50 protein-coding genes and 1 tRNA gene (2 of these 51 cut by a window edge) are annotated in these 57,671 nt (G+C 53.8%); 17 read left to right on the forward strand and 34 right to left on the reverse strand.

Annotated elements, in window-relative coordinates; genetic code table 11:
* The 6 genes from gatA to nhaR form a co-directional block, all read left to right on the forward strand.
* On the forward strand, positions 1 to 1,069 hold the 3' portion of the coding sequence (gene gatA / locus C4S72_RS12295; RefSeq protein ID WP_104003413.1) for an Asp-tRNA(Asn)/Glu-tRNA(Gln) amidotransferase subunit GatA. 383 nt of this gene lie to the left of the window's left edge; the window shows 1,069 of its 1,452 coding nt (coding positions 384–1,452); its start codon lies off the left edge, out of view; the stop codon is at positions 1,067 to 1,069.
* Between the two features lie 14 nt (positions 1,070 to 1,083).
* Complete coding sequence (gatB, locus tag C4S72_RS12300; protein WP_104003414.1) at positions 1,084 to 2,538, forward strand: Asp-tRNA(Asn)/Glu-tRNA(Gln) amidotransferase subunit GatB; 1,455 nt, start codon at positions 1,084 to 1,086, stop codon at positions 2,536 to 2,538.
* 393 nt (positions 2,539 to 2,931) lie between these two features.
* Positions 2,932 to 3,126, forward strand: a complete 195-nt coding sequence (locus C4S72_RS12305) for a (2Fe-2S)-binding protein (RefSeq protein WP_104003415.1) — start codon at positions 2,932 to 2,934, stop codon at positions 3,124 to 3,126.
* A 140-nt stretch (positions 3,127 to 3,266) separates the two neighbouring features.
* Entirely contained in the window at positions 3,267 to 3,740 is a 474-nt protein-coding gene (bfr, locus tag C4S72_RS12310; RefSeq protein ID WP_104003416.1) for a bacterioferritin, read from the forward strand.
* 3 nt (positions 3,741 to 3,743) lie between these two features.
* Positions 3,744 to 4,211 carry a bacterioferritin gene (gene bfr, locus C4S72_RS12315; protein WP_104003417.1) on the forward strand — a complete coding sequence of 156 codons (468 nt, stop codon included), beginning with the start codon at positions 3,744 to 3,746 and terminating at the stop codon, positions 4,209 to 4,211.
* Positions 4,212 to 4,587: 376 nt separating this feature from the next.
* A complete protein-coding gene (nhaR, locus tag C4S72_RS12325) occupies positions 4,588 to 5,529 on the forward strand; it encodes a transcriptional activator NhaR (protein ID WP_104003419.1) in 942 nt (313 codons plus the stop codon).
* Here the strand turns inward: nhaR and C4S72_RS12330 are convergent.
* The gene (locus tag C4S72_RS12330; RefSeq protein ID WP_104003420.1) at positions 5,518 to 6,198 is read right to left on the reverse strand and encodes a phosphoglycolate phosphatase; all 681 of its coding nucleotides are present in this window, start codon (positions 6,196 to 6,198) and stop codon (positions 5,518 to 5,520) included. The genes nhaR and C4S72_RS12330 overlap by 12 nt on opposite strands.
* Positions 6,198 to 6,869 carry a ribulose-phosphate 3-epimerase gene (gene rpe / locus C4S72_RS12335; RefSeq protein ID WP_104003421.1) on the reverse strand — a complete coding sequence of 224 codons (672 nt, stop codon included), beginning with the start codon at positions 6,867 to 6,869 and terminating at the stop codon, positions 6,198 to 6,200. Before rpe ends, C4S72_RS12330 begins: the two co-directional genes overlap by 1 nt.
* Before the next feature lie 138 nt (positions 6,870 to 7,007).
* On the opposite strand from rpe, the gene C4S72_RS12340 reads away from it, so the two are divergent.
* On the forward strand, positions 7,008 to 8,066 hold the full coding sequence (locus C4S72_RS12340; RefSeq protein ID WP_160115509.1) for a DUF3530 family protein: 1,059 nt from the start codon (positions 7,008 to 7,010) through the stop codon (positions 8,064 to 8,066).
* Between the two features lie 74 nt (positions 8,067 to 8,140).
* Here C4S72_RS12340 and djlA read toward each other — a convergent pair whose 3' ends face one another.
* Genes djlA through C4S72_RS12355 form a run of 3 tightly spaced genes read right to left on the reverse strand, consistent with a single transcriptional unit; the run spans position 8,141 to position 10,700 of the window.
* Positions 8,141 to 8,968, reverse strand: a complete 828-nt coding sequence (gene djlA / locus C4S72_RS12345) for a co-chaperone DjlA (protein ID WP_104003423.1) — start codon at positions 8,966 to 8,968, stop codon at positions 8,141 to 8,143.
* 1 nt (position 8,969) lies between these two features.
* Positions 8,970 to 9,659 carry an N-acetylmuramate alpha-1-phosphate uridylyltransferase MurU gene (gene murU / locus C4S72_RS12350; RefSeq protein ID WP_104003424.1) on the reverse strand — a complete coding sequence of 230 codons (690 nt, stop codon included), beginning with the start codon at positions 9,657 to 9,659 and terminating at the stop codon, positions 8,970 to 8,972.
* A gap of 3 nt (positions 9,660 to 9,662) precedes the next feature.
* Positions 9,663 to 10,700 (reverse strand): aminoglycoside phosphotransferase family protein, encoded by a 1,038-nt coding sequence (locus tag C4S72_RS12355; protein WP_104003425.1) that lies wholly within the window; start codon positions 10,698 to 10,700, stop codon positions 9,663 to 9,665.
* A gap of 642 nt (positions 10,701 to 11,342) precedes the next feature.
* On the opposite strand from C4S72_RS12355, the gene C4S72_RS12360 reads away from it, so the two are divergent.
* Genes C4S72_RS12360 through apaG form a run of 5 tightly spaced genes read left to right on the forward strand, consistent with a single transcriptional unit; the run spans position 11,343 to position 17,259 of the window.
* Entirely contained in the window at positions 11,343 to 13,763 is a 2,421-nt protein-coding gene (locus tag C4S72_RS12360; RefSeq protein ID WP_160115510.1) for an LPS-assembly protein LptD, read from the forward strand.
* Complete coding sequence (locus C4S72_RS12365) at positions 13,753 to 15,051, forward strand: peptidylprolyl isomerase (protein WP_200826759.1); 1,299 nt, start codon at positions 13,753 to 13,755, stop codon at positions 15,049 to 15,051. Before C4S72_RS12360 ends, C4S72_RS12365 begins: the two co-directional genes overlap by 11 nt.
* Positions 15,048 to 16,055, forward strand: coding sequence for a 4-hydroxythreonine-4-phosphate dehydrogenase PdxA (gene pdxA, locus C4S72_RS12370; RefSeq protein ID WP_104003427.1), 1,008 nt, complete (start codon positions 15,048 to 15,050; stop codon positions 16,053 to 16,055). The genes C4S72_RS12365 and pdxA overlap by 4 nt, the downstream gene beginning before the upstream one ends.
* Positions 16,052 to 16,867 (forward strand): 16S rRNA (adenine(1518)-N(6)/adenine(1519)-N(6))-dimethyltransferase RsmA, encoded by an 816-nt coding sequence (gene rsmA / locus C4S72_RS12375; RefSeq protein WP_104003428.1) that lies wholly within the window; start codon positions 16,052 to 16,054, stop codon positions 16,865 to 16,867. Before pdxA ends, rsmA begins: the two co-directional genes overlap by 4 nt.
* A 5-nt stretch (positions 16,868 to 16,872) precedes the next feature.
* Complete coding sequence (apaG, locus tag C4S72_RS12380) at positions 16,873 to 17,259, forward strand: Co2+/Mg2+ efflux protein ApaG (RefSeq protein ID WP_104003429.1); 387 nt, start codon at positions 16,873 to 16,875, stop codon at positions 17,257 to 17,259.
* Positions 17,260 to 17,289: 30 nt separating this feature from the next.
* Here apaG and C4S72_RS12385 read toward each other — a convergent pair whose 3' ends face one another.
* On the reverse strand, positions 17,290 to 18,138 hold the full coding sequence (locus tag C4S72_RS12385) for a DUF72 domain-containing protein (RefSeq protein WP_104003430.1): 849 nt from the start codon (positions 18,136 to 18,138) through the stop codon (positions 17,290 to 17,292).
* 162 nt (positions 18,139 to 18,300) lie between these two features.
* Positions 18,301 to 19,041 carry a 3-oxoacyl-ACP reductase FabG gene (fabG, locus tag C4S72_RS12390; protein WP_104003431.1) on the reverse strand — a complete coding sequence of 247 codons (741 nt, stop codon included), beginning with the start codon at positions 19,039 to 19,041 and terminating at the stop codon, positions 18,301 to 18,303.
* A gap of 266 nt (positions 19,042 to 19,307) precedes the next feature.
* Between fabG and C4S72_RS12395 the strand changes: the two genes are divergently transcribed.
* The 4 genes from C4S72_RS12395 to C4S72_RS12410 all read left to right on the forward strand — a co-directional run bounded on the left by C4S72_RS12395 (position 19,308) and on the right by C4S72_RS12410 (position 24,079).
* Entirely contained in the window at positions 19,308 to 20,441 is a 1,134-nt protein-coding gene (locus C4S72_RS12395) for a C4-dicarboxylate TRAP transporter substrate-binding protein (RefSeq protein ID WP_235009135.1), read from the forward strand.
* Positions 20,442 to 20,519: 78 nt separating this feature from the next.
* Positions 20,520 to 21,017, forward strand: a complete 498-nt coding sequence (locus C4S72_RS12400) for a TRAP transporter small permease (RefSeq protein ID WP_104003432.1) — start codon at positions 20,520 to 20,522, stop codon at positions 21,015 to 21,017.
* Between the two features lie 7 nt (positions 21,018 to 21,024).
* Positions 21,025 to 22,320: a TRAP transporter large permease gene (locus tag C4S72_RS12405; RefSeq protein ID WP_104003433.1), complete on the forward strand. Its 1,296-nt coding sequence runs from the start codon at positions 21,025 to 21,027 to the stop codon at positions 22,318 to 22,320.
* A 223-nt stretch (positions 22,321 to 22,543) separates the two neighbouring features.
* Positions 22,544 to 24,079 carry a sensor domain-containing diguanylate cyclase gene (locus tag C4S72_RS12410; protein ID WP_104003434.1) on the forward strand — a complete coding sequence of 512 codons (1,536 nt, stop codon included), beginning with the start codon at positions 22,544 to 22,546 and terminating at the stop codon, positions 24,077 to 24,079.
* 170 nt (positions 24,080 to 24,249) lie between these two features.
* Here the strand turns inward: C4S72_RS12410 and C4S72_RS12415 are convergent.
* The 6 genes from C4S72_RS12415 to C4S72_RS12440 form a co-directional block, all read right to left on the reverse strand.
* Positions 24,250 to 24,326 (reverse strand) — tRNA-Met (locus tag C4S72_RS12415).
* Between the two features lie 219 nt (positions 24,327 to 24,545).
* Positions 24,546 to 24,806: a hypothetical protein gene (locus C4S72_RS12420; protein ID WP_104003435.1), complete on the reverse strand. Its 261-nt coding sequence runs from the start codon at positions 24,804 to 24,806 to the stop codon at positions 24,546 to 24,548.
* Between the two features lie 281 nt (positions 24,807 to 25,087).
* Positions 25,088 to 25,870 (reverse strand): 3'(2'),5'-bisphosphate nucleotidase CysQ, encoded by a 783-nt coding sequence (gene cysQ, locus C4S72_RS12425; RefSeq protein WP_104003436.1) that lies wholly within the window; start codon positions 25,868 to 25,870, stop codon positions 25,088 to 25,090.
* Between the two features lie 68 nt (positions 25,871 to 25,938).
* On the reverse strand, positions 25,939 to 27,849 hold the full coding sequence (gene cysN / locus C4S72_RS12430) for a sulfate adenylyltransferase subunit CysN (protein ID WP_104003437.1): 1,911 nt from the start codon (positions 27,847 to 27,849) through the stop codon (positions 25,939 to 25,941).
* Positions 27,849 to 28,748 (reverse strand): sulfate adenylyltransferase subunit CysD, encoded by a 900-nt coding sequence (cysD, locus tag C4S72_RS12435; RefSeq protein WP_104003438.1) that lies wholly within the window; start codon positions 28,746 to 28,748, stop codon positions 27,849 to 27,851. Before cysD ends, cysN begins: the two co-directional genes overlap by 1 nt.
* 46 nt (positions 28,749 to 28,794) lie before the next feature.
* A complete protein-coding gene (locus C4S72_RS12440) occupies positions 28,795 to 29,601 on the reverse strand; it encodes a helix-turn-helix domain-containing protein (RefSeq protein ID WP_104003439.1) in 807 nt (268 codons plus the stop codon).
* 104 nt (positions 29,602 to 29,705) lie between these two features.
* Here C4S72_RS12440 and C4S72_RS12445 point away from each other — a divergent pair, with 104 nt between their 5' ends.
* Positions 29,706 to 31,439: an SLC13 family permease gene (locus tag C4S72_RS12445; RefSeq protein ID WP_104003440.1), complete on the forward strand. Its 1,734-nt coding sequence runs from the start codon at positions 29,706 to 29,708 to the stop codon at positions 31,437 to 31,439.
* Here C4S72_RS12445 and C4S72_RS12450 read toward each other — a convergent pair.
* The 21 genes from C4S72_RS12450 to C4S72_RS12550 form a co-directional block, all read right to left on the reverse strand.
* A complete protein-coding gene (locus tag C4S72_RS12450; RefSeq protein ID WP_104003441.1) occupies positions 31,436 to 33,415 on the reverse strand; it encodes a capsular polysaccharide biosynthesis protein in 1,980 nt (659 codons plus the stop codon). The genes C4S72_RS12445 and C4S72_RS12450 overlap by 4 nt on opposite strands.
* Positions 33,416 to 33,417: 2 nt before the next feature.
* Complete coding sequence (locus C4S72_RS12455; protein ID WP_104003442.1) at positions 33,418 to 34,467, reverse strand: phytanoyl-CoA dioxygenase family protein; 1,050 nt, start codon at positions 34,465 to 34,467, stop codon at positions 33,418 to 33,420.
* A gap of 100 nt (positions 34,468 to 34,567) precedes the next feature.
* Positions 34,568 to 36,133: a phosphoglucomutase (alpha-D-glucose-1,6-bisphosphate-dependent) gene (gene pgm / locus C4S72_RS12460; RefSeq protein WP_104003858.1), complete on the reverse strand. Its 1,566-nt coding sequence runs from the start codon at positions 36,131 to 36,133 to the stop codon at positions 34,568 to 34,570.
* A 201-nt stretch (positions 36,134 to 36,334) separates the two neighbouring features.
* Positions 36,335 to 37,246, reverse strand: coding sequence for a glycosyltransferase family protein (locus C4S72_RS12465; protein ID WP_104003443.1), 912 nt, complete (start codon positions 37,244 to 37,246; stop codon positions 36,335 to 36,337).
* A 7-nt stretch (positions 37,247 to 37,253) separates the two neighbouring features.
* Entirely contained in the window at positions 37,254 to 39,290 is a 2,037-nt protein-coding gene (locus tag C4S72_RS12470) for a glycosyltransferase family 2 protein (protein ID WP_104003444.1), read from the reverse strand.
* Positions 39,291 to 39,368: 78 nt separating this feature from the next.
* Positions 39,369 to 40,472 carry a sulfotransferase family 2 domain-containing protein gene (locus C4S72_RS12475; RefSeq protein WP_104003445.1) on the reverse strand — a complete coding sequence of 368 codons (1,104 nt, stop codon included), beginning with the start codon at positions 40,470 to 40,472 and terminating at the stop codon, positions 39,369 to 39,371.
* Between the two features lie 543 nt (positions 40,473 to 41,015).
* Positions 41,016 to 41,921, reverse strand: coding sequence for a glycosyltransferase family 2 protein (locus tag C4S72_RS12480; protein WP_146071906.1), 906 nt, complete (start codon positions 41,919 to 41,921; stop codon positions 41,016 to 41,018).
* Positions 41,922 to 41,994: 73 nt separating this feature from the next.
* The gene (locus tag C4S72_RS12485) at positions 41,995 to 43,260 is read right to left on the reverse strand and encodes a hypothetical protein (protein ID WP_146071907.1); all 1,266 of its coding nucleotides are present in this window, start codon (positions 43,258 to 43,260) and stop codon (positions 41,995 to 41,997) included.
* Positions 43,261 to 43,342: 82 nt separating this feature from the next.
* The gene (locus tag C4S72_RS12490; RefSeq protein ID WP_104003448.1) at positions 43,343 to 44,353 is read right to left on the reverse strand and encodes a hypothetical protein; all 1,011 of its coding nucleotides are present in this window, start codon (positions 44,351 to 44,353) and stop codon (positions 43,343 to 43,345) included.
* 4 nt (positions 44,354 to 44,357) lie between these two features.
* Positions 44,358 to 47,171: a rhamnan synthesis F family protein gene (locus C4S72_RS12495; RefSeq protein ID WP_104003449.1), complete on the reverse strand. Its 2,814-nt coding sequence runs from the start codon at positions 47,169 to 47,171 to the stop codon at positions 44,358 to 44,360.
* A complete protein-coding gene (locus C4S72_RS12500; RefSeq protein ID WP_160115511.1) occupies positions 47,168 to 48,052 on the reverse strand; it encodes an NAD-dependent epimerase/dehydratase family protein in 885 nt (294 codons plus the stop codon). Before C4S72_RS12500 ends, C4S72_RS12495 begins: the two co-directional genes overlap by 4 nt.
* 19 nt (positions 48,053 to 48,071) lie before the next feature.
* A complete protein-coding gene (gene rfbC / locus C4S72_RS12505) occupies positions 48,072 to 48,620 on the reverse strand; it encodes a dTDP-4-dehydrorhamnose 3,5-epimerase (RefSeq protein WP_104003451.1) in 549 nt (182 codons plus the stop codon).
* The gene (rfbA, locus tag C4S72_RS12510; protein ID WP_104003452.1) at positions 48,610 to 49,497 is read right to left on the reverse strand and encodes a glucose-1-phosphate thymidylyltransferase RfbA; all 888 of its coding nucleotides are present in this window, start codon (positions 49,495 to 49,497) and stop codon (positions 48,610 to 48,612) included. Before rfbA ends, rfbC begins: the two co-directional genes overlap by 11 nt.
* A complete protein-coding gene (gene rfbD / locus C4S72_RS12515) occupies positions 49,494 to 50,417 on the reverse strand; it encodes a dTDP-4-dehydrorhamnose reductase (protein ID WP_104003453.1) in 924 nt (307 codons plus the stop codon). The genes rfbA and rfbD overlap by 4 nt, the downstream gene beginning before the upstream one ends.
* On the reverse strand, positions 50,414 to 51,505 hold the full coding sequence (gene rfbB / locus C4S72_RS12520; protein ID WP_104003454.1) for a dTDP-glucose 4,6-dehydratase: 1,092 nt from the start codon (positions 51,503 to 51,505) through the stop codon (positions 50,414 to 50,416). The genes rfbD and rfbB overlap by 4 nt, the downstream gene beginning before the upstream one ends.
* A 165-nt stretch (positions 51,506 to 51,670) precedes the next feature.
* On the reverse strand, positions 51,671 to 52,771 hold the full coding sequence (locus tag C4S72_RS12525) for a chain-length determining protein (protein ID WP_104003455.1): 1,101 nt from the start codon (positions 52,769 to 52,771) through the stop codon (positions 51,671 to 51,673).
* Positions 52,768 to 53,454 carry an ABC transporter ATP-binding protein gene (locus C4S72_RS12530; protein WP_104003456.1) on the reverse strand — a complete coding sequence of 229 codons (687 nt, stop codon included), beginning with the start codon at positions 53,452 to 53,454 and terminating at the stop codon, positions 52,768 to 52,770. Before C4S72_RS12530 ends, C4S72_RS12525 begins: the two co-directional genes overlap by 4 nt.
* Entirely contained in the window at positions 53,451 to 54,242 is a 792-nt protein-coding gene (locus C4S72_RS12535; protein ID WP_235009136.1) for an ABC transporter permease, read from the reverse strand. The genes C4S72_RS12530 and C4S72_RS12535 overlap by 4 nt, the downstream gene beginning before the upstream one ends.
* Positions 54,243 to 54,308: 66 nt before the next feature.
* Complete coding sequence (locus tag C4S72_RS12540; protein ID WP_104003458.1) at positions 54,309 to 56,021, reverse strand: polysaccharide biosynthesis/export family protein; 1,713 nt, start codon at positions 56,019 to 56,021, stop codon at positions 54,309 to 54,311.
* Positions 56,022 to 56,035: 14 nt separating this feature from the next.
* On the reverse strand, positions 56,036 to 56,422 hold the full coding sequence (locus tag C4S72_RS12545) for a DVU3141 family protein (protein ID WP_160115512.1): 387 nt from the start codon (positions 56,420 to 56,422) through the stop codon (positions 56,036 to 56,038).
* 146 nt (positions 56,423 to 56,568) lie between these two features.
* Positions 56,569 to 57,671 carry the 3' portion of an aminotransferase class I/II-fold pyridoxal phosphate-dependent enzyme gene (locus C4S72_RS12550; protein ID WP_407657710.1) on the reverse strand. Its footprint extends 199 nt past the window's final position, so only the last 1,103 of its 1,302 coding nucleotides appear in the window; its start codon lies beyond the right edge, outside the window — the gene reads right to left on this strand; its stop codon occupies positions 56,569 to 56,571.

Raw genomic sequence — 57,671 nt, forward strand, 5'->3', positions numbered from 1 at the left:
CTCCAACGAATCCAGCTACTACGGCCCGGCCCGCAACCCCTGGGATACCGACCGTGTACCGGGCGGTTCATCGGGCGGCTCCGGTGCTGCAGTAGCAGCACGCCTGGCTCCGGCGGCTACCGGTTCCGACACCGGGGGCTCCATCCGCCAGCCCGCGGCCCTTTGCGGCATCACCGGTCTGAAACCGACTTACGGCCGCGTATCGCGTTATGGCATGGTGGCCTTCGCCTCTTCGCTGGACCAGATCGGCCCGATGGCGCACACCGCCGAAGACTGCGCCCTGATGCTCAACGTGATGGCGGGCTTCGATCCAATGGACTCCACCAGCGTTGACCGCGAAGTACCGGATTACACCGTCACGCTGAACGAGCCGCTGACCGGCCTGAAGATCGGCCTGCCGAAAGAGTATTTCACCGATACGCTCGACCCGCAGGTTGCCAAAAAGGTACGCAACGCCGTTGCCGAATTTGAAAAGATGGGTGCCACCGTCAAGGAAGTGAGCCTGCCGCGCACCGAGCTGTCGATCCCGGCGTACTACATCATCGCCCCGGCGGAAGCGTCCTCCAACCTGTCCCGTTTTGACGGCGTACGCTACGGCTACCGCTGTGAAGACCCGAAAGACCTGGAAGACATGTACAAGCGCAGCCGTGGCGAAGGCTTCGGTGAAGAGGTGAAACGCCGCATCATGGTCGGCACCTACGCGCTTTGCGCAGGCTACTACGACGCCTACTACAACAAGGCGCAGCAGATCCGCCGCCTGATCCAGCAGGATTTCGCCAAGGTGCTGGAAGAGGTCGACGTCATTATGGCCCCGACCACGCCGCACCCGGCATTCAAGCTCGGCGAAAAGAACAACGACCCGGTCAGCATGTACATGGAAGATATCTACACCCTGTCGCTGAACCTGGCAGGTCTGCCGGGCATGTCCGTGCCCTGCGGACTGGTCAACGGGCTGCCGGTCGGCCTGCAGATCATCGGCGACCACTTTGCCGAAGCGAAGCTGCTTAACGTGGCACACCAGTTCCAGCAGGCGACTGACTGGCATAAACAGGCACCGGCTGGCATCTGAGAGGTTTGACTACGATGGAATGGGAAGTTGTTATCGGGCTGGAGATCCATGTCCAGCTCTCCACTACGACCAAGATTTTCTCCGGCGCCAGCACCGCCTTTGGTGCCGAGCCGAACACCCAGGCCTGCGCCGTTGACCTGGCGCTGCCAGGCACGCTGCCGGTGTTCAACGAAAACGCCCTGCGCATGGCCGTCATGTTTGGCCTGGCAGTGAACGCAGAGATCGGCAAGCGCTCCGTATTTGAGCGCAAGAACTACTTCTACCCCGACCTGCCCAAGGGCTACCAGACCACCCAGCTGGCGGAACCGATCGTCGGCCCGGGTTTTGTGGATATCGAAACCGAGGAAGGCGTGCAGCGCCGCGTGCGTCTGCACCATGCCCACCTGGAAGAGGATGCGGGCAAATCCCTGCACGAAGACTTCCACGGCATGTCAGGCATCGACCTGAACCGCGCTGGCACCCCGCTGGTGGAGATCGTCTCCGAGCCGGATATGCGTTCTTCCAAGGAAGCCGCCGCCTACGCCCGCAAGATCCATGCGATCGTTACCACCCTGGGTATCTGCGACGGCAACATGGCCGAAGGCTCCATGCGCTGCGACTGCAACGTCTCGGTGCGCCCGAAAGGACAGGAAGAGTACGGTACCCGTACCGAGCTGAAGAACATCAACTCCTTCCGCTTTATCGAGCGCGCTATCGATACCGAAGTCGCCCGCCAGATCGATCTGATCGAAGATGGCGGCACCGTGTTGCAGGAAACCCGCCTGTACGACCCGGACAAGAACCAGACCCGCAGCATGCGCTCGAAAGAGGATGCCAACGACTACCGTTACTTCCCCTGCCCCGACCTACTGCCGGTGGTGATCGACGACAGCTACATCGAAGCGATTCGCGAAACGCTGCCGGAACTACCGGACGCTCGCCGCGCGCGCTTCATCGAAGAGTACAAGCTCTCCGACTACGATGCCGGCGTGCTCTCCGGCTACAGTGCCCAGGCGGACTACTACGAAGCCGTGGTAAAAGCCTGCGGCGATACCAAGCTGGCGGCGAACTGGGTCATGGGCGAACTGGCCAAGTACCTGAACCAGAACGATACCGACATCAAGCAGAGCCCGGTATCTGCCGATCAGCTCGGCGGCCTGCTGGAGCGGATCAAGGACGACACCATCTCCGGCAACATCGCCAAGAAAGTGTTCGAGACCATGTGGACAGATGGCGGCAGCGCCGACGAGATTATCGAAGCCAAGGGCCTGAAACAGGTAACCGATACCGGCGCCATCGAGAAGATCGTTGATGATGTGATCGCCAATGCCGATAAGCAGGTGGAGCAATACAAAGCCGCAGAGCCCGAGAAGCGCGGCAAGATGCTTGGCTTCTTTATGGGTCAGGTGATGAAAGCCACCGGCGGCAAGGCCAACCCGGGCGCCGTCACCGGCATTCTGAAGAAGAAGCTGGACGCTCTCTGCGATTAATCGGACACCAAGGATTCATCGAAAAGGCCCGTCACCCCGGGCCTTTTTTATTCGTACTCTCCTCGCTTTAAAACAACCTGCGTCAAAATACTTACTTTTAGAAATTTCCGCTCCAGGGATGACAAAGTGCTGTTCACTTTCTTACATCCTCGCTCCTGAGATCCGACCCTCCCGCTCCAAGCATCGCTAATATACTGTTTTTAAAAGGCCCCTAATAACCTCTCCATATGGCACCGGTTTTGCTGTTGTCTAAGCATGACAAGGCCACCAGACGTGGATGCGACAAGGATCTAGCCGGCCGCGTCATCTTGAGAAAAAAACAGTTGAAATCTATCTAATACGAACTATTATCATTACCAATATTATTTGGTTACAGATCCACAGAGGTATCTTATGTACGTATGCATCTGCAACAACATTACCGAACGCGAGATTCAGCAGGCGATCGATGATGGCGCGCGCAGCGTACGGGACCTCAACCGCGCACTCTGCGTTGGCAGTGAATGTGGCAAATGCACCTGCACCGCACGCCAGATGATCAAGCGCGAGCAGGCCGAGCGAGCCATGGCGCTGGCCATGCCGGCCTGATTCCATAATCAGCAACAATCCCTCCACTTCCCTGACTTTCATCGGTCCCCAACACGGGGACATCTGCGCTATACTCCTTTGAAGGCTGCTCACCCGCCCAGCCGTCAATTATCCATGCGACGTCTCATAAGGAGTTTTCAATGCAAGGTGACAAGTCGCTAGTTCGCCGGCTCAACAAAGTGCTCACGTTCGAGCTCACCTCCATCAACCAGTACTTCCTGCATGCCCGCATGTACAAGAACTGGGGCCTGGAGAAACTCAATCACGCGGCCTACAAGAAATCGATCCTCGACATGAAACAGGCGGACGAGCTGATCGAACGCATCCTGTTTCTTGAAGGCCTGCCCAACCTGCAGCAGCTGGAACGCCTGCGTATCGGCGAACACTGCGCCGAGATGATGCAGTGCGACCTGGACCTGGAGATGGATCAACTGGCCCTGTTGCGCGAAGTCATTGCCGAATGCGAGGCGGGCGGCGATTATGTCAGCCGCCACCTGCTTGAAGAGATTCTCGAGAGTGAAGAGGAATATGTTGACTGGATCGAAGCCCAGCAGCACCTGATCCGGGAAACCGGCATCGAGAACTATCTGCAATCCGCCATCGAAAAGGAATAAGTGATGCAAGGCAAAAAGAAAGTCATCGACGCCCTGAACAAGCTGCTGGCTGGCGAGCTGGCCGCCATGGACCAGTACTTCATCCATTCCGAAATGTATGACGACTGGGGTCTGACCAAACTCTACGAGCGCATTGCTCACGAGTTCGACGACGAGAAAGGCCATGCCAAGGCGATCATCTCCCGCATCCTGTTTCTGGAGGGCACCCCTGATCTGGTTACCCGTGACCCGATCCACGTCGGCAAGGATGTCCCGGAGATGCTGCGCAACGATCTGAATACCGAGTACAGCGTCGCGAAAAACCTGAAAGCCGTCATCAAGCTCTGCGAAGACGAGCAGGATTATCAGACACGCGAAATGCTGCGCAAGCAGCTGGAAGACACCGAAGAAGATCACGCCTACTGGCTGGAAAAACAGCTTGGCCTGATCGACAAGATCGGTCTCAAGAACTACCAGCAGTCACAGATGTAACCGCATCTCCGACGCAGCACTCGAGAAAAGGCAGATCCCCGGATCTGCCTTTTTTAATGCCTAAAACCAGCAACAATCGATATAGGACTCAAACGTCGGGCTAACCGGCAGGCTCGATAGCAAAACCCGCGTTGCAGACATGGTGGAGCCGCACTGAAAAACCCAACACAAAGAGTGGATCAGCCTGGATGCCGGAGGGCAAAAAAAACCCGCCACGGCGGCGGGTCAAGATGTGTGTGATAAAGCCGATGCCTGTCCAGAGTCTGGAACAGAGCAATTCAGTCTCGGGGAGAGACTGCATGAGCAAGTTCGAGTATAGTCCTTCCATCCCTATATAAAATTCGAATTTAATCTCACCAATATTCGAAAATTTCGAATGCGAATTCATAACCTCAATTTTCGTCATCTGCGTTATTTCATGGTGGTTGCCCAGGAGGGAACCATCGCTCGCGCCAGCAAGCGCCTCAACCTGACACCTCAGACCATTTCCGGTCAGCTGAAGGTGCTGGAGGAGATGCTGGAGATCGAGCTGTTCGAGCGCCACGGCCGCCGGCTTGACCTGACCGATGCCGGACGCCAGGCCCTGGAGTACGCAGAGGAGATCTTCAATCTGGGCGAAGCGATGCAACTGCAGCTGCATCATGCCGGCAACAGCCGTATCAACTGTGCCGTAGGGATCGCCGATGTGGTCCCCAAAAGCATCGCCTACAAGCTTCTGGCGCCAGCGCTTGAGCTGGACGACCCCGTGCATTTGGAATGCCGCGAAGGCTCCATGGAGTCATTGCTGGGTGACCTGATCGCCAATCGCGTGGACCTGATTCTTGCGGACCGCCCTATCGATGCCAGCACCCATGTCCGCGCTTATAACCACCTGCTCGGCGAGACCGGCATCAGCATGTTCGCCAGCCCAAGTCTGGCCAAACGTTACCGCCCGGACTTCCCGCACGGACTGAACGGCGCCCCGCTGCTGCTACCCACCGATGACACCGTGGCCGGGGCTAATATCATGAAGTGGTTCAGGGCCCGTCATATCGAACCCTCAATCCGTGTTGAGTGTGTCGACTCTGCGCTGATCGATATTTTTGGCCAGGCCGGGACCGGACTTTTCTGCGGCCCCTCGGTATTGGAAAGCGAGCTGCAGCGGCAGCACAGTGTGGAAACGATCGGCCGCCTGGAGGGGATCAGGGAACGCTATTACGCCATTTCATTGGAACGGCAGATCCGCCATCCCGGTGTGCAGGCGATCACACACCGGGCCCGGGAACTGCTTCTTGAAACAGGACAGGAGACTGCCCTGGCAGAGGAGTCAGCGGATTAACTCGACCAGGGAATCGATCACCCGGTCTGCGCCGGCTTCGCTGATCGGCGCCCCCTTGTTGTAGCCATAGCTGACGCAGACTACCGGGCAGCCCGCAGCTCGGGCTGCCGCCACGTCGACGGAAGAATCTCCCACCATCAGCGCAGCTGCAGCATTCTGACCCAGGCGATCACAGGCGTGGAGCAGCGGCGCCGCCGAGGGCTTTTTCTCTGCCAGCGTATCTCCCGCTACAACCACTGCGAAGTATCCGGCCAGGCCAAGCTGGGCAAGCAATTGATCGGTAAACGCCCCGGGCTTGTTGGTCACCACAGCCATCGGCGTACCCTGCTCCCGGTACCACTCCAACGCTGCCTCAACCCCGGGATAAATCTGGCTGCTGCGACCGTTAGCCTGGGCATAGGCACCAAAGAACAGATCCCTGGCTACAGGAAACAGCTCAGCATCATCTACATTGAGAGAGCCTTCCATATCACGCCCGAGGGCACGCTTTACCAGCACCTCGGCGCCATTGCCGACCCACTGACGCACCAGCTCGACTCCGGCCGGTGCGCGCCCGAGCGCCTCCAGCATCTGGTCCACCGCACGCGCAAGATCGGGTACACTGTCGACCAACGTACCGTCCAGATCAAACAGCACAGCAGCGGGCATTTGCGCAGCCAGAGAAGTCATCACTTCACCAAAGCCAGTTCTGCACGCATCTTGTCGATGGTGGCACGATAGTCATCGGTGTTGAAGATCGCCGAGCCCGCCACAAAGGTATCGGCACCTGCTTCCGCGATCTCCCGGATATTGCCGATGCCCACACCGCCATCGACCTCCAGCCGGATCTCCCGTCCGCTTGCGTCAATCAGCTTGCGCACCTGGCGCAGTTTATCCAGCGTGCCCGGAATAAACTTCTGACCACCAAACCCGGGGTTCACCGACATCAGCAGGATCATGTCGACCTTGTCCATCACATGATCGAGGAAGTGCAGCGGCGTTGCCGGGTTAAATACCAGGCCAGACTTGCAGCCGCCGTCACGGATCATCTGCAGAGAACGATCGATATGGTCGGAAGCTTCCGGGTGGAAGGTGATATAGGTGGCACCGGCTTCGATGAAGTCACCAATCATGCGGTCTACCGGCTTGACCATCAGGTGCGCGTCGATCGGCGCCTCGATACCGTAGTTACGCAGCGCCTTGCAGACCATCGGCCCGATAGTCAGGTTGGGCACGTAATGGTTGTCCATCACATCAAAGTGCACGATATCCGCGCCGGCACTGAGTACCGCTTCGACCTCTTCACCCAGACGGGCAAAGTCGGCGGAAAGAATCGAAGGGGCAATTTTGAAATCTGTCATCAGGCAATCTACCGCAAGGATTAGGTGGATGGTGCGCTATTGTACAAAAGCCCGCCGCGGGTTTCAGCCTTGCCCACAAACGCTGCGCCGCCGATAATCGGCGCCATGACTTCGTTGACCAAGCCCATGACCTCATTGATGAAAAAAGCCCTTCTCCTGCTCGCTCTCGCCTTGCCGGTGCCGGCTCAGGCCTCCGAAGAAACCGAAGGCACCGCATCAGGCGCTGCACCAGGCTTCGATATGGCAGAGCTTTACAAGGTGGAGCGAAGCAGCGCCGGTGATCTGCCACTGGACTCGAAACTGCGCCAGCTGCTCCCCGCCGATACAGTTGTATTGACCATGGAGGTCGGCGAGCAACGCTTCCACGCGCTGCGCCAGGAGGCGGACCGGGAGGAGGCTGTTGGGGGATTGTTGCTGGTTCCGGACCCGGCGATCGGCACCGCCTGGATTGAGCAGGTGGAAGCATTGCGCTTTGACATGGCGCAAAAGGGCTGGCTAACCCTGGCCCTGGAGCCACCAAGGCCCGATCAACAGCCCCTGCCGGAGCGGACCCTGCCGGTAATGCAGTCGTTTGCCGGTACATCCTCCGCCGCGTCGGCAGCGGCTCCTGCGAACAGCGAGCCCCAGGCCTCAGAAACAGATAGCAGCGCCAACCAGGAGCCACCACAACCACCTCTCCCCCCCTTTGCTGAGCGTTTTACCGAACGTATGGATCTGACGCTGGAGCAACTGACGACCGACTCCCTTGAGCCAATCGTGGTTATCGCCTTCGGCCGCGCTACACCCTGGGTGATGGACTATCTCAGTCAGCAGGCCGATTCCGACCGGTCACTGGTGATGATCGACCCGATGCCGGACTTCTCCCCTGAGGCGCCGCTTTTTGCCAACCTGTGGGACAACCTGGAAGAGACTCGAATCATAGACGCTTACCACTCCCCGCTGCAGGGTTATCCACAGGCTGCGCCGGATGCACGGATTCGCAAGGGACAGGCGCGCCGGGCAGGCATCGATAACTACCTACAAGTACGGATCGCCGGGCCCTTCACCGGCTGGCAGGAAGAGATGCCCTGGCTGACTGCCAAGATAAGAGGACTGATCAAAAGCGAGATCCTCGCCCCTCTCGCCGAGGAGAAAGAACAACAACAGGAAGTTCAGGCACCCCAGGCACAAAACCCGCCCGGAATGCCCGGCAATTGATCCTGTTTTAGATAATCCGGAAGGAGCCGTCAGCCGGGCGTGAAAACGAACCCGCCGATAGTTCGTACTGGTGTTTAGCGCATGCCGCGGGACTTTCTGATCTGATCATAGGCGGCCTGGATCTCCTGGGTCTGCTCCTTGGCCAGCTGGATCATCTCCTCCGGCAATCCCTTGGAAACCAGTTTGTCCGGATGGTGCTGACTCATCAGCTTGCGCCAGGCCTTTTTGACCTCTGCATCGCTTGCCGAAGACTCAACTCCCAGTACGCCGTAGGCCTGCTGCAGCGAAGCCGCAGAATAGCTCTCCCGCTGCGCATGCGAGCTGTAAGCCTGCTCTCTGAACGCCTGTTCCGCCTGCATCCTTGCCAACAGCGCCTGAACTTCTCTCTGGGTAAAGTTCAGCTGCTGACAGATCTGCTGCAGCAGCGCCTGCTCGTTAGCGCTGATTTCACCATCGGCCATGGCCGCCTGCAGCTGAATTTCGACAAACATCAGCTTCAGCGAACTACGGTTACGCATCAGCGCAGACAGGGGCAGCAACACCTTGGCTATATCAAAATCAGGCTCCTTGCCTTCGGAAAAACATTCGATCGCTTCGCGGCGCTTCTCTTCGCTGAGGTTCATCCGCGCCATCACTTCGCGGGCAAAGTCGATCTCTACCTCGGTAACCCGGCCATCGGCCTTGGCCACCTTTCCCATAACGCAAAAAGTGGCACGGAAGAACAACTGCTGCGGGTTATAGTTCGAAGCTGTTTTCCTCAGGGCGCTATCTACCCAGTAACCCAGGGCGCCCCCCAATAGCAGCCCAACGGGGCCACCGCTAAACAGTCCGATCAATGCGCCCACGCCCAGACCGGTCCGGTGCCGGTACAGTTTCTGGCCCAGGGATTCCGCATTCGCCATCTTAACTCTCTCCTTTCAGACGCTTATCCAACGCACTTAACCGCTCAGGGGTGCCTATATCGTCCCAGTATGCATTCAGCCGCTCGCCGGCGACCTTCTTCGAAGCCATCGCCTGACGCAGAATAGGCGCCAGCGCGGCCGCTTCACCGCTGACTAGATCGGTAAACAGGGATGCGCGCAGCATACTGACCCCTGAAAAAGTCAGCTTCGGGCTACCGCTATTCAGTACCAGGCCAGTATCTTCCAGATGGAAGTCTCCCTCTGGATGCCAGGCAGGGTTATCGACCAGTAACAGGTGAGCGTCGCAACCTGCATTCAGTTCCATTTCCCGCAGGCGATCCGGTGCGAGATCTGTATAGACATCGCCGTTGACTACCAGAAAGCTATCGTCCTTATCATCTGCCAACAGCGGCAGCGCCTGGCGAATCCCACCGGCTGTTTCCAGCGGTTCCGCCTCTGGCGAGTACACCAGTTCGACTCCGAAACGGGAGCCATCCCCCAGCGCACTCTCTATCTGCTCGCCCAGCCAGGCGTGATTGATCACGATGCGCTCGGCACCCGCTGCTACCAGGTGCTCAATATGAAACTGGATCAGTGGTTTACCGGCTGCCGTCAGCAGCGGCTTGGGCGTTTTCAGTGTCAGGGGGCGCATGCGCGTGCCCAGCCCCGCCGCAAGAATCATCGCTCGCATGGGTCAGCCAAGCTCCAGCGCCAGTTCACCAGCATCAAACAGGGGATGCGCACTCATAGCCGGGACGATACGCTGCTCAAGCCAGCGCGCAAAAGCCTGGGTTTCCGGGTATCGAGCCGCAGCCCGCAGCAGATAACCCAGGGTCCTTGGCATATCGGCAAGATAACCATCCTTGCCATCGCGCAGCGACAGGCGCGAGAAGATCCCCAGCACTTTCAGCTGACGCTGCATGCCCATCAAATCGAAGTCACGCAGGAACTGCGCGCTGTCCGGCACCGGGATATTGTCAGCCTTAAGTGCGCAACGAAACTGTTCAACCCAGGCGTGCACCCGCGGATCAGGCCAACGAATATAGCTGTCCCGGAAGAGGGAAACGAGGTCGTAGGTGTGTGCGCCACGCACTGCGTCCTGAAAATCGATTACGCCCAGACCATCGTCATCGAGCGGCATCAGGTTGCGCGAATGGTAATCTCGATGCACGGCCACCTGAGGCTGGGCCAGGGCCGATTCCACCAGCAGCGACCTGGTATCCGCCAGCAGCTGCCGCTCATCGTCAGTCAGCTGCAGCGCAAGAAGGCTGTTGATAAACCATTCATCAAACAGCCCCATTTCACGCTGCAGCAGCACTTCATCGTAGGGGGGCAGTTCGCTGGCGGGTATCTGCTGGATATGCTGCAGCGTATCCAGCGCCGCGCCGTAATGCTCATCCGCACTGATGTCGTTCAGCTCTGGCAGCAGCAGACGGTCACCGAAATCCTCCAGCAGCATAAATCCGAGCTCCAGATCCACGGCCACTAGCGCCGGCACTCTGACACCCTGGCCACGCCAATCTCTGGCCAGCTTCACAAAGGGAGCGCTGTCTTCTTTTTCAGGGGGGGCATCCACCGCGATCCAGCTGTACTGTTCACCACTCACCCGGAAATAACGGCGAAAGCTGGCATCGCCAGATACCGGCGCGAGGATTTCAGAGCGAAGCGAAAGCCCCTGCTCAGCCGCCATTTTTGACACCCAATGCTGCAGTTGCTGCAGACGAACATCCATCAGTTTTCGGCTCCTTCCGGACCTGGTCGAGACTCAAGCGTCTTACCAACCACAGGCCCGCGGTAAATACTCATTCCAACTCCACCCGTCAGCACCCGCAGAGTCTCTCAGACTCTCGCCGCAGGTCTGGCCTTAGCGCCGCTAACCGCTGTATCATGCACAGCTCGGTATGGTACTCGACTTCGGGGGTGGCAAGAAACAGGCCGCCTACTCGCGCAAACGGAAAGCGACTTGATGCCCTTTAAAAGAGCCCACTCTTTCAAGCTGCTGCTGGCAGTTGCCGCAGCTTTGTCCGCGTCACAAGCAGCCGCACAGGACGACCAGAGACTCTGGAACTGCAATCTCAATGCCGCCGGCGAGTGGGACTGTGAAGTAAACGAAACCCAAGGCCAGGCCCTGGGCTCGGCCACCAGCAGTGTTCCAGCTCAGAATTCTGCGACAGCTCCTGCTACTGCTGCGAAAACTACAGGCAACAGCAATACAACCCGACAGGACAACTCAAACCTTCAGGCACCGCAGTCTGTTGAGGCGCACGCATCGAGCACTCCTCCTGCACCTCCTGTAGAACAGCCTGCAGCGGCCACTGCTCAAGCAGCTTCACAACCAGCTAACCCGGAACAATCCCAAGCAACACCAACGCGGGTGTCGAGTAGCGTTGCGGCCTCCAGTCAGCCTGCTCCGCAGGCAACGACAGATGGCCCCTACGACCAGTTTGCCTGCACCGTCGTCAATGGCCAGTGGGTCTGCAGCCAAAATCCCGTTGCCCGTTCCAGCGCGGTACCTGCAACAGCCGGTGCCCGCCCCGTGCCACAGGATTACGCTTATCTGGACTGGTATCGGTTCGCACCGGGTGAAGCCGGCTTCGGTGGTGCCTGCCCTGGCGAATACCGGGAGCCAGAGCTGCACCTGGACGAAGCCAAAACGCTGGAAGAACAGCAGACCATTTTCCTCGAAGCACTGCGCTCCTCTACCGTGCTCGGCGGCACCACTCAGCTCGAGGGCGGCATCAATATGCGTCAGGGCCAACGCCTGCTGACCAGTGATGAGGCCGAATACGACTCCGAAAGCCAAACGGCTGCCCTGGACGGTAACGTAACCTACCGCGAGCCGGGGCTGCTGATGGTGGGCGATCGTGCCCGTGCCGACCTTAATGCCGGCCATACCAGCTTCCATGACGCAGAATACGTGATGCATCAGGAGCACATGCGAGGCAGCGCGGTATCGATCGAACGTTTTGGTGATGCCCGCGTCGTCATGAATGATGGCCGCATCACCTTCTGTGAGCCGGGCAACAATGACTGGGCCATCGCAGCAGACGACCTGGAGATCCATACCGAAGAGGGTTACGGCGAAGCGCGTCATGCCACCTTCGAGATCGGCGATATTCCGGTGCTCTACCTGCCCTACTTCTACTTCCCGATCGACGACACCCGACGTTCAGGTTTCCTGTACCCGAGTATCGGCTATTCAGATAGTGACGGCCTCGATATCGCGACGCCCTACTATTTCAACCTGGCGCCGAACTACGATGATACGTTCACGCCGCGCTTCGTCAGCGAGCGCGGTCTGGTACTCGAGAACGAGTTCCGGTACATGAACACCTGGTCGATGAACAGCCTGAGCACGGCCTACATCAACGATGATGACCTCTACGGCGACAGCCGCTGGGCGCTGGGTATCGATCACCAGGGCAACCCGGCAAATAACTGGTTTACCCGTATCGACTACCGCCGCATCAGTGACGACGATTACCTCGATGATCTGGATACCACCAATCTGGAGATCGCCGAAGAGGATGATCTCGACCAGATCGCCATGGCGCGTTACCAGGGTAAAAGCTGGACTTTCACCGGACAGGTACACAAGTACCAGACGATTGATGGCGGCACTGAGCCTTACGAACAGGTACCTCAGCTATCGCTGATCGGCCAGGAAGTCATTGCCGGAAGCACACTGGTCAGCTATCGAGCCGAATACTCCTACTTTGATCGCGACAATGAAGACCTGACCGGCGAAGAGAGAGTCATCGGCAGCCGTTTCCATGTTCGCCCCAGCGTCAGCTACAGCTGGGATCGTCCCTGGGCCTCGATCAAGCCGCGACTCACTTACTGGTACTCCCAGTACGATCTTTCTGACCAGCCTGACGACTGGTCTGACGGACCCAGCCTGGGCATCCCGATCGCCAGTCTGGATTCTTCCGTCAAACTGGAACGAAACTACGGCACTAGCCTTACCCAGACTCTTGAGCCCCGTATCAAGCTGATCCACGCCGCCAGCGAAGACCAGTCCCAGATACCCGACTTCGACTCTGAAGAGCTCGATTTCAACTACTACAGCCTGTTTGATGAGACCGGCTACAGCGGTAACGATAACGTCGCTGGCACCACCCAGGCGACTGTCGGCTTGAGCAGCGCATTTTACTCCCAGGCGGGGCTGGAGCGCGCTCGCGTAGGGGTTGCACAGGCCTACTATTTCGAGGACCGGGAAGCTGACACCGGCCTGCGTCCTGGCGACGTAGATGGCACGGAAAGCCGCTCTAACCTGGCGGTACTGGCCAGCTGGAACATCACTCCTGACCTGCGTTTCGTTCACGACAGCGAGCTGGATGATGAAGACAATCTGAAGATGGTCCAGCAGAACTACCGACTCAGCTACCAGCCCGATGAATCACGGCTGATCTACCTGAGCTATCGAGACAACTCAGGTACCCGCTTCGATTCACAGCGCGACGAAGATGAAAACGAAATCCGTCAGACAGACTTCGCCTTCCGCTGGCCGATCTCCGATCAGTGGGGCATGATCGGCCGCTGGCAGGAGGACCTGCTCAGGGATGAGAACATCGAAACCCTGCTCGGTGTTGAATACACCAGTTGCTGCTGGAAGATCCGTGTAACCGGACGCCAGTGGGTAGATGACACCGACAACATCGACGATATAGAGACCGATACCGGTGTCTTCATTGAATTTGTACTGCGTGGACTCGGCTCTTTCGGTCAGTCCGGCGGTCGTGAGTTCCTGAAAGATATCACCGGCAAGGAAGAGGATGCCCGAAATGCGTTTTAAGCGGTTCGTTCAACGCCAACTGCTACTGATCATGACCCTGTTCACCCTGCAGCAGGCCCAGGCCGCCGAGCTGCTGGACCAGGTGGTCGCTGTCGTTAACGACGACATAGTGCTGCAGAGTGAACTGGAGGAGCGCACCGCGCTGGTCCAGGAACAGATCCAGGCTCAGGGGGCCCAGCCTCCTGCCGTAGATGTACTGCGCCAGCAGGTGCTTGAGCGGCTGATCATGGATCGTATCCAGCTGCAGATCGCCGACCGCCAGGGCATCCGTGTCAGCGACCAGGAACTGAACGCTGCCATGCAGCGGATAGCCGACCAGAACAACATGTCGCTGGCTCAGTTCCGTGAAGCGCTGATCGCAGAGGGCCATGATTATGCCCAGTCCCGTGAGCAGATCCGCCAGGAAATTCTGCTGTCCCGGGTGCAACAGGCCAACGTCAACCGCCGGATCAACGTGTCCGACCAGGAGATCAACAACTTCCTGGCCAACAACCAGTCCGCCGACAAGGTCGAGTACCTGCTCAGTAACATCCTGATCTCGATCCCGCAGAGCGCCTCGCCGGAACTGATCCAGCGCGCCCAGGATGAAGCGGACAGCCTCTACCAGCAGCTGCGTGATGGTGCTGACTTCCAGCAGCTGGCCACCGCCAACTCCGATGCATCCAACGCCCTCCAGGGCGGCGATCTTGGTTGGCGCGCCCGTACCGAACTGCCCACCGATATCGCTAACGCCGTGAGCTCGCTGCAGAGCGGCCAGGTGAGCGCGCCGGTACGCACACCTGCAGGTTTCCATATTCTGCAGCTGCGCGAGAAGCGCGGCGAAGGTCAAGAGACACTGATTGAGCAGACCCGGGTCCGCCATATACTGGTTTCACCGAGCGAGGTCCGCAGCAGCGAACAGACGCAGCAGCTCGCTCAGGAACTCTACAACCGTCTGCAGAACGGCGAATCCTTCGACGAGCTGGCACGCCGTTACAGCGACGATGCCGCCAGCGGTTCCCAGGGCGGTGAACTGGGATGGACCCAGGCCGGCCAGATGGTGCCGGAGTTCGAACAGGTGATGAACGATACGGCCGCCGGCAGCATCAGCCAGCCCTTCGAGTCCCGCTTCGGCTGGCACATTCTCCAGGTCGAAGAACGCCGCACCCAGGACTTTGCTGACGAGATGCGTGAAAGCACCGCTCGCAACTCGATCCGTAAACGCAAGTACAACGAAGAGCTCGACAACTGGCTGCGTGAGATTCGCGCCCAGGCCTATATCGAGCGCAAAAATCTGGACGACCTGTGAGTCAGACTTTACGGCTTGCGATCACACCGGGCGAACCCGCCGGCATAGGCCCAGACCTGTGCCTGGCGATCGCCCAGCAGCCTCAAGACCACCAGCTGGTGGTCTTTGCTGATCCGGATCTGATGCAAGCCAGAGCCCAGATCCTGGGCCTCGATATTCGCCTGCGCACCATCGACACGACGCAACCGGCACAGCCCGCCGCTCCTGGCGAGTTATTCATTCAGCCAGTCAAACTGGCTGCGCCCGTCGTTGCCGGCCAGCTCGACCCTATCAACGCCGCTTACGTACTGGAAACTCTGACGCTGGCGACGCTGGGCTGTCAGTCTGGTAACTACGACGCATTGGTCACCGCCCCTGTGCACAAGGGCGTTATCAATCAGTCCGGTATCGAGTTCAGTGGCCACACCGAGTTTCTGGAAGCACTCACCAAGACCAACAAGGTCGTGATGATGCTTGCCACCGAAGGTCTGCGCGTGGCGCTCGCGACAACTCACCTGCCGCTGGCACGGGTTCCGGCAGCCATTACCGCACCTTTGCTGCATGAAGTGATCGACGTACTGGTCGCCGACCTGAAAAAATATTTCGGCTGCGCCCGGCCACGAATCCTCGTCTGCGGCCTTAACCCCCACGCGGGTGAAGGCGGCTACCTGGGCCGCGAAGAGATCGACACCATCGAGCCGGTGCTGAAAAGCTATGCAGATGCCGAGGTAGAACTTATCGGCCCCCTGCCTGCCGACACTCTATTTACCGACAAATACCTGGCGAATGCGGATGCCGTGCTGGCGATGTATCACGACCAGGGGCTACCGGTACTGAAATACAAGGGCTTCGGTAACGCCGTAAACATTACACTGGGACTGCCGATCATCCGCACCTCGGTAGATCACGGCACAGCGCTTGATCTTGCCGGTACCGGGCTCGCCGACACCGGCTCCCTGCACACCGCGATCGACTATGCTGCCAACATGGCAGCCTGCAGACAGGACAACAGCAAACTTTCATGAGCAAGAAACCGATAGCGCACAAGGCGCGTAAGCGCTTTGGCCAGAACTTCCTCCACGACGCCGGCATCATCCGCCGTATCGTCCGGGCCATTCACCCCAAGCCCGCAGACCACCTGGTGGAGATTGGGCCAGGCCTGGGCGCGCTGACCGAAGAACTGCTTAGCGAAGCGGGTGCTCTGGATGCGATCGAGCTGGACCGGGACCTTATCCCGGTACTGCGCACCAAGTTTTTCCGGTACGAAGACAACTTTCGTATTCATGAGGCGGACGCGCTCAAGTTCGACTTCGCCTCCCTGTGCACAGATGGGCAACCGCTGCGTATCGTCGGCAATCTGCCCTACAACATCTCTACGCCACTGATCTTCCACCTGCTGAGTTTCAGCGGCAAGGTCAGTGACATGCACTTCATGCTGCAGAACGAGGTTGTAGACCGGCTGGCCGCACAACCAGGTGAGAACCACTACGGACGCCTGGGCATCATGGCGCAGTACTATTGCCAGGTGGAGAAGCTGTTTATTGTACCGCCCGGCGCTTTCAACCCTGCACCCAAGGTTGATTCAGCCATCGTCCGCATGACCCCTTACGCGACGCTGCCCTGCCCGGCTAAAGATGTCACCAAATTGCAGGAAGTAGTGCGCACAGCTTTCAGTCAGCGACGCAAAACCCTACGCAACAACTTGAAACCGTTGATCGATGCCGCCACATTGGAAACACTGGAGATTGATCCGCAGCTGCGTCCCGAGCGCCTGACGCTCGAAGAGTTTGTACGGATCAGCGATGCGCTCAGCGATACTGACCAAGAGGAACACTGAATCGCATGGACCCTTTTGAATACGGCCGCAATATAGAAATCGATGTACTGACCTCCTACCTGCCCGAGCAATCGGACCCGGAGGCTCACCGCTTCGTGTTTTCATACCAGATCACCGTCACCAACCATAACCCGCATCCGGTCAAGCTGGTAAGTCGCCGCTGGGTCATCACCGATGGCAATGAGCAGGTGCAGGAGGTTGAGGGCGAGGGTGTTGTCGGTGAACAGCCGGTCATCGAGCCGGACCAGAGCTTCAGCTATACCAGCGGCACCGTCCTGGCCACCGAAGTGGGCAGCATGCAGGGCCACTACCAGATGCAGACCGAGGACGAAGAAGCCTTCATCGCGCCGATTCCCGCCTTTACGCTGGCTCAGCCAAACGCACTGCACTGAACGGCCTGCCCGTCGCCTATCTTATCTTCGCTAAAACAGACCACCCTGAGCCAGAGAGACTTCTGGCCAGGGTTTGAAGCCCCGAAACGCTGACATTTTTTCCGCAAACCGCTGCGCCAGCAAAGGTGCCTGAGCATTGTCCGGGGTATGGAAAAACAGCCAGGGCGTGCGCCCCTCCCCGATCCATTTCGCGGCCCGCCCCGCCCAGTAGTCCAGCGCCTCTTCAGCCAACGACATATCCAGGGGGGCAATAAACCTCAGCATAGGATTGCCCGCCGTCGCCACTGGCCGCAGCGGCAATCGCGGCTTGGCCTTCAAGGCCTCACGGGTAAGTCGATCATCCGCCGGATGACGAAACAGCACCCGGGTATCAAATGACAGCCGATTCACACCGGCCTGGGCCAGAAGGTCGGTAAGACGTTTATCCGCATCGCCACGCTCAAAAAACGCCGGATGCCGCACCTCCACCGCATAACGAAAGCCCGCCGGGAGCTGCATAAGAAACTGCGCCAGCTGCTCCAGCTGCGCCGGCCCAAAGGCCGCGGACAACTGCAGCCAGAGCATCCCAAGCCTCTCCTCTAGCAATGACAGGCGACGGATAAAGGCGAGCAGGATCTCATCGCTGTGAGCCAGACCGTTCTGATGACTCAGCTCCGAGGGAAACTTGAAGCAGAAGCGAAAATCCCGGCCGGTTTCATGGCGCCAGCGGGTGACCGCATCGGTAGAGGGCAAACCGTAAAACGTGGTGTTGCCCTCTACCGAATTAAAACTGCCGGCATAGCCTTTTAGAGGATTGGAGTCATCGCTGGCGAGAAGATGCTCATGCCAGGCGGGGTGATTCCATTGCGGAAGGCCAATGTAATAATCAGGATCAGACACAGCGCGGACTTAACGATGGCTCAAAAGGAGAAAGGAGCCTAACAAGCTTCGCCTCCGGATGCACCCGCAGTGACAAGGCTTGGCGAAAGCGCCAAGCGACAGGCCCAGCCCAAAATACGAAAAAGGCGGCCTGCGCCGCCTTCACCGCAAAGCAAGCAGAGTTCAGGCAGAAACGCCGCCACTGACCTCCAACACCGCGCCATTGATATAGCTGGCTTCATCGCTGGCCAAAAACGCATAGGCATTGGCCAGCTCTTCCGGTCGACCGATACGCCGCTGCCAGCAGGCGTTTTCAACCTGCTCAAGAATCTTTTGCGGGACCGTTTTAAGAATATCGGTGGCTACTGCCCCCGGAACAATGGCATTAACACGCACGCCCTTGGGCCCCAGCTCCCGAGCCCAGGTTTTGGTCATACCGATAACCCCAGCCTTAGATGCAGAGTAATTGCTCTGACCAAAGTTACCGTAGATGCCAGAGATACTGGAGGTGTTGATGATCGCCCCAGCGCCCTGCTCCACCATGGATGCAGCAACGGCCTGGGTGCAATTGAAAGTGCCTTTGAGATTAACGGAGATAACCGCATCGAACTGCGCTTCGCTCATTTTCAACAGGCTCGCATCCCGGGTGATCCCGGCGTTGTTCACCAGTACATCGATCCGTCCATATCGCTGCTTGATGGCCTCCACCATCGCATCAACGCTGGCTCGATCGCTGACATCCACCCGGTAGCCTTCAACCCTGCCGCCGTCAGCACGCAGCTCCTGCCTGGCAGCCTCTACCTGGTCAATCTCCAGGTCACAGACGATAACAACTGCCCCCTCACCGGCGAACTTCCTCGCCGTGGCCAGCCCTATCCCGTTCGCCGAACCCGTAACGATGCACACCTTGTCCTGCAGACGCATACTTTCCTCACTCGTTTTACAGGTGCCACCAGGGACACCGCTGATTTCTTATTTGAGTTATTTCACCCGCCTTAACATGACGAGCCGAAGTATCTCTAGCGCGAACCAAGGTATGTTGTCCACTAAACAAATTTTATTGCATACAATCGTCATCTATAATTATTATGGTACCCGCATTCCTCGGTAAACGTGCGCGCACACCACACACAGCGAAGGACGGGGTCTGCAGCAAATACGGCAAATCTAATAATTATAAGGGTCCAAAAATGCTAACTATGAAAAAGAGCCTTACCAAAGGCATCGCCATCGCTATAGGTCTGGCTGCCTGCTACGGCCAGGCGGTTACCGCCAAGGAACTGCGTGTTGCACCGGGCGTTCCGCCAGCCCACCCCGCTACCGATCCACTCTATACCACCCTGCAGGAAAAGCTGCCTGAAGCCACCGATGGGCGCCTGACCGCCAAACTACTCGGCCCGGAGATCGCCTCCCTGAGTGAGATGCGCACCGGCATCAAAAGCGGTCTGGTCGATGCAGGCCTGTTCCTGTCGGCCTACTTCCCGGCCGACCTGACTGAGTTCAACCTGGTGGGCGATATGGCCTTTCTCGGCGCGAACCCTCAGGCCATGGGCGCAGCCCTGACCGAATACATCGTTACCTGTGCAGACTGTCAGGCGGAGCTGAAAAAGCTGGGCGTAGTGTTTACCTCTGCACACTCCACCAATATCTACCAGATTCTCAGCAACAAGCCGGTTACCGAACTTGAAGATCTGAAAGGCCTGCGTCTGCGCGCCGGCGGCCCTCAGTATTCACGCTGGGCTGAAGCCATGGGCGCAACACCGGCCAGCATCCCGGTCGGCGAACAGTTCGAGGCCCTGTCCCAGGGCGTTATCGACGGCACTCTGGCGTCCACAGCCGACATCGTCTCCTTCCGTCTCGACGATGCGATCAAGTACGTCACCGAAGTGCCGCTGGGCACCTTCTTTTCCGACATCTCCCACGCGGTCAGCCTGAACACCTGGAAGAGCCTCTCTGCCGAGGATCGCCAGGCACTGATCGAGGTCTCTTCTCTGGCCAGCACACTGTGCACCGACCGTTGGGCAACCATCTCCGACAAGGGCATGGGCATGGCCGCCAAAGCGGGCGTTGAAGTGCTGCAGCCAAGCCAGGCTCTGATCGACGCCACCCAGGCGTTCGTTGAGGAAGATCTGAAGACAGCAGCGTCACAGGCTGGCGAGCGCTACGGCATCGAAAATGCTGACGCCAAGCTCGCTCGCTTCCAGGAGCTGGTGACCAAGTGGGAAGGTATCGCCGAAGCGGCCAACAACGATCCTGCCGCCGTCGCTGATGCGATGAACAGCGAGATCTGGGCGAAGGTCGATTTCAGCACCTACGGTATCTGACCTATCTCAACCGGGAAGCCCGGCGACCTGCCGTCGGGTTTCCGCCCTTTGCCCCCATTATTATCCAAGAGAGCTGTTATGAAACTGCTAGAGCGTTGGCTTGATCGCACAGCTCAGGGCGTGGCGCTTCTCGGTGCCCTGGGCATTCTGGCGATGATGGTGCACATCACGCTGGATATCTTTTTGAGAAGCTCTATCTCCGTATCGATTCCCGCCACCCAGGAACTGGTCACCCGCTATTACATGGTGACCTTGGCACTGCTACCCCTGGCCTGGGTTGAGCGCAAACGCAGCATGATTTTTGTGGAAGCGTTCAGCGGCCTGTTCGGCAGTCGCGGTCTGCGCGTTGTTGACAGCTTTGTGGCGCTGTTCTCCGCCAGCGTCTACGCCATCCTCGCCGTCGCCACCTGGGACAAGGCGATGGAGCAGTACGATATCGGCTCCTACGTCATGTCGCTAAACTTCCCTATGCCAGTCTGGCCCACCTACCTGATTCTGCCGGTCGCCTTTGGCCTGTCCACGCTGGTCACCCTGGCCCGCATCCCGCTGCTGTTTACCAAGGATCGAGAGGAGTAACCGGACCATGGGTATCGAAATCGGCTTTGCAGGGCTAGCACTGCTCATCGTTCTGCTGGTGGTACGGATTCCGATCGCACTGGCGCTGATCTCCGTATCGCTCGGCGGTATCAGCCTGATGTTCGGCTGGGACACCGCCATCAGCCTGCTGGCTTCCAAGCCCTACGAATTTGTTTCCAAATGGACCCTGAGCGCAGTGCCTATGTTTCTGCTGATGGGGTTCATCTGCTACCACTCTGGCCTGACCTCCGGCCTCTTCAACGCCGCCAAGGTGTTCTTCCGCTGGCTGCCCGGCGGTATCGCCATCTCCAGCGTATTCGCCAGCTCGGGCTTCGCCGCCGTCTGCGGCTCCAGTGTCGCCTGCGCTGCCGCCATGGGACGCATTGCCATTCCAGAGATGGTCAAAAGCGGCTATAAACCCAGCTTTGCCTGCGGCACCATCGCCGCTGGTGGCACCATCGGCGCACTGATTCCCCCGAGCATTCTGATGATCGTCTACGGCGTATTTGCCCAGGTCTCGATTACCCAGGTATTCCTCGGCGGTATCACCATCGGCCTGCTCACGGCCATCAGCTACGCCATGATTATTCTGGCCGTCAGTTGGCTGCGTCCTGATATCGTGCCGCGCGTAGCTAAGGACGCTGAGAATATAGATCCAACCCGCGCCCTGCTCGATGTCTGGCCGGTTCTGCTGCTGGCACTACTGGTATTCGGCGGCATGTTCAGCGGCTTCTTTACCGCGACCGAAGCCGGTGCGGTCGGCGCGGCGGGTGCGCTGCTACTCTCGGTCGCCGTACGCAAACTGGACTGGACCAGCGCGAAAAAAGCGTTCCTGGAAACCCTGGCGACCACCTCGTCACTGCTGATTATCGGTATCGGCGCCAGCATGTTTACGCTATTCCTGAGCCTCAGCGGTATCGCCGACGTGCTGACCTCCGCCGTATCCGGCTGGGATCCCTCGTATCTGCAGCTGATGATCGTGGTAGTCGCTATCTACCTGGTCCTGGGCCTGTTCATGGAGCCGTTTGGCGCCATGCTAGTTACCCTGCCGGTGCTGCTGCCGATCTTCGAGGTCTATGACATTAACCTGATCTGGTTCGGCGTGTTGCTGGTGAAGCTACTGGAGATCGGCATGATCACTCCGCCCGTGGGGATGAACATCTTCGTCATCCGCGGTGTGGCGGGTAAATACGCCTCACTGGTGGATATCTTCAAGGGGGTGGCGATCTTCCTGGTGGCAGACCTGGTCGTCGTGGCTCTGATTATCGGCGTACCGGAGATCGTTATGGTCATGAATAACTAGCATCTGCTGGTTATCAACCAAGGCCGCCCCAGCCTGGGGCTGGCCTTATCCAAACGAGATGCACCCTCATAACCGATCTTTTTGCGACCAACAGATCGGCTTCCCGCCCTGCCCCTCCAAAACACCAAAACCAAGCATTCACCCACAAAACCCACAAGAAATATCCGGAAAGGAATATTAAGATAGACTGAAGTACGCTTAATGCTTCGCCAGGGAGCCAGGTTTGAATACAGCATCGAGAAACGCCGAACAGATCTGCTCCTACTGTGGAGCTTCTGCACTGCAGATCCAACAATGGGACGATAAAACGCACTTCCTGGGCTGTAGCGGCTGCGGTGCACGCGGCCCCCGTACTCCCATCAGTGATGAACCGCTTCTTCATGCCGAGGGGACGAGCCTGCTTCGCACGGTGATCGACGAGTCACCCGACATCATCATTTTGAAAAATTGGGAAGGAAACTTCCTGCTCTGCAACGACACCCTGGCAAAGCTATATAACTCCACGCCAGACGAGATGGTTGGCAAGAGCGACGCCGATTTCAATCCAAACCGGGAACAGGTCGACTTCTACTTGAAGAACGTGCAGTCGGTCATGCGCTCTGGTGAAACCCAGGTTGTTTACGAACACTCAACCGACTCGATCACCGGCGATGAACGCTACTACCAGTCGATAAAAAAGCCGCTCAAGGGGCCCGACGGCAGTGATCGTATCCTGGTCATCGCCCACGACATTACCGAACTGACCAAAGCCCACCAGGTGATTAAGGAGAAAGAAAAGCGCTACTCCTACGCCATGGACGCCGCCGACGTCGGCATCTGGGACTGGGACATCCCGAACAACCGGGTTACCCACAACGCCAAATGGTGCGAGCTGCTTGGCCTTGATGACCAGATGTCCGAGCACCACATGGACGTTCTGTCTGGCCTCCTCCACCCGGAGGATCGCGACGATGTTATGGCCGCCATTCAGGAAGCGCTCGACGGAAACGGCCACTACAGCCACGAACACCGTATGCTGATCGGCGGCGGCGAAGCGATCTGGGTCTACGACCGCGGGAGAGTCATGGAATACGATGCCGACGGCAAGCCCAGCCGCATGGTCGGCAGTATAAGCGACATCAGCATGCGTAAGGAGTTTGAACAGCGCCTAGAACAGACATCGCGCGAAGTGGAGAAAGCCAATGAAGACCTGGAGCTCCTCGTGGCAGAGCGCACTGCTGCGCTGGAGATAGCCAACCAGGAATTAAAACGCGTAGCCAGCAGAGACCCGCTTACCGGGGTCGGTAACCGAATGCTATTCGCCGAATGGCTGACACTGCAAAAGCCGGCGACACCATTGGAAGTGCTGATGATCGATATCGATCACTTCAAGCAGGTCAACGACCGTTTCGGCCACGAGCGTGGCGACCAGGTTCTGCTTGGCGTGGCTCGATGCCTTGAAGAAAACGTACGCGCTAGCGACCTGATTGTGCGCTGGGGGGGTGAAGAGTTTTTGCTGTTGTTGAGCGCCGTCAGCCCTGAACGGGCACTGGCTATCGCCGAGTCATTGCGACTGAAGGTCGAAAAGCTGTCACTTCTTCCTTCGGGAGAACCAATCACCCTAAGCATCGGTGTTGCCAGCGGCAATGCGGCAAACATCTACACTACAATCTGTGGTGCTGACGAGGCGCTCTACCAGGCTAAACGTGAAGGACGAAACCGAACCGTTATGCTACCAAGACCCAACGCAGCGCCAGAAGCGTCAATTGACGAGGCGTGAAGCAAAAACGGATAGGTATCCACAGACGGAGTTTCGGTGAGGCCTGCCTGGTAAAGGCGAGAATTTATCAACAAGAGCCGGGGAAACAGGAGACGGCCAAAGAGCAGGCCCGCATATACAGGAAATAAAAAAGGCAGATCGCTAAGTAGCTGATCTGCCTCTCTTAAATTTGGTAGCGGGGGCTGGATTTGAACCAACGACCTTCGGGTTATGAGCCCGACGAGCTACCAGACTGCTCCACCCCGCATCAACGTGGGCAAACTATACCTACGGATCGCATACCTGTCAAACCATAAACCGATATTTTTTATTTATGCTCAACTTTGCTTCTGTCCACGCTGCAAATGCAGTCTTTTCTAACGGGCAGCGGCCAGAAAAGAAAAAGCCGCTCCCGGATGGGGAACGGCTTTGTTTTGACTAGTTTTAACTAATGCAGCAGCTCTACCAGCATCGGCTCGCTGGGGTCTCACATAGCGGTGGAGTTCAACAGCATCCGCATCGCCTCAGCCAGCTTATGCTCTGCTTCGCTGTGGTTACCCGCATTATGTGCAGCCATCCCCTCATCGTGCAGTTGCATGACTTTGCTGCGTGTATCATCGCTCACTTCCATATTCGCAAGGCCTGTTTCAATCGCCTTCGCGTCCATCGGGCAGTGACTTGCCATAGCCGGCGCCGAAAGTGCAGCCGCCAGTAGAGCGGTGGCGCAGGCGGTTTTGATTCTGAACATGATCAACCTCCCGTTCGGGTGCATACGATCAGTTTGAGTATAGTTCAGCCAGTGTAAGCATCGGTCGTCACCCTCTCCCCCGATAGATTCTCTTACTAACGACACGCACGTAGAGCGCACAACAACACCGTGCCGATGAACCCGGTATGGCGATTGTTTAAAACCACGGCGGGCGATCACGACAGTGTCGTAGCTCCTGCCAAGGAAACAAAAAAGAGGCTGAACCCGATGGAGTTCAGCCTCTTTTTCAGCGCCGATAGATAGTGACGATAGATGACCGATTAGGGTCGGCTGCCACCGTAAACGACGAACCAGGGGTTCAGGGTTTCAGCCGTGTTTGCATAGCCAAGCACCACACCTTCTGGAGTTTCAACTGAACCACCCGCAGCGTTTACCACTGCATGGGCCGCCCCCGTATCCCAAAGACAGGTGGGGCCAAGGCGCGGATACAAGTCTGCCGCGCCCTCGGCGACCAGACAGATCTTCAGCGAGCTGCCCATGGGAACCAGCTCGTACTCACCCAGCGGCTTCAGCCAGTCCAGAGTATCCTGACTGGCATGGGAGCGACTGCCTACGATGCGCCACGCGGTAGCATCGGCATGCACGGCAACTTCGATCGGCTGACGCTCGCTCTTAGCTTCAATCTTGAAAGCGCCGACGCCTTCAGCACCCAGATAGGTGACATCCAGTGCGGGTGCATAGACCACACCCAACACCGGCCGCCCCCGCTCGATCAGGGCAATGTTGACGGTGAACTCGCCATTTCGCTTGATGAACTCCTTAGTGCCATCAAGAGGATCTACCAGCCAATAGCGGCCGTTACCATCTGCACCGTTAAAAGCCTCAACCGCCTCTTCGGTCAGTACCGGGATAGAAACCGGCAGCGCTTCAAGACCAGCAACGATGATGCTGTTGGCTGCTTTGTCGGCCTCGGTCAGAGGCGACTTGTCCTCTTTTTCTTCAATGGTGAATTCACGGCTGTAGATCGCCATGATCGCCTCGCCCGCTTGCAGGGCGATCTGCTCTACCTGGTCCATCAGTACCGGCAGTGAAATATCGGTCATCTTCAATTCCTGCTATTCCTGACAGCAGCCCGGACATTATAGGGCCGCTATCGTTCATACATTAAAGCTCAGAGCTCCGGCACTATACCGCGAGCCTGCAGCTGACGAATTACCTGATCGGCAGCTTCTTCAGCCGTGCAGCGAGTGGTATCCAGCACAACTTCGGCCGCTTCCGGTGTTTCGTAGGCGGAGTCGATGCCGGTGAAGTTCTTCAGCTCACCGCGACGCGCTTTTTTGTACAGACCTTTCGGATCACGATCTTCCGCCACTTCCAGCGGCGTATTCACGAATACCTCAACAAATTCACCATCCTCGACCATACCGCGCGCCATGGCACGCTCGGAGCGGAACGGAGAGATAAAGGCGGTGATCACGATAAGACCCGCATCCACCATCAGCTTGGCGACCTCAGCCACACGGCGAATATTTTCAACGCGGTCTGCATCGGTAAAGCCGAGATCCTTGTTCAGGCCATGGCGGACGTTGTCACCGTCGAGCAGGTAGGTGTGATGGCCCATGGCATGGAGTTTTTTCTCCACCAGGTTGGCAATAGTGGATTTGCCAGCGCCGGAAAGACCGGTCAGCCAGAGCACGCTTGGTTTCTGATTCTTGGCAATCGCCCGAGCAGCCTTGTCCACATCCACATGCTGCATATGGATGTTTTGGCTACGACGCAGGGAGAAATGGATCATGCCGGCGGCGACCGTATTGTTGCTCATACGGTCAACCAGAATGAAGCCACCGGTATCCTGGTTTTCCTTATACGGGTCAAATGCGACCGCCCGGTCCAGGCTGATGTTACAGATGCCGATACCGTTAAGCGCCAGGTTCTTGGCCGCGGTGTGTTCCAGGGTGTTTACATTCACCTGGTATTTAATCGCAGTAACAGTAGCGGTAACTGTCTGGGTGCCCAGTTTCAGCAGGTATGGACGACCCGGTAACAGCGGCTCATCATGCATCCATACGATGGTGGTTTCGAACTGCTCTGCCGTCTGTGCTGGCTGTTCGGTGGTTGAGATTACATCACCACGGGAGATATCGATCTCATCAGCCAGAGTCAGAGTAACGGACTGGCCCGCAACGGCCTCATCCAGCTCGCCATCATAGGTGTAGATGCTCGCCACACGGCTGGTTTTACCGGAGGGCTGAACACGGATCTCATCACCCGGGCGGATCACACCACTGGCCAGAGTTCCAGAGAACCCACGGAAGTCCAGGTTCGGGCGGTTAACCCACTGCACCGGCAGTCGGAAGGGATTACGCTGCAGGCGGTCATCATCCACCTCAACGGTTTCCAGGAATCCCATCAGCGTCGTGCCATGGTACCAGGGAGTGCTGTCGCTCAGCGCAGTGATGTTGTCGCCCTTGAGCGCCGACATCGGGATAAAGGTGATCTCATCCAGATCCAGCTGCTTGGCGAATTCGCGGTACTCGTCGCGAATCTGGTTAAAGACCTTCTCGGAGTAGTCCATCAGGTCCATCTTGTTGATCGCCACCACGATATGGCGGATACCGATCAGCGACATCAGGAAGCTGTGACGACGGGTCTGAGTCAGGATGCCCTTACGTGCATCAACCATCAGAATCGCGGCATCAGCAGTAGAAGCACCGGTGACCATGTTACGGGTGTACTGCTCATGCCCCGGGGTATCGGCAACGATGAACTTGCGACGGTCGGTGGAGAAGAAGCGGTAAGCCACATCGATGGTGATCCCCTGCTCACGCTCTGCAGCAAGACCATCCACCAGCAGCGCAAAGTCAATCTCTTCGCCCTGGGTACCGTATTTTTTCGAGTCAGCCTCAATCGCGGAGAGCTGATCTTCAAACAGCATCTTGGAGTCAAACAGCAGGCGGCCAATCAGTGTGCTCTTGCCGTCGTCCACGCTGCCGCAGGTGATAAAGCGCAGCAGACCCTTGTTTTCGTGCTGTTTCAGGTATTGTTCAATATCGCTGGAAATCAGGTCGGATACGTGTGCCATCAGAAATAGCCCTCCTGCTTTTTCTTCTCCATGGAGGCGGCGGAATCATGGTCGATCACACGGCCCTGGCGTTCTGAGGTTTTGGTCAGGAGCATCTCCTGAATGATTGACGGCAGAGTGTCGGCCTCGGACTCGACAGCACCGGTCAGCGGGTAACAGCCCAGGGTACGGAAGCGCACCTTACGCATCGTCGGAACCTCGCCCTCTTTCAGCGGCATACGCTCATCATCCACCATGATCAGCGTGCCATCGCGCTCGACCACGGGGCGCGTTGCGGAGTAGTAGAGAGGTACGATGGGGATGTTTTCCAGGTAGATGTACTGCCAGATATCCAGCTCAGTCCAGTTGGACAGCGGGAATACGCGCATGCTCTCGCCCTTCTGCTTGCGCGCGTTGTACAGCTTCCACAGCTCAGGCCGCTGACCTTTGGGATCCCAGCGATGCTGAGCGGTACGGAAGGAAAAGATACGCTCCTTGGCGCGGGACTTTTCTTCATCACGACGAGCACCACCAAAGGCTGCATCGAAACCGTACTTATTAAGAGCCTGCTTCAGGCCTTCGGTCTTCATGATGTCGGTATGCAAAGCGGAACCGTGGGTAAAGGGGTTGATGTCTTTCTCAACGCCTTCCGGGTTGACGTGGACAATCAGGTCCAGGCCGAGATCTTTGGCTATCTGATCCCGAAACTCGTACATTTCGCGGAATTTCCAGCGAGTATCCACGTGCAGCAGAGGGAACGGAGGCTTGGACGGCGCAAACGCTTTCATGGCCAGGTGCAGCATCACCGCACTGTCTTTGCCGATGGAGTAAAGCATCACCGGGTTTTCCGCTTCTGCCACCACTTCGCGCATGATATGGATGCTTTCCGCTTCCAGGCGCTTCAAATGTGTAAGAGACATAGAGTTCCTTCAACCAGTCTTTGGTTATCTAAATCAGTATCTAAAGTCAGGAAGAGCACAGTTCCACCTCTGGCGGCACTGCAATCAAATTGATCTGGGTTTTATGTTGGTCAAGCCAAGCCTTAAACTGACTGGCGCGCCGGAGATCAAGGCCCATGAGACATAGCGCCAAAGGCATCTTTTGCTCCGCAAGTGATCGTTCCATCACTTCGACTAACCAGTTTTCGGTGGGCCAGTGCGAACTCTCCAGCCAAAGTTGTTTGCGCAGAGAGGTCTGGAGGTAAAACTGAAACGTATCGGGGGAACGGCGCGCCGGCTGGCAGTTGGCCAGCAGCAGGCTTGCCTGATGCCGCTCAGCCCACTCCAGCAAAGGCTCATAATCCTGCCGGTACCAGCGCGCAGCGGGATTACGCACCCCCTTGGGTTTAGGCACCTTCAGCGCCGGGCAGTCCAGATGCCACTCCTGCAGCAATCGCGATACGGCGCGCTCGGAGATCTGCACACTAAACAGCCTTTCGGCTTCTTTAGCCACCGCTTCACGACTCCATAGGCCCGTTAACGGCGGTTGCAGCAGCCCCTCGCGCAGTCGTTGCTGCTGCTCCGCAGAGAGCCCGCTCCCCTCTCCCGCCTTTCGCCCTCGTGGAGCAGGTTTGATCGCCGCCCATCCACCGCTCTCAAACACCTTGAAAACCTTGGTGATCGTGGGCACAGAGAGCCCTGTCTGGGCAGAGGTTTCCGCCAGGGTATAGCCTGATATACGAAGCTGAACAGCCCTAATCCGAGCCTGCTCCAGATTCTTCGGCGCTAAATCCTTAATAGTAAAAACCTCTTTAATATATTGTTTTAAAAGGATTTAAAAACAAATCAATATTAAAAAACCGTTATTTACATGGACAGTTTATTAAAGCTTTCTATAGAATTTCAACCTTTTAAGGTCGGTATTCAGGGAGTAACGCAATGGAATGGGGAGTTCTTGCATCGGTTGCTGGCCTGCTTGCAGTGCTGGCAAGTGGCCGTATACAGCCTGCAACCGCCTTTGTGACTCTTGCCTGCGCCTACCTACTCACCGGACTTGTCGATCTACCCGAACTGCTCGGCAGCTTTGCCAACCCGGCACTAGCCACCCTTATCCTGCTGTTGCTGATCTCACTGACATTGGAGCGCTCCCCACTACTCGACCAGATCTCCAACAAGATCATTTCCGGTCGCCAGTCGTCCGCGCTGCTTAAGCTGATGGCCACCAGCGCGGTGCTATCAGCCTTTCTCAACAATACTGCGATTGTCGCGTCCTTTCTGGGCACCCTGTCCCGCCAGACACGCATTCCAGCCTCCCGACTGCTGATCCCCCTGTCCTACGCCTCTATACTGGGCGGAATTACCACGTTGGTGGGCACCTCTACCAACCTTGTGGTCAGCTCCTTTGCCGTAGATACGGGGCTACCGGAACTCAGCATGTTCCAATTCAGCGTTGTGGGTATACCTGTTGCCCTGGTCTGCCTGGCCGCGCTGATGCTCAGCGCCCGCTGCCTGCCCAACAACAGCACCACAAGCCGGGATAGCCGCCAGTCTTATTTCCTGACCACCGAGGTCGACGACGATTCCCCCTTGGTGGGCCAAAGCATTGAAGCCAATGCGATGCGTAACCTGGACGGTTTGTTTCTACTGGAGATCGAGCGCGACGGACGCCTGATAAGTCCCGTAACGCCCGAAGAGATAGTCCAGGCCAGAGACCTGCTGATATTTACCGGAGAGGTCAACAAGGTACAGGCGCTTCAACGCTTTCAGGGCCTGAAGCTGATGGGAGAGGATGCCGACGACCTGCTCGCCAGCAACCTGGTAGAAGTGGTGATCTCCAATGAATCGGAACTTGCCAACCGTACGCTACAGGACATGGATTTCCGCACGACGTTCAACGCTGGCGTTGTCGGGATTCGGCGCGGAGAGCGTAGACTAGAAGGACAGTTGGGACGTATACCTTTGCGTGTGGGTGACAGCCTGCTGCTCGCTGTCGGCGGCGACTTTAGCCAGCATAGAAACCTGGACCGAAACTTTCATCTGCTGAGCGGAACCTTACAACGCCCTCGCCTGAGTATGAAACAGAGCCTGGCTGCGCTTGGAGGCTTCGCCGCTGCAATCCTGAGCGCATCAGTAGGCATTACAACCCTTTTTGAAGCACTTCTCTGCCTGCTTGGCCTTTTTCTGCTGGGAGGGCTACTTAGCGTTAATGAAATGAGACGTCGTTTCCCGTTTGAACTGTTTCTGGTGATCGGCTCGGCACTAACTATCGCCAAAGGTATGAGCGCATCAGGCGCTGCAAGCTTGGTCGCTGAAGGGATGCAGGCGCTGTTCAACGGCTATGGCGTCTATGCAGCCTTCGTCGGTATTTTTCTGCTGACGCTGGTATTAACGGAAACGGTCACCAATAACGCAGCCGCCGCATTGGCATTCCCCATCGCCCTCTCCACCGCCCAGTCATTTGGCGCAGATCCCATGCCCTTCATCATGGCCGTAGCCTACGGCGCCAGCGCCTGCTTTCTAATCCCGTTCGGTTATCAGACTCACCTGATGGTTTATTCACCAGGTCGTTACCGCTTATCTGATTATTTGAAAACAGGTTTGCCGGTGAGCCTGCTGTACAGCGCAACGGTGCTTATTCTGACGCCGATGGTGTTTCCGTTTGACGCGCTTTAAACCCGTTTCCGAATCCGGCGCCAGACGTGAGTTCTGAGTGCTGTTTTCCTCTTCTCCTGGCGCTGCCGTTGTAGGATATCCACAGCGGTTTCAGCATTAATCTGATCCCCGCTGTCTGGGTCCACATATAACGGATATTGAATCAGCGTCGCCGCTACCAGTTCATCCAGCGACCCTTTACGGGTACGACGCGGACAGGCGACATGATCCTGGGTCAGTCCCCAACCGGCATAGAACGGTAGGCCCCAGGTATGAACCGGGATGTCTCGCAACAAGGCTTCAAAGCCTGTCAGCGAGGTCAGGGTATGCACCTCATCCACCTGTTCAAGCAGATCAGGCATCGCCAGATCTCTCACTTCCAGATCGAAATACTCCTGCCCAGGCACTTCTCCCTTGCGGGCACCTTCCAGCACATCCGGGTGGGGTTTATAGATGATATAGGCATCCGGACAACACTCTCGGACTGCCTGGAGCAACTCAAGATTGGTCTGCAGCTTGGGCGAGCCGGTACGTATGGAGGCATCGGTTTCAACCTGTCCTGGCACCAGCACAATTCTGCGATCTTTCGGCAGACTCAATCGGTGCTGGTTGCCCACGTTGTACTTGGACAACTTCAGCTCAACAAGACGCTGCCTTAATGCCGCAGCCCGCTGCAACAGATCCGGCGAGAACTCGTCATGCTCGAGCATCTGCTCAAGATCACTGGCAGCGGATGCATCGTAGTAGATCCCCCGTGAATCCATCACCAGCGACAGCGGATCGATCAGGTCCACCCCCAGGCCCACGGAACGGACAAATCCATCCTCCATTCGCCAGAGCTCTTGCCCTCCCTTCTGGCAGTGGGCAATCAGATCCGAATCCAGCTTGGAGGCCCAGGCCAACACCTTAGGTGCTGCAACTTCCGAAGCATTCTGCTTCCACTCAACCTTTGCACCCGGCCCGAGAAAGCGTCCGATAAACGCCCGCTTCCAGCCCGCGAAATCGACAGCATCCCAGTCACCTGCAAACCTGTCCCGCGCCCTCTTCTGATCCGCGATCAGCGCAACCGTGTCCTCAAACCCACAACGCCGCCCGGTGTAGGGGTTGATATAGCGGCAGTACTGCAGATAAGCAGCATGAAATACGGCTTCAAGACTGCGTGAAACACTTCGCCGATTTGAGGCCTGCCGATCAGACGTAAGCCCCCAACCCGCATAGAACGGCATGCCAAAGCAGTGCACTGTCCTGCCCGCCAGCAGCGCCTCAAAACCGAACTGACTGGTCACTACATAGACACGATCTACAAGATCCAGTAATGCCCAGGGATTCAAGTCATCCCCTATCAAGCGGCAGCCCAAGGCGCTCGCCTGCTCCAGCAGGTGCCCCTGCTTTTTGCCAGCAATCACATCCGGATGCACCTTAACCAGCACGTCAGCACCCGGGTTTTCGGCAACAGCCGCATTAAGCATCTGGCTGAAGGAGGCTGCGCTGGCCAAGCCGTACTCTATGGAGGCATCACCCGCTGTTTGATCCACGACCAAGACATTGGACTGCTTGGTTTCCAGTTTAGCCGGCGGTCGATCTGGCGCGTGGTTATATTTGGAGAGGCGATAGCGCTTCAACATATCGATGCAATCACCAGCCCTCTGCAGTTGAATCGGGTCCAGCGCCTGCTCGCGTATCAGCGTTTCAAGATCGGAGGGACGAGTGGCATCGTAATAGATACCACTACGGTCAACGATAAGACTATGGAGAGGAGCGCCGTCAACCCCCAGTCCAAGAGAGCGCAAAAAACCGTCTTCCAACGAAATGAAGGGTACGCCCAGTTTGCCGGCATACTCTCTGGCCCTGCTCGCACTGGGCTTTAAGCCCCAGCCTGCGATATGTGTGAACCTACAAAACTTTGTCCACGCAGATATACGTGCGCAGGGCGCCTCAAGAAACTCGGCCAGCCAGGGTGTCTGGCCCAGTCCCTTTACCATGAAACCTACTCGCATACTCAGTTAACGCAATCTCGATCAAAAGATCCTGTCTGGTTGCGCTGGGTACCTGCCGCGATTTTCTTGGGATCCTGGCTTTCCAGCTCTCGCTGCCAGACCTTTTCAAACAACCAGGCCGTCGCTCGAGGAAAAGGGGTGAACAGCGGATTAAAGGGATTATCCCGGGACTGCATCCAGATAGTCATACGCCGACTGGGCTGTTCCGCGACGCCACGGCGATGGAATCCATAGACGTTTCCAATCAACAGCGTATTTGCCGGCACATGCAGCGCCTGCGGCTTGAATCCCATTTCAACCAAGTCTGCCTCACTAGCACGGAATGAGCCGTCCCAATAACGTCCCGGCTGTCGTCTTTCACCCTGCTTGGAAGCTTCCAGACTTTCACGGTATTCCCACTTCAAACGCCGCCAGGTCAGGCGGTGAGAGCCCGGCACATACACATGAGGCCCGTTGCGATTATCCGCTGCATCGATAAATAGCCAGCCTTTTACGCAGGGGTGAAAAGTATCGGTATGAAAATCCCTTTGCGGGTCCGGCTGAGGAACCACATTGGCGTGGTTGCAGAGGTTCTCGATGAAGAAAAACGGCGGCCGGTTCTTCGATGAAGCCCAACGCATCAACCTATCCAGTCGCGAGCCATCCGTAAACGCACTAATGGCCGGCAGGTCTGCGCGTTTATCCTGGGTCAGAAAGGCACGCTGGGTCAGTGTAGTTCCCTCAACGAACTCACGGATCAATCCCTGATAGCCCTCTGCTTCCGACTTCAGGCGAGCAAACTGCTCAGGCTCGAGAAAGTTCTTTTTGAGGATATAACCATTACGTAGAAAAGCCCGTCGATCCTCATTCGCCACCAATGGGGCCAACAGCAACAGACGGAAGCGGAAAAGCCCCTGAGACACCACGACGCGGGCTACATGTAGCCCGCAGCGATTAAGCCAGTAACTGCCGATGATCGGGTTTTGCTTAAAGCTTTTTGCCCAGGTAAAAAGCTCGATGAACCAGTACGGGTAACGCAAAACGCGACCGATTACCGACTTTGCTTGCTGCATTCCTCTCTCCAGGAAGCCAATCGAAGATAACTACGCTCCGCTCTTCACCTCACGATGCAAAACCAGAGCGCATAACACAAAGCACACTATAGGCAGCGCCTCACCCTACCAGCAGCTGCGCTTCGCTGAGGATAGCTTCCAGGTGCGTTTCATCCTTAAAGCTTTCTGCATAGACCTTGCACAGGTCCTCAGTGCCACTGGGGCGTGCCGCAAACCAACCATTCTCAGTAACGACTTTAAGCCCACCGATTGCAGCTCCGTTACCCGGAGCTTCGGTAAAGCAGCCGATAATTGGATCGCCCGCCAAAGTGTCAGCCTTGACATCCTCGGATGTCAGCGCTTTCAGCTTCGCTTTCTGCTCAGCAGTGGCCGGACTGTCGATGCGTTTATAGACCGGCGCACCGTAACGCTGGGTCAGCTCCGCATAATACTGAGACGGCGTTTTCCCGGTTACAGCGAGGATCTCCGCCGCCAGCAGACAAAGGATAATACCGTCCTTATCTGTGCTCCACGCCTTGCCATCGCGAGTCAGGAAACTGGCACCGGCACTCTCTTCACCACCGAAAGCAAGTTTACCGCCATGCAGACCAGGCACAAACCACTTAAAGCCCACCGGTACCTCATAAAGCTCCCGCTGCTGACCTGCGACAACCCGGTCGATCATTGAGGAAGATACCAGGGTTTTACCGATTGCCAGGCCCGATGACCACTGGGGCCGGTGCGAGAGCAGATAATCGATACACACAGCGAGGTAATGGTTGGGATTCATCAGCCCGCCGGCGTCAACGATACCATGACGATCCGCGTCGGGATCGTTACCGAATGCGAGATCAAAGCGCTCACGAATCTTCAGCAGGTTAGCCATCGCCGCTGTACTGGAGCAATCCATGCGAATCTTGCCATCGTGATCCGGCGGCATGAACCCGAAATCCGGCGATTGCTCACGGTTAACTACTTCGACATCAAGGCCAAACTTCGCCGCTATCGCATCCCAGCTTGCCAGCGAGGTACCGCCCATCGGGTCGACACCGATGTGAATATCGGCCGCCTTTATCGCGTCCATATCAATGACTGACGCCAGTGCCGCCACATACTCGCCCACATAATCGTACTGCTCAGCTTTCTGCCGAGCCTCATCGAATGGCAGACGCTGGATACCCTCAAGACCCGATTGCAGCAACTCGTTAGCACGCTTCTCGATCCAACCGGTTACCGCAGCGTCCGCAGGTCCACCGTCAGGAGTGTTATACTTGATGCCACCATCTTCAGGCGGGTTATGGGATGGTGTAATAATCAGACCATCCGCCAAATCTGCAGATCGGCCTTCATTCCACGCCAGGATGGCACGGGAAACCAGCGGTGTCGGTGTAAAGCCGCCCTCCGCATCGACCATCACACGCACATCGTTAGCTACCAGCACCGAAAGCGCCGTTTCGAACGCTGGTTGAGACAGTGCGTGGGTATCCATGCCGATAAACAGAGGGCCAGAGATACCCTGTTCCTGACGGTAATCCACCGTTGCCTGGCTGATAGCCAAAATATGAGCTTCATTAAAGGTCGATTTTAAGGCCGAACCACGGTGGCCGGAGGTACCGAAGCTTACGCGCTCCGAAGGTTCATTGGGGTCAGTCTTCGACTGAAAATAAGCGGGAGTCAGCGCTGGAATCAATTCCACAACAACACCTTTAATTCTGAATTAAACAGGACACAGATATCGCCAGCGTCCCATGGGGTTAACGCTTGGTCAAATATATCGAGGCAGCAGCCCTCTTAAAGGAAGACCTCATAAGTACACGGACCAGAACATAAACAATGGAGAGTGCCCCCTATGTTGACCTGTCAGGCAACCTATCAGCGGCCTGAACAGCTAATCAGACATTAGCTTCCTGGCGTGCGTCAGCAAAGTTTGGCGGCGATTCGAATCGTTACCAAGCTCGATAATAGCTTTGGCCCAGACTTCAGGCTCCATCGGCAGCAACAAACCATTCTGTTCATGTTGCACAAGCGACTGGTATACGGGATGGTCGGCGTAGATACCCACTGCACCTGCGTGAGTGATGTCATAAAACTTGGTCGCGGAACGTGCCTGATTGAACGAGCTAGGTAGCAGTGGGGCAAGGCCCACAGCACGTCCCGGCCGGCTCACCAGGGACTTGTAGGCTGTCCAGCTCATCGGCTGAAGAATATGGACACGAGGCAAATGGGAAAACAGTTTACGAATTTCGGCATTGCCGATCAGCTCGAAACTGAAGGATGCGTCCCGCTGCAGCACCTCCTCTACCACGGGCAACAGCCAACGGATCTCCTTCATATGCGAGGCGGAACCATGATAGAAAAAGGTATTTTGAGGAAGGCAGTCTGTATAGGAAGACTGCGGCTTCAATACGCGCGGTCTCCAATCTGCATACTTGTCGGCCAGCCATTGGTTTGATACCCAAAGTTCCGCATTCATTTTGCGCAACCAGGTTTTATGGCGTGTCGCAAGGCGATAGAGTTTCCAGCGGTAACGAAGAAGCAGCCCCTGGTGCGCGCTGAGGTCGAAAAGGTCATCATCCATGAAAAAGACCAAGCGCCCGAGCGAAGCGCGGTGCTTCTCGACCCAGAGTCGCCATTGGGGAGTCAGGTAGCGGACAAACACGAGATCCATACCCTGCTCAACGCTAATCGAATCAACAGGCGCATTCAGGCTGCAAGAGCGCGCAGCCCCCCCCTCAAGTAGAGGCTTAACGAAGTAGTCACTGCTGGGGTTTTCGCCCTGCTCAACCAGAAGCCAGGTCATTCACGCACTACCAAGGCCAGTCAATACGCGGATACTTGCCAATAGTGAAGTCGGGCTTTGCATAGTTAAGGTTCGGGTTATAAAAGGGGTCCCGTTCAATCACGTCGGCCCAGCGTTCGCGCATGTACTGTACCTCCCTTTTAGCCCGCGCCTGTTTTTCAGGGTTATCATCCTTGCCCCGCGATACCGATTCATGATGATAAAGCTCCGCATAAGGGGTATATACCACTCGATAGCCAGCTTCACGAATACGCAAACAAAAGTCGACATCATTAAAGGCTACGGTCAGATTCTGCTCATCCAGGCCACCTAACTCTCGATATAAGTTGCGGGTTGTCAAAAGACAGGCTGCCGTAACGGCTGACAGTTCCTGCGGCAAAATCGAGCGGTTCATATAGCCCGGATCATCCGCTTCGAGCATGCCGTGCAGGTGATTGGCACATCCGCCAGGGCCAATCACATCACCCGCATGCTGAACCCGGCCATCACTGAAATACAACCTGGCCCCGACAGCCCCTACACCGGGTTGCAACAGGTGGGAAACCATTTCATCCAGCCAGTCAGGGCTGATCACTTCAGTATCATTATTGAGCATACAGACCAGATCACCCTCAGCATGCTCTACTGCAAAATTATTGATTGCTGAGAAATTGAACGGACGATCATAAGCCAGGACCCTAACCCGTGAATCTGACGACAATGCCGTCATATACGCCAGCGTATCTGCGCAGCTGCTCTGATTATCGAGAATCAGCACTTCATAATTAAGCCAGGTGGTTTTCTCCAGTATACTGTTCACGCAGGGCTGCAAAAAATGCAACATATCACGAGTGGGGATGATAATGCTGACCTTTGGCCGCAGAGTTGGTAAACCGTAGCACGCCCTCACTTGATCACGACCATCACGGATCACCTGGGCATCAATGTTGTGACGTTCCAAGTGCGCACTTAGCTGCTCAGGACAGGCCTTAGAGCTCTCACCGGTCTGATGCCAGAGTACAGCCGGAATATGCCGGATCTGTTCCTCGTTCGAAAAGTTGCCTACCTCCAGTACTAACTCGTAGGCCCTAGGCATGTAGCCCAAGCGATCACGGACGGCTGCCAGTTCCGAGGCCTTAATAAATACACAATCACCCACGTAATGACTCGCACGCTGCAGTTCTGGTGACCAATCCGGCTTGAAGTTAGGGTCGCAGGGTATTTCATTGTTCTGTAAATAGGCATGATCAGAATAAATCAGTTTGGCATCCGGGTATTTATTTGCCTCAATCAACATCCATGCCAATGCCCAGGGCTCCAGCCTGTGACCAGGCTGTATAAAGAGCACCCACCCATCCGAGTCGCCAACAGGCCAATGATCATCTTCTTCGGTTAGCACGTGAACGGAGGTTCGTAGTCCAATTTGATCTCTTACAGAATTACGTAAACTGTTAAATACTGGCTTGAGTGTCAAATCTTGCCCTTGCCCTTGCCCTTCCCGCTCGCCAAATTGGCGTGCATCGACCAGCACCGGAACAGCAGCTTGATCTAACCTATTGTGGCTCAGGTATTGGTCCAGACGACGTTTAACATCATCTGCACACGACCAGTAGTGTGCTCGCCACTCTTTATAGTCGGGCGCAGGAAAGTGGTAGCGTAGGCTTCCAAGTAAACGATAGACACTGAACGGATTCGAAAGCACCTTGCGCCAGCTAAGCTTCAGGCGTTCAGCTTGAGCGACTTCCACTTTCGGTAACATCGCGAAAATACGGCGCCCCAACCAGTACCAGGCAACCGGCCCAGAAACAACCTGCAGATCAAAACTCTCTGTAGATAATGGGCCATGCTCATATTCAGCCTCAATGCTCAAGCTATGGGAAGCTTTCGGGCGGGGCAGCAGTTCAAATACACGCCCTTTAAAGCTGGCCGGAAGAGGAATTCGACGCTCATAGGTAGCAAACTGGATCACGGCCCAAACATTAATAGTTGTGTAGTTTGCAGGCAGGTGGGCATCGATCAGATACCAGCGATCGGTGCTGTAAGTATCGTGGGATAATTTATTCATCAAGTGGCAGTTATAAAGCTTTTAGCAAGGGAGGTTACTTTTTTGGTTAGTGAGCAGCACCACAAAACGGACTTGTCATTACGCAACCACCACCTCTTGCTGACCCAGGATCTGTTCTGTTTCAGCAACACGAACAGAAACCGTAACACCTGCCCCCAAAGGTTTGGTAAAGTTATAACGAAAACCGACGTAGCCTTGCCGTGGAGGTGACAGGTGCAACAAGCCAGGACGGAGCTCATTGGCTTCTAGCGTGGCCAATTTAAGCCCCTCCGCCAAGATCTCTACCTGTACCGCTTTCTCCCCTTGCGCATACCACGCCCAACCTCTAACACCTTTAGAAGTAACCTCTTGAATAGCTCCGTGTACGTACGGTAAGCCTTGCACAGACAACTTAAGGCGCTGATGGTAGAGTACAACTACTCGTTGGTAGAGCGTAATATCTTGGCTGTTAAGTAGCTCCATTTCCTGCAACTGCTCCACAGGCAATTGATAGGTCTTATCCGTTTCTCTACGCCCCTTATTCAACGCCCGAGATTCAATTGCCATACCATAAAAGGAATTCAATTGCGACAGACCAACCTCATAGTCTTCCGTTAAACCGATAAATCCTAAGGCTTCAAGGGGGATACCCTGAAGCATCTTGGACTGACGATTAATAAACTGTGGCTTACGATAAAAGGAAGGCAAGTCACCTTCATAGTCGTTGTGACGCACAAAATGATTATATTCGGAAATAACCCTTTGAATAGGTTCACGACAAAAGGTTATAGACTGACGTAAACCCAACAGGTAAACATATTTATTAACAGGAACGTGACCGCTTAGAAAACATATCCCAAATTCACTTAACCCTGCTTGTAGGCCAAGGTAATCTTCATTTGGATAAATGTGTTTTTTCACTAATAATGAAGTTTCTTCAGAACTGGCCGAATAGTCATAACAAACATTTTGGAAGCCAAAATAATCTTCCGCAGCTTTTCGAAAGCTTGTACCGGCTGTTTTTGGTATATGTATAAAGAATAATGGTTTTTCTCTTGACTCAAAAGAAAACTTATTTATAGAAATTTGAACTTTAGCCAATAATTTTCGCTCTCTATCAGTCAAAGGTGAAACATAAGCCTCTTGTGAAATTCGCTGTATATCAAGACCTTTTTTTTTCGTTCGTACAAATCGCTTAATCACAACGTAAAAATCTCAAAATCAAAAACCTAAATATAAAAAACCAGATATATTGCTTTATTATTCCTATATAATAACACTAGAAATACTTTATTTTTATCGGCAGCCTCGCTGATCCAATAAAAACACGCTCTGATTTAGATTAATATAATTTAAATACCAATTAAATCATCGAAATAAAAAGCACCTTCAGGGAGTATATATGCATATCAAAATTTATAATTTAGTAATATCTAGATGCACCGAAATACTCCCCCTCCAAACCAAAAATCCTATCGACAACGAACGCTCTCAGCCACGCCAGTATAATAATCTACAAAGATTGAAAATACTCTATAAATTTTCTAACCGTTTTCTTAAAACATTACTCTGTTACTCGTGAGTTTACCGTTGCGATTTAACAATTCGACGATTCGAATTTTTTGTACCATAGGCGTTCAGGCGAAGGAACTTTTATATTTAAGGTGCAGCATAGCCTATCAAGAGCACATAGTTTTAAATTTTAAGAGACCAATTAATAACCCAGACTATATTATTTCCATAGGACTAGAAAACCTCAGAGTATTTATCTGGCAACACAAAATATCGATCTTTTAATTCTCTTTGTATAGATTTATCAACTTGATAAAACTTTTGTTTTTTTGAAGCAGGCCCCAGTGCTGCAGAATTTTCAACAATACTTCTCTGAGCATTGGACGCTATATCATTAGCAACTTCTACGTCCAAAATTACTTCATCTTCTCTATTGTCGAATTTTGAAAAAACCGCACGTATTTCTTCATCGTCCCATAGCCATCGTTTCGCACCAGTTCCATCCGGGTGTCTTTCACGATCCCATTCGATACTTCTTAGAGTTTTCTGGCGTTCAAGGCGAACATTCAAATCAAAATCTTTCAAATGGAGCAATAGCAAGTCGGATTTAATCGTAGGAAACGCAGTTGACGAATGAAATCCCTGTCCTAGGCTATTCGGCTTCCGGTTTATAATTGGTTTACACATGGCTGCGCTAAATGAACAATATCGTCTTTGGGTAAGGATTTTTTCATCGTGTTTTAGTTCAGCTTCACGAGAAAGCTTCTGGACCAAGTTAAAACCAATAGGCGACATACTTTCTTCCCTATTACGGCGAAAATAATCAACTAAACCAGTGTATTTATCTGGATCAGCCACCATAATCTCGTCTGCGTCACAGTAAATGACCACATCGTAATATTGAAGCATAGCCTGCATTATTCTAGTCACTGATCTAGCTCGACGAATTTCATTCATTCCCTTTTCACGAGGCAAGCGCATTCGACTGATTTTTTCATTTAAGCCATTTAAAGAAAAATCATCAGAACCATGATCTAAAACCAATAAATTTTCGAAACCAACCTGCTTAGAGTAATAATCAACCCATTTATGTATGAAATAGCTTTCATTATAGACCATAGTCATTACTAAAACATTCACGCCCTTAGCTCCCAAACAGAAATAAATATTAAAATCAGTAAATTAAATATTAATTTTTATGAAAAACTCACAATCACTTACCTATCAATCTTTCATAAACCTTTCTTAGTCCTGGAGCATTTGGGTTGACTTTAAGTCCAACTTCAACAAGTTTTTTCGCTTTATTAAAATCACCACTTTTTTCCAACGCAATAGCAAGCTCACGAAAAACCACTGGAGGGGCTACATTATCTTTATCTAGAACATTATTTAGCGCTGACGATACATAGGACTCTGACTCAGATGTAACAGACTGATTTGGCGATGCGGCTCCAGATATATAGTAGCGTACGGCATCAATAAGCTTCGCAACAATTTCAGCCTGAGGATTATTACCTACCATATCTTGCAAAACTTTACTAACATTTCCAGATTGTGATCTTGCGATTTCAATAATATCTTTCTCTGAACGTATAGCAAAATCTATTTCCGAAAGTTCTTCCTGAAAACTATAATTTATTCGATTTTCTATCCATAATTTGTCTCCCAAATTTTTAGCAAGTATAGGTTCGACAAGTTCCTTATGAAACTTAAGCTTTGACCCTCCGATAGCACGAAGCGCACTAATCAGCCTATTATTATCACGTGTCGCGCCTTTATAAGATCCGTAACCTGGTCCGTACTTCCGATAGACATACATCAAAGATGTTGCTTCGAGAGATAAGCTTTCATTAACACGAACCACCTCTTCCTTGGAAATATTTTCTCCTAGCCGATACGCAATATCTAGTACCACATCACCTTCATGGAATAGCTTCTTATCAAAGGGAATAAGTGTTACATTTTCCTCGCCAAATACTTGATCATATACTTCGAATCTAGATCTATACTGCGGATACACTCTGTTAAGGTCTAAGAATCCAATACCGCCTTTTACCATTTGTTGGAAAGCGCTTTCCATATACGATGCAGGAGTTCTGACATAAGCATAAACTTTAAAATCATCAAAATATGGTTCGAAGAATTCCTTTAACCTGCGCACCCTGTCTATACCACCGGGATGAGATAGGTCCTCTGCCGATATCATCACATTATTCTTAGTAGAGCTTCGAATCTGACTTAACAATAGATCCTTGTACTCAGTCCTCAGTGCTCGTATATCCTCTAAAGAACGCCCTGCCTTTATATTTCCATGATAATTCTCTGGATTTTCCCAAAAAAGAGTTGCGAAGAACCCCGAATGATTCGGCGAGCCTAAGTTCAAATATTCTAGATCTTTGAACTTTGCTGAACAAAATGTTTCCTGGATAGAAGAAGATCCAGTTTTATGCATTCCTATATGTATTACAAGACGTTTCATTTTTAAACTCAGAATATTATTAAAAAAGGCAAACTAATTCTTACATTCTCATGAATTCTGACGCCACACCCATCTAATATTACTAATCTTCATTCATTTTACTTTTAAGCAACTCAATTTCTTTATATAAATGATAAATAACCTTAAACAAAGCACGATTAGTATCCAATGGAGTTGAACTATAATCTTTATATTTTAGCGTAGTCAGATCAAAACGGGCCTGACCGCTCGCCTCAAAAATCTTATTAATTTTATCAACCTCGCCCTGACACTGTTCTACATAACTGGCCACATCACTTTCAACTGGTAGAAGTTTGTTATAGGGCTGAGACTTTTGCATTTTTTCGTAAAGTCCAGCCTCTTTAAGCAACGGTTCAAGCTCATCAGGCAAGATCGCCCCTTCAGCCATTGAGTTATGGTATGCAAACAGGGCCATCGCGGCCGGGGGCGGAGTGTCATTTTCACGTAAAGACGGAATGTCACCCGTTTTCAAGCTAAGCACATTAGCGACGAAGTGAGCGCTGACATCCTGAATATCATCAAAATTGTAGAAACATGCCTCGTCAGCGAAACTGCTCCATCCTTCAAGCTTAGGCGTGACGACGTAAGGTTTTCGCCGTACCCAATTGCGAAAAGGTTGTATCGGGCCTGAGTTGATCTTATGTTTGATGCCCCACTGTAAATAAGCCGATAGTATCCAGCTATCCGGCCTCCGAATATAACCGATAATTTGAATATCGTAACGGTCCCGAAGTGCGTTAAGCGCTGGCTCGACGTTTTCAATACAGTCGAAAAGTGATTCGTTTGACCATATCAACGTATGTAGGTCAGGGGGTAACTTGTCCGCCGCATACTGTAGCACATGAGCTAGCTCGCGATTGGCCTGCGCCCTGTCCATACAGGTATACCGCTCCCAGCCATCGACAACATGCCAGTCGTACTGAGCAACCGGTAAGGACAGATGTTCAAGCATTAGCCCAAGGTATTTGATGCCGTGCTGTTCCAGCGTTGGGCGCGCCACCCGCAGGGTTTTCTGGATGGAGGAGCTTCCAGTCTTGCCCATTCCGACATGGATAATCAGTTTCCGTTTCATCGCGTCACCATTTTGTTCCGGCTGTGTAAACCCGCTGGACTTCGTATCCCGCTTCCATAGCCAACTGTGGAAGAATGCGCTCAAAAGCATGCAGAATAGAGCCGTCGTAAGGAATCGGCTCGGGTAAGTCGAATGTATGGGATGCCCATTGTGTGATCGCCTCAATAGCTGATACCCGCGCCCAAAACATGGTGCCCAACGGGAAATGTCTGTAATTTGGCCAGCGCGACTGGTTAAGTGGTTCCAGAAGCTGCTCTATGTATTGGCCGTTCTTACCTTCATCTGGAAGATGGTTGTCTTCCGCGAAGATCAAACCAACGCGTTCATTATTAAACTTGTCCAGAATTTCTCGTGCGGCACTGGGTGAACCTAGAAGGTTATGCGCTAAATAACGCCTCCAGCGATCACCAACACCGTCGGCATTATCAGCCGATTTCTTGGTGTGAAAATGGCCCATCAATTCGTATCGCCCAAAGATCTCTTCACAGAACTGACGATGGAAGGGATAAACGTCCCGGCCGCTATTATCCACTTTGCGCAAGTGCATCGTGCCAGAGACACTGCCTTTCAACAGCTCGATTTGTTCCTCGGTTAGCTCTGGGACATGGGTTACAAACAGATCGACGTCATGCTCTGCCAGTACCTGGAAGTAAGTACAGAATCTCGGGATGAGGTCGGCAAAGTAGATGTGAAATTGCAGAGCAATTCTGCCACGAAAAGTAGCAGACTCGCAGGTGCCCGATAGCAGATGCACAGGCATCATATCGACTGTAGTAGTCATTGCCTTTTCTACAAGCTCGGGGAAGGCGATCGCCTTTTCCTGGTATTCATCCAATACGCTCTGTATGTCGGACCCTGGGAACGGCTTAGCCTGCGCAATCCCCTTGTACAGCAGGCTGAGAAAATGCTCTGCCCGGCTTTCCCGTCCAAAGAAAGACAATCCATAGAAGTCGGGATCGAATCGCTCGCGGAATATCTCACTTTCTACTGCACGACGGATCGCAGTCTTGCGGGTAATTGACTCTTCCAAGTCTTCGATCAACTTGTCTATGTAGCTGTCAAAGTCTAACTCCCGCTGGCATATCCGAGCATTACTACCATCTCGACGAACAAGGTAATCAAACTGTTCAGCGACCTTGTAAGCCAGATCGCGCGGATCACCATAGTCGCCGAGCACAGCACGTGCTGCGTGCTCTTCAACAAAATCGGCAATTCCACTAGCGTCTCGGAACGCGCCTATGCCGCAGTCAGCATTGAGGGCATCAACCGCAACGTTGGGAAAAGGATCTAGCCGGGAGGTCAGCAGAAAGAGGTCAGCGTCATTAAGTGCTGCCCCAACGTCATGCACCGATCCAGGAAAGTGCACCCTATCCTCGATACCTGCACGATGAATGTAAGCATCTAGCCAGACGCTGACGGAGGTATCGCTCTCGTCGTAACCTCCACCAAGCCAGACAAATTGCAGACGCTCCGCTCGTTTATCACCCTTTTTGTACAGTGCTTGCTGCAGCGAGTGGCAAGTCTCTAGAAACCAGTCGACGCCTTTTCGTGGCTGTATGTGCCCAGCGCCAACTACGAGCAGATCGTCCTCGGACAGAGCGAGATGAGACCTGAGCGACCAGTCATCGTCTTCTTCATGCGACTGAAAGCCGAGATAGCCTTGCGGCTGGATTCGCAAGTGTCGAGGGGCATGCTTCACTCCCCCAGCCTTTTCGAGTTCGCGCAGGCCCGAGCGCGCCAAACTCTCCGCCGGATAGACGACTAGGTCCGAAGTGAGCAGCATCCGGGCTACCTTTCCAACCGGGCGAGTATATTCAGCGTATTCATGCAAGAGACTTACGGTTGGCAGGCCAAGAGAAGCCGCGGCGTCCGCCATGTCGATGGACTCGACGGAATTCAAGAGCACTGCGGAGAGGTCATGACGCTCGCGCAGACGTTCAAGACAATAGGTCAATGCGCCAATACCGTTCACACCAGGCGCATCAAGATGGGCAACACCTGCCTCGATAAACTTGGAACGCAAGGCACCGCCACGTAGAGTAGCCGTGATAACGTTGTATTTTCGGGACAAACGCCTCGCCACTTCCAACGCTACAGCCGGAGCACCCGTTGCCGTGGCATCATGACTGACCACCAGCAACGTAGACTTTAGATTGTCTGGTTCGACTCCACCTTCGGTAAAAATCGTATCCACATCGAGCCAGCCAACACGTCCTTCCCGAAGCCCATGCCTAATAAAGTGGTGTAGTGAATTTATGGGAGCACTAGCGATATCCTGATATATCGTTTCATAAAGCGTTTGGTCAAACAGCCCCTCGATATATGCTCTGCCGTGTTCGGAAACCTCAAGAAGATCTTTAATCCATTGATGCACGTGCTTTCGGTCGTAGTCATTCCCAATCACACCATTTTCAAGCATAAGGTCAAACAACTCAGTTCCGAGAACAGACCCCGAGGGCTTCGGGTACTCTATCTCTTCACCGCTCTCTATCCCCGGCTCGACTCGCTCAGTTATTGCAAGCTGCTCTGCACAGCCTGTCCTTCCTTCGTGACGCCCATAACGAAGAAAGTGAACTAACGGATTGTTGCTGTTGCTCCGGACGTCGGGATATGCCTCTAGATAAAAACCAGAGTCAAACCAACCGGCGACCACAAGCGGGTGCTTTTCGTAATGCTGCAGAAAGTGCTCAATGGGATCATCGACATTTTTTGGTAAAGTCTTGGCATATACTGTCCAGTCAACACCACTTTTTTCCAAAATTTTATAATGAGCCCATGAATTATCTCGTTTGACAAATTTTCCTATCAATTTTTTCATACAACTACCTTTGAAAGCTTGTCATAAAGATATTCTTTTGCCGAAGGCCCACCAATCGCTAAACCAAATGAGTCGTGAAAGCGTTGAACCGAAACACTACTTGTCACAACATCACCCTCGCTGGGTGTGCCGACAACGATTTCCGCACCGGGAAGCAAGTTTTTAGTTATATCGACAAGTTCTTGTAGATTCACAGGTACACCGTACCCGATATTGTAAATTCCAGGCAAAGAACGATCTATCATAGTTACCAAAGCACGCGCCATTTCTGGGGCATAAATATAATCACGACATGCAGCAGGGTGATAATGCGCGAAGAACGGCTCTTTGCGTGACACATGATCAATCAAAACATCAACTAAGCCGTGAGTAGGATGATCCTCATTCCCAAAAGGATTCGTTACTCTAGCACATGTATAAGTAATATCTTTTTCGTGTGCAAATTGCTGGAATAGGGCTTCTTCTACCACTTTCATTCTGCCGTACCAAGATTGAGGGGACACGGGGTCACACTCAACACTTGGCCGCCCCGGTGCTTCTCCATATACGGTACCAGCTGAGGATATTTGCAAAAAAGCAGCTGGAGGCCTTTGACGTAAAAGCCTCAATACCCGCTGCATAGCGGCCCAAAATTCATTCATAGCACCATTCAGGTCATCCTCAAAATTTCTAGGTTTAAGGCCACCCAGGGCATTAACAACGATAGAAGAGCTATCAAGAGCAGAAAGAATCTCCTCCTCATCCTCGAATGTATATATTGAGTTACTACCCTCCCTACCTGTTCGCGCAACTCCTGACCACGGTCTTCCTTGACGATCCAGCTCACGTGCTATATTAGAGCCTATGAAGCCTGTCGCACCTAAAAGTAGTATCTTTTTCACAAACTTGGTTCTCTGTTTATCAACTAAACTTGCGGGCATCCTTCAGACTTTGACCCGCCGAGTCTTTTTCTGATAACGCTGGATAAAAGCCTGAAACAATAGGCCAATCTATTGCAAGCACTGGGTCATCCCAGCGAATACAATACTCATCACCAGGATTGTAATAGTCGGTACACTTATATTGGAATTCAGCCTCTTGACTGATCACATAAAAACCGTGAGCAAACCCCGGTGGCAGCCAGAGAAACTGTTTATTGGCATCACTTAAATGCACACCCACCCAATTTCCAAAAGTCGGACTATTTTCCCTCATATCTACAGCCACGTCATAGACTTCACCTTTGGTGACGCGAACTAACTTGCCTTGGGGTTTATCCAACTGATAATGCAAGCCCCGCAAGATTCCCTGTTTAGACTTACTATGATTATCTTGAACGAAGGTATAATTTCCGCAGTGCCGTTCAAACTCAGACTGCCGAAAAGTTTCCATAAAGAAGCCACGATCATCACCAAAAACCTTGGGCGTGATCAGGATCACATCAGGAATGGCTAATGGCTCAAACTCCATTTTCACCACCTGCTTCTTTGACCACTTTTAAAATATATTGGCCATAGTGTGTCTTTTTAAGCTGCTCACCTTGTTCCTGAAGCGCCTTTTTAGTAAGCCAACCATTATGAAAACCAATTTCTTCAAGGCAAGCTACTTTAAGGCCTTGACGGTGCTCAATGGTTTGTACGTAACTACTGGCTTCAAGCAGGCTATCGTGTGTGCCCGTGTCAAGCCACGCAAAACCGCGACCGAGGCGTTCTACATGAAGATCACCGCGCTCAAGATACGCATTATTGACACTAGTAATTTCCAGCTCACCACGCTCTGAAGGCCTGACATTTTTAGCGATTTCAACTACATCATTGTCGTAAAAATAGAGACCGGTCACTGCGTAATTCGATTTTGGCTTTTCAGGCTTTTCTTCAATTGAAACTGCTTTTCCAGCCTCATCAAATTCCACCACACCAAAACGCTCAGGGTCATTCACCATATAACCAAATACAGTTGCACCTTTCTTTTGTTCACCAGCACGTTTCAACTGCTCAGAAAAATGCTGACCATGGAAGATATTGTCACCCAATACTAAGCATACTGAATCATCTCCAATGAATTCTTCGCCGATAATAAAGGCCTGAGCTAACCCATCTGGGCTTGGCTGTTCAGCATATTCAAAGCGAACGCCAAACTGTTCACCCTCTCCCAGTAAACGCTGGTAATGAGGTAGATCTTCTGGTGTCGAAATTACAAGTATTTCCTGGATACCTGCCAACATAAGTACTGAGACAGGGTAGTAGATCATCGGCTTGTCATAAACAGGGAGTAGCTGTTTTGAAACGCCTTTAGTGATTGGATGCAGGCGAGTACCAGAACCACCAGCCAAAATAATTCCCTTCATGATTTCTCCAAATATTCAGTCAATGTAAGTGCTAACTGGTCTTGCCAGCTGGGCAATGAGAGCCCAAAAGTGCTTTGTATTTTTTTTAAATCAAGCCGTGAGTTCAAAGGCCGTTTAGCTGGGGTAGGATAATCACCGGTCGGTATAGGATTAACATTACTAAGTTCAAGTGCGAGTATCTTTCCTTTTGCTGCTGCAAGCCTAAAAATCGATTGCGCGAAATCATACCAACTAGTTTCACCAGTGGGTGACAGATGATAAATACCGGAAGCCACAGTTTCACATTCTGCCTCCTGCACTTCTCGATAATTACGGCAGGAGACTATTTTACAGACGGCAACCGCAGTGACACCGGCTATTAGCCGTGCGGGTGTTGGTGCTCCGATTTGGTCCGCAACAACATTCAAACTGTTTTTCACTTCGGCTAAACGAAGCATCGTTTTCAGAAAATTGTTGCCACGAGCACTGTAAACCCAACTTGTACGAAAAATTAGATACCTACACCCGCTGGCCGCAATTGCCTCATCACCTTCCAGCTTAGTTTTTCCATAAACCCCTAAAGGGCCCGTAGGAGCTACTTCACTGAAAGGTGTATCACCAATACCTGGATAGACATAATCAGATGAGTAGTGCACTAGCCAGATACCTTTGGCATGAGCATACTCGGCCAACTGAGCAGGCAACTCCATATTTAATCTCCGAGCTTTTTCCGGCTCGGACTCGGCCCTATCAACAGCGGTATAGGCACAAGCGTTAACAATCAAGTCGGGCTTATGAATTTTTAAATATTCATCAACAGCCAACGGGTCTTCCAAGTCCAGCTCTTGACGCGTCGGCACCTTTATTTGCCCAAAGAGTGCCAATGACCGACAAAGTTCGTAACCAACCTGACCCGTGCTGCCTGTTATGAGAATATTCATTTAGATATCCCTAGGCGCTCCCCCTGATAACTACCATTCTGAACACGCTTCCACCACTCTTCGTTATCCAAGTACCATTGGACTGTTTTGCGCAAACCGGTTTCGAAAGTTTCTTGTGGTTTCCAGCCTAGCTCTCGTTCAATTTTTCCGGCATCAATGGCATAGCGCACATCGTGACCTGGGCGGTCGGTTACGTAGGTAATGAGGTCGCGGTAGCTTTCTTTCTGGGGGACTAATTTCTGCAAAGTATCGCAGAGCGTATGAACCACTTCGATATTCTGTTTTTCGTTGTGGCCACCGATATTGTAGGTATCGCCTATATCCCCATTTTGCGCCACCAGTATCAGCGCGCGGGCATGGTCTTCAACATACAGCCAGTCTCGAATCTGTTTACCGTCACCATATACGGGAAGGGGCTTTCCTGCGAGGGCATTGAGGATCATCAGTGGGATAAGTTTTTCAGGAAAATGGTACGGGCCGTAATTGTTGCTACAGTTTGTCACCAGGGTTGGCAAGCCATAGGTACGCTGCCAAGCACGGACCAAATGGTCTGAACTGGCCTTGCTGGCAGAATAAGGGCTGCTTGGCGCATAAGCTGTTGTCTCAGTGAACAAAGGAAGCTCATCGCCGGTGAACTCATCCGGGTGAGGTAGGTCTCCGTAAACTTCATCTGTTGATATGTGGTGGAAACGAAAAGCTTCGGCTCTATCTGGCGCCCACTCTTTCAAGCTATTCCAATAGTTACGAACAGCTTCCAGCAGTACGCACGTACCAACGATATTGGTTTGAATAAACTCTGCGGGCCCATCAATGGACCTATCCACATGGCTTTCAGCTGCCAAGTGCATAACGATATCTGGTTCGTGGTCGGATAGTGCCTTCTGCATCGCTACCGGATCACCGATATCCGCATGAATAAAGGTATACCGGGGATTCTGCTCAATACTGGAAAGAGACTCAAGATTGCCCGCGTAGGTTAACTTATCGACGTTAACGACTTTGTGGTTACTGTGATTAATAAGCTCACGTACAACGGCCGAACCGATAAAGCCGGCACCACCGGTCACAAAAAAGGTTTTTTGAACCATAACAACTCCTTGACTAATCTCAGGCACGCTACCGCCCGGTCGCGCTATCCTCCCTAACGGAGAGCAACCTCAAACCGCACTTAGCTTCGCCGGTAAACCGACTCTATTCTCAAATTCAACTTAAAGGTTTTGGCCCTATCATCACTTACCAAAACCTTTAGAAACCTAATCTTTGTGATCTTTCACGATCAACACCAGCATCTGTAGGATCAGCCCTGCCAGCAAAGCGATAATCGCGAACACCACTGTGTTGTAGAGCCTACGCGGCTCTACTGAATATTCCGGCAAAGTCGGGCTCTGCAGCACAGATACCTGCTTGAGCTTACGTGCTGCTTCAATACGCGTATTTTCCAGTGCCATTAAGGCGCCTGAGTAGCTTTCTTGAGCAAACTGGGTACTTAGTTCAAGCGTTTGGTATTCGGACGAAACTACGTTCAATGCACCACCTGACTGCTGGGCCATCCGAGCTCGTTCGAGGCTGATTTGTTGAATCAACGCCTTGATTTCAGCTTCGACGCGCTGTACTTCTGGTGAGCGCTGGCTCTGGTAGCTCAAGAGTGCCGTCTTTTTAGCTCTGAGATTAGCTAGTTGGGATTCGAGACTGGCTACTACCGCGTTGATACTTTCGACCGTACCTGTCGGTGATACCAGACCGTTCTCATTCTGGTACTCAATCAACTTCTGGCGCGCCTTATCAAACTGTTTCGCCTGATTAGCGACCTGCTTCTCCAGAAAACGAACCTGTTCTTCTGCAAGCCTCTGCCCCATGAGGTTCATGTGCCGCTCACCTTCACTCAGCAGGAAAGTCGCTAATGAATGTGCCATTTCAGGATCAAAAGCGACCACCTTGACGCGAAGTACGCCAGCATAGGAGTCCAGTTCAACAGATACGCGTTTCAAAAAGTACTCATGCAGCTCTTCAATCGTCACATCTGCCGCTGACAGCGCCGAGAAAAAATCGATACCGCTCTGCGTATAGTGGCCACGCAGATCAAGAGCTGCATCTGCTTTACGCAACATATCCACTGACAACAAGTAGTCACGCAGCAATAGCATGTCACCACTATTGCCCCCAGTACCACTAAGCAATGACTGGAAGCTTAGTGTTGGCGCCGCGATCTGCGGACTTTCCAACACGATATTAGCTTCTGATACATAGCGGTCACTGGCCCAAATCCCCCAGTAAAACGCCATGAAGACTATCGATAACAGGCAGACAAACCAGTAAGGGTATTTCTTGATGAGCTGTTTAGTGTCCGTTTTCATCCCTTTTCGCTACCCTTATCTTTCTTACCGCTACTCTGATGATATGCATCGATAGCTTCGTTAATGTCGTCAAACCAGATCGCTTGTCCCTGGTTGAGCCAAATGCCGGATTGACACAAATCTTTCAAAATCCCCTCTGAGTGGGACACCATGATGATGCTTGCTTTTCCTATCCGGTCACTAAACGCCTTGGTAGCCTTCGCCCTGAAGGCCCTGTCACCGACAGCTGTCGCCTCATCCGATAAATAGACATCGAAGTCGAATGCAAGCGAAAGGCCGAAATTCAGCCTTGATCGCATACCTGAGGAGTAGCTCCTTACTGGCTCATCAAAGGCTTGCCCTATCTCTGCAAATTCCTCGACTCGCGCGACGATATTGTCAATATCATCTCGGCTGCCGTGAACACGAGCGACAAAGCGCACATTCTGCCGCCCGGTCATAGATCCTTGCAGCCCGCCGCCAAGGCCGATTGGCCATGAGATACGGCTGTCAGTGGCAATCCGGCCCCGATCAGGGCTATCCATCCCCCCTATCAATCGCAACAGCGTGGATTTGCCTGCGCCGTTGCGGCCAACAAGTCCCACGCTGACATTGCTGGGGATTTCGATATTTACATCTTTGAGCACCCAGTCACTTCCATGGTGGTTGTGATAGCGCTTGTAGAGGTTTTCCACTTTTATCATTGCCGCTTTAACCTCAACTCAAAGCGAACATGCAGCATTAGGCCCAAGGTGATCATCGCTAAAGCCCAATACCAGAGATACAGTAGACTGGTGCCATGCACCGGTCTGTAAAGGGGGAAGAATGTTGCACGCAGGGTTTCCAGACCGTGCACGATGGGGTTCCACATCACATAGACCAGCAGATCATGGGGCACAAAATTCAGAGGAACGATCACACCCGAGATAATCAGCAAAGGCATGGAAATAATACGTAGAATCTTACCTATCTCCGGAACCAGCCCCGCGAGTGCAGAAAATACAAGGCCTGCACCTAACCCCAGGCACCAGAGCGAAAACCAGGCTCCGAGCGCAGCCAAAGGCTCCGCAGGCACAAGATCGACATCCAGAAGCGTACCTACCACAATAAACAGAATAAAAACAAAGGATCTAAGCAGCCCCTCCAGATAACATCGCACGAAAACTGGATCAATTGGCTTTACCTGCCGGTAGGAAAACAACCCTTTATTCGCGTCAATGGCCCCGATGGGGCGCATCATGTTTTCCCGCACTAGGTAGAAGCCAAACAGGCCGGTAATCATCCAGGGGATAAGTTCTGCACCATCAATATGGCGCATATTGCCCATGATCACGGTACGGATGAGAACCATCACCACAATCATCGCAATCGGTTCAAACAGCATCCAGAACCAGGCCATACGGTCAGCCATGGTCCGGGCAAGCGCTTCTCGGATAAACATGGCGTGCCAGACCGAGCGGGTGACCTGCCAGGGTGTTCTTGTACTCTGCACGCATAGACCTCATGCGAAAATAAGGCGGGCAAGGCCCGCCGGGAAGATCAGACTAGCATCAAGCGATTAAAGGTCGAGTGCGACCTTCGTCGCCACAGCAATCTGGTATACGATCTGGCTGATGCTGGTGGCCAACTGCAGGTTCTTGGTCGGCACTAGCGGCAGCACCAAAACTTCGTCACCGGGTTTCAAAGTGACATCTTCAGCCTTGCGCAGTTCACCGTTCATACGTACCACCAGGATATTCTCGTCATCAGCGTGCTGACTAAAGCCGCCGGAGCTTTCGATGTAATCCATCACGGTCAGCCCCTGTTTGTAGACCATAGACTGAGGTACCAAAACCTCTCCGCTGACCAGGATAGAGTCCCTGTACTCAGGCAGCGTAATGATGTCGCCATCCTGCAGGCGGATATTGCTGATTTGATCGTCATGGGAGACCACCAACCGGCCGTTAGGCTCAACCTCTGAGGCGCGGGCTACAAAATTGCCGATCAGCTCCGCTTCCTTGATGCGAATATCTGCTTCTTCAGGTGTAGAGGAAGGCGCAGACAGGTAGTTGGTTTCCAGACGACGCAGGCTGTCTTTAAGTGCTTCTTTCTGCTGCTCGGCCACGGAGAGCCTGCGAAGTGAGATGCTGCGGGTATCGGTTAACTCCTGCGGGACTGCGATGGCATCAAGCAGTTCCTGTAACCTTGCGTCTTTTGGCAACGCATAGCGAGAAGGCCCGTAGAAGCTACCTTCCAGTTGAACAACGATGGTCTCGTCGCGCTGATCCGAGCTGAATAGAACCTCGTCGCCGCTGCGTAGCGCCTGCTGAGACAGTTCCTCAACTGGCAGGTACACAGAAATAGGCCTGTTTTTACGATTACCACGTAGAAGCACATGAGACACGTCGGATTTGGTGCGTGCCAGTGCCAGCAATTCACTGCCAGTCATTTGATTAGGCTGGAGTTCGTAGCGGTAGTCACGTTCAACGTCGCCTGTAACTACGACAGCCGGCCCGCGTTCGGAGATCACGATGGTGTCGCCGTCACGAAACTGTGGCGTCGGCATTTTGCCGTTCAGCAGGAAGTCATAGAGATCTGCCGTAGCGATTATCTCGTTGTTGCGCTTAACGATGATGTTACGGTAGCTGCCGAGACGGCTGTCGATACCACCAGCCTGATCGATAAAATAGAGCAGTGAGTCAGTCGGCGTACCCGCATAGCGGCCAGGGTGTTCAACATACCCTGTGACGAAAACCGCAACCGGCTGCACACCCTGGAGGTTGGTGTAAACTTGGACCCCTTCGGGATAAACCGATTTAACGGCCGATGTTACCTTCGAGTTCAGCTCACCGTTGGTGCTGCCCTGAACTTTTACAGGACCAATACCCGGGATAAAGATATTGCCCTGGGCATCGACCGGTAGAATCCGTTCGATCTCTACTGCACCCCATACCCTGAGCGTGACCTGATCGCCGGGTACGAGACGATAGGTGGTATTGAGGCCATCGGCCCGGACGCCGCTAAAGCCACCATTAAACAGGTGACTGCCAAAGGGCTCTACGAGCTCCATACCAGCTTCAGAGCGCATCTGGCCTGGAGCTTTGCTGTAACGGGCGGTTTGCCAATCAGTGCGGGACTGCTGCTCTTCGATGGTCTGCGGTACCGGTTGCGCCTGTTCCATCCCGGGCAGAATACCGGTGCTATCTATGCCTATCGCCTGCACCTGGCTGGTCAGGGTCAATGCACCCAGGCCCAGCAGAATCGGGCGGAATAATGCTTTGATCTGTTTCATACGAAGTACCGGGTTTATTGGGCTTTGAGCAGTTGAGTAACCGGACGTACCGCCACCCACTGGTTATTTTGCTGACAGGCGATGGCGACCCTGGCCGATTGAGCAGCTGGGATTACCTGTAGACGGAGGCATTCACGCCCGGACCCGGCATAGTACTGACTCTGCACGATCACATCGGCATGACTGCCCCAGGGCGTCTGGTCAAAATAAGCAGAGGCCTGCTCGGCGGAGTTATTAAAGAACTGCTGCAATTCAGGGTTGAGGTAGTTGGGCTCTGCCGCTTCGGCCTGCCAATGGGAGCCAGAGGGCACAGTGGATGTTTGCGCGCAACCGGCTAGCGAGCCGACACAGAACAGAGCTGCCAGCAGCCGTGACTTGCTGCTAAAGAAAGGGGTCTGCATACCTACAGATAACTCCATTTATGCCCGCCAAAAAAGGCATATCAAATCCTTTGAGGCGTGCATGTTAACGTTTTCAGCTGGTACCAGCCAGTCGGCCGGAACTCTTACTGCGCTTAATCTACGTTTACGGGCATCCACCGATGGAATCAGGATGCCTTCCTCTGCAATAGCAGAGCTTCAAGGGTAAAATCGATCTGGGCTTCAGTGTGTTCGCTGCAGACAAAGAAGCGCAAACGCGCGCTCTTTTCTGGCACCGCCGGATACAAGATCGGCTGTACATTTATACCCTGCTTCAACAGCTCAACAGATTGACGCGTCGCAACCAGTGAACTTCCACTTATTACCGGCACCACCGCCCGGCCTATACTTTCCCCCACATCGAAACCCGCGGCCTTTGCCTGGACGGCAAGATATTCTGAATTTTTCTGCAGCGCCCGGACCCGTTCGGGCTCAGCATGCATTATCCGAAGCGACTCTATCGCCGCAGCTGCGACACTGGCGGGCATACCGACACTGTACAGGAAGCCCGGCGCAAAATGGCGCAGCATATCAATCAGCGGCTGACAGCCTGCGATATAGCCGCCACAGCCAGACAGATTCTTGCTCAGCGTACCCATCCAGATATCGACACGGTTCGGGTCGATGCCAGCATGCTCGTGACTACCTAGCCCCTTCTCCCCCAGGACACCAAGTGCATGAGCCTCATCCACCATCAGCCAGCATTCATGGGTCTCTTTCAGTTCAATCAGGCCCGCCAGGTCGGGCGCATCGCCATCCATGCTGTAAAGGCCTTCGACAACGATCAACACCCGTTCGAACTGATGACGATTTTGCTGCAAAAGCTTTTCAAGATGATTAAGGTCGTTATGACGGAATGCCATACGCCGGGCACCGGATAACTGAGAACCCATCAGGCTGCTGTTGTGGATGTACTCATCATGCAGCACCAGATCCCGGCTACCCATCAGATAACCTATCACGGTTACGTTGGTCGCATGACCGCTAACGAACGCAAGCGCGTCATCAGCCTGATAGACCTGTGCCAGTGCCTGCTCCAACTCCCGATGAATCGGACGCTCGCCTGATACCATCCGACTGGCGGAAACCGAAGTGCCGTATTTCGCTGCAGCCTGCTGGGCTGCGGCGATCACACGCGGATCACCGGACAGCCCCAGGTAGTTGTAGCTGGCGAAGTTGATACACTCGCGGCCATCAATAATGGCTGTGGCGCCGGAACAGCCCTCATGCA

The organism is Marinobacterium lutimaris (genome assembly GCF_900108065.1).
Lineage (GTDB): Bacteria > Pseudomonadota > Gammaproteobacteria > Pseudomonadales > Balneatricaceae > Marinobacterium_D > Marinobacterium_D lutimaris.

Bases quoted from the DNA above. Each gene is read 5' to 3' on its own strand.
- C4S72_RS12455 (WP_104003442.1), bottom strand. From the start codon at position 34,467: ATGCAGCAAGCAAAGTCGGTAATCGGTCGCGTTTTGCGTTACCCGTAC.
- C4S72_RS12470 (WP_104003444.1), bottom strand. From the start codon at position 39,290: ATGAATAAATTATCCCACGATACTTACAGCACCGATCGCTGGTATCTG.
- cysQ (WP_104003436.1), bottom strand. From the start codon at position 25,870: ATGACCGATATTTCACTGCCGGTACTGATGGACCAGGTAGAGCAGATC.
- rfbD (WP_104003453.1), bottom strand. From the start codon at position 50,417: ATGAATATTCTCATAACAGGCAGCACGGGTCAGGTTGGTTACGAACTT.
- bfr (WP_104003417.1), top strand. From the start codon at position 3,744: ATGCAAGGCAAAAAGAAAGTCATCGACGCCCTGAACAAGCTGCTGGCT.
- C4S72_RS12450 (WP_104003441.1), bottom strand. From the start codon at position 33,415: ATGCGAGTAGGTTTCATGGTAAAGGGACTGGGCCAGACACCCTGGCTG.
- gatB (WP_104003414.1), top strand. From the start codon at position 1,084: ATGGAATGGGAAGTTGTTATCGGGCTGGAGATCCATGTCCAGCTCTCC.
- C4S72_RS12495 (WP_104003449.1), bottom strand. From the start codon at position 47,171: ATGAAAAAATTGATAGGAAAATTTGTCAAACGAGATAATTCATGGGCT.
- C4S72_RS12395 (WP_235009135.1), top strand. From the start codon at position 19,308: ATGCTAACTATGAAAAAGAGCCTTACCAAAGGCATCGCCATCGCTATA.
- fabG (WP_104003431.1), bottom strand. From the start codon at position 19,041: ATGCGTCTGCAGGACAAGGTGTGCATCGTTACGGGTTCGGCGAACGGG.
- rpe (WP_104003421.1), bottom strand. From the start codon at position 6,869: ATGACAGATTTCAAAATTGCCCCTTCGATTCTTTCCGCCGACTTTGCC.
- C4S72_RS12330 (WP_104003420.1), bottom strand. From the start codon at position 6,198: ATGACTTCTCTGGCTGCGCAAATGCCCGCTGCTGTGCTGTTTGATCTG.
- cysN (WP_104003437.1), bottom strand. From the start codon at position 27,849: ATGGCACACGTATCCGACCTGATTTCCAGCGATATTGAACAATACCTG.
- C4S72_RS12445 (WP_104003440.1), top strand. From the start codon at position 29,706: ATGGAATGGGGAGTTCTTGCATCGGTTGCTGGCCTGCTTGCAGTGCTG.
- C4S72_RS12465 (WP_104003443.1), bottom strand. From the start codon at position 37,246: ATGACCTGGCTTCTGGTTGAGCAGGGCGAAAACCCCAGCAGTGACTAC.
- cysD (WP_104003438.1), bottom strand. From the start codon at position 28,748: ATGTCTCTTACACATTTGAAGCGCCTGGAAGCGGAAAGCATCCATATC.
- C4S72_RS12530 (WP_104003456.1), bottom strand. From the start codon at position 53,454: ATGATAAAAGTGGAAAACCTCTACAAGCGCTATCACAACCACCATGGA.
- rfbC (WP_104003451.1), bottom strand. From the start codon at position 48,620: ATGGAGTTTGAGCCATTAGCCATTCCTGATGTGATCCTGATCACGCCC.
- C4S72_RS12490 (WP_104003448.1), bottom strand. From the start codon at position 44,353: ATGAAACGGAAACTGATTATCCATGTCGGAATGGGCAAGACTGGAAGC.
- bfr (WP_104003416.1), top strand. From the start codon at position 3,267: ATGCAAGGTGACAAGTCGCTAGTTCGCCGGCTCAACAAAGTGCTCACG.
- murU (WP_104003424.1), bottom strand. From the start codon at position 9,659: ATGCGAGCGATGATTCTTGCGGCGGGGCTGGGCACGCGCATGCGCCCC.
- C4S72_RS12545 (WP_160115512.1), bottom strand. From the start codon at position 56,422: ATGCAGACCCCTTTCTTTAGCAGCAAGTCACGGCTGCTGGCAGCTCTG.
- C4S72_RS12485 (WP_146071907.1), bottom strand. From the start codon at position 43,260: ATGAAACGTCTTGTAATACATATAGGAATGCATAAAACTGGATCTTCT.
- apaG (WP_104003429.1), top strand. From the start codon at position 16,873: ATGGACCCTTTTGAATACGGCCGCAATATAGAAATCGATGTACTGACC.
- nhaR (WP_104003419.1), top strand. From the start codon at position 4,588: ATGCGAATTCATAACCTCAATTTTCGTCATCTGCGTTATTTCATGGTG.
- C4S72_RS12540 (WP_104003458.1), bottom strand. From the start codon at position 56,021: ATGAAACAGATCAAAGCATTATTCCGCCCGATTCTGCTGGGCCTGGGT.
- C4S72_RS12305 (WP_104003415.1), top strand. From the start codon at position 2,932: ATGTACGTATGCATCTGCAACAACATTACCGAACGCGAGATTCAGCAG.
- C4S72_RS12355 (WP_104003425.1), bottom strand. From the start codon at position 10,700: ATGGATGTTCGTCTGCAGCAACTGCAGCATTGGGTGTCAAAAATGGCG.
- C4S72_RS12365 (WP_200826759.1), top strand. From the start codon at position 13,753: ATGCGTTTTAAGCGGTTCGTTCAACGCCAACTGCTACTGATCATGACC.
- rfbA (WP_104003452.1), bottom strand. From the start codon at position 49,497: ATGAAGGGAATTATTTTGGCTGGTGGTTCTGGTACTCGCCTGCATCCA.
- C4S72_RS12340 (WP_160115509.1), top strand. From the start codon at position 7,008: ATGAAAAAAGCCCTTCTCCTGCTCGCTCTCGCCTTGCCGGTGCCGGCT.
- C4S72_RS12525 (WP_104003455.1), bottom strand. From the start codon at position 52,771: ATGAAAACGGACACTAAACAGCTCATCAAGAAATACCCTTACTGGTTT.
- djlA (WP_104003423.1), bottom strand. From the start codon at position 8,968: ATGGCGAATGCGGAATCCCTGGGCCAGAAACTGTACCGGCACCGGACC.
- C4S72_RS12420 (WP_104003435.1), bottom strand. From the start codon at position 24,806: ATGTTCAGAATCAAAACCGCCTGCGCCACCGCTCTACTGGCGGCTGCA.
- rfbB (WP_104003454.1), bottom strand. From the start codon at position 51,505: ATGGTTCAAAAAACCTTTTTTGTGACCGGTGGTGCCGGCTTTATCGGT.
- rsmA (WP_104003428.1), top strand. From the start codon at position 16,052: ATGAGCAAGAAACCGATAGCGCACAAGGCGCGTAAGCGCTTTGGCCAG.
- C4S72_RS12405 (WP_104003433.1), top strand. From the start codon at position 21,025: ATGGGTATCGAAATCGGCTTTGCAGGGCTAGCACTGCTCATCGTTCTG.
- C4S72_RS12400 (WP_104003432.1), top strand. From the start codon at position 20,520: ATGAAACTGCTAGAGCGTTGGCTTGATCGCACAGCTCAGGGCGTGGCG.